Source organism: Antrihabitans spumae, from assembly GCF_043944905.1.
In the GTDB taxonomy this organism is placed as follows: Bacteria; Actinomycetota; Actinomycetes; order Mycobacteriales; family Mycobacteriaceae; genus Antrihabitans; species Antrihabitans spumae.
In genome coordinates this window covers 115,344-173,014 of record NZ_JBIMSN010000062.1, presented here as the reverse complement: position 1 = coordinate 173,014, position 57,671 = coordinate 115,344, and the positions used below count along the sequence as shown (strand labels likewise).

Annotated in this window: 51 protein-coding genes (2 of these 51 cut by a window edge); 18 read left to right on the top strand and 33 right to left on the bottom strand. The window is 64.3% G+C overall.

Annotation, left to right across the window (positions count from 1 at the left end; genetic code table 11):
- A protein-coding gene (locus ACHIRB_RS16085) for an LLM class flavin-dependent oxidoreductase (protein WP_395112019.1) crosses the window boundary here: on the top strand, positions 1–168 show its 3' portion. The gene continues 834 nt to the left of window position 1, outside the view; the window shows 168 of its 1,002 coding nt (coding positions 835–1,002); its start codon lies off the left edge, out of view; its stop codon occupies positions 166–168.
- A 69-nt stretch (positions 169–237) separates the two neighbouring features.
- Here ACHIRB_RS16085 and rpsI read toward each other — a convergent pair whose 3' ends face one another.
- From rpsI to ACHIRB_RS16070, 3 genes are all read right to left on the bottom strand, one after another.
- Complete coding sequence (gene rpsI / locus ACHIRB_RS16080; protein WP_395112020.1) at positions 238–756, bottom strand: 30S ribosomal protein S9; 519 nt, start codon at positions 754–756, stop codon at positions 238–240.
- A complete protein-coding gene (gene rplM / locus ACHIRB_RS16075; protein ID WP_199703238.1) occupies positions 753–1,196 on the bottom strand; it encodes a 50S ribosomal protein L13 in 444 nt (147 codons plus the stop codon). The genes rpsI and rplM overlap by 4 nt, the downstream gene beginning before the upstream one ends.
- Positions 1,197–1,434: 238 nt before the next feature.
- A complete protein-coding gene (locus tag ACHIRB_RS16070) occupies positions 1,435–3,177 on the bottom strand; it encodes a hypothetical protein (RefSeq protein ID WP_395124129.1) in 1,743 nt (580 codons plus the stop codon).
- A 172-nt stretch (positions 3,178–3,349) separates the two neighbouring features.
- Between ACHIRB_RS16070 and ACHIRB_RS16065 the strand changes: the two genes are divergently transcribed.
- A complete protein-coding gene (locus ACHIRB_RS16065) occupies positions 3,350–4,042 on the top strand; it encodes a hypothetical protein (RefSeq protein ID WP_395124130.1) in 693 nt (230 codons plus the stop codon).
- A 9-nt stretch (positions 4,043–4,051) separates the two neighbouring features.
- On the opposite strand, the gene ACHIRB_RS16060 is transcribed toward ACHIRB_RS16065, so the two are convergent.
- Complete coding sequence (locus ACHIRB_RS16060) at positions 4,052–6,427, bottom strand: FHA domain-containing protein (RefSeq protein WP_199703241.1); 2,376 nt, start codon at positions 6,425–6,427, stop codon at positions 4,052–4,054.
- A gap of 75 nt (positions 6,428–6,502) precedes the next feature.
- On the opposite strand from ACHIRB_RS16060, the gene ACHIRB_RS16055 reads away from it, so the two are divergent.
- A complete protein-coding gene (locus tag ACHIRB_RS16055; RefSeq protein ID WP_372433115.1) occupies positions 6,503–7,948 on the top strand; it encodes a neutral zinc metallopeptidase in 1,446 nt (481 codons plus the stop codon).
- A gap of 21 nt (positions 7,949–7,969) precedes the next feature.
- Here the strand turns inward: ACHIRB_RS16055 and ACHIRB_RS16050 are convergent, their stop codons facing one another.
- On the bottom strand, positions 7,970–8,782 hold the full coding sequence (locus ACHIRB_RS16050) for a serine/threonine-protein kinase (RefSeq protein ID WP_199703242.1): 813 nt from the start codon (positions 8,780–8,782) through the stop codon (positions 7,970–7,972).
- Positions 8,783–8,877: 95 nt separating this feature from the next.
- On the opposite strand from ACHIRB_RS16050, the gene ACHIRB_RS16045 reads away from it, so the two are divergent.
- Complete coding sequence (locus ACHIRB_RS16045; protein WP_395112025.1) at positions 8,878–10,974, top strand: cation:proton antiporter; 2,097 nt, start codon at positions 8,878–8,880, stop codon at positions 10,972–10,974.
- On the opposite strand, the gene ACHIRB_RS16040 is transcribed toward ACHIRB_RS16045, so the two are convergent.
- The 5 genes from ACHIRB_RS16040 to ACHIRB_RS16020 are packed head-to-tail and all read right to left on the bottom strand — an operon-like array spanning position 10,937 to position 14,490.
- Entirely contained in the window at positions 10,937–11,374 is a 438-nt protein-coding gene (locus ACHIRB_RS16040) for a hypothetical protein (protein ID WP_395112027.1), read from the bottom strand. The genes ACHIRB_RS16045 and ACHIRB_RS16040 overlap by 38 nt on opposite strands.
- Complete coding sequence (locus tag ACHIRB_RS16035) at positions 11,371–12,492, bottom strand: molybdopterin-dependent oxidoreductase (protein WP_395112028.1); 1,122 nt, start codon at positions 12,490–12,492, stop codon at positions 11,371–11,373. Before ACHIRB_RS16035 ends, ACHIRB_RS16040 begins: the two co-directional genes overlap by 4 nt.
- Entirely contained in the window at positions 12,489–13,142 is a 654-nt protein-coding gene (locus tag ACHIRB_RS16030; protein ID WP_395124131.1) for a methyltransferase domain-containing protein, read from the bottom strand. The genes ACHIRB_RS16035 and ACHIRB_RS16030 overlap by 4 nt, the downstream gene beginning before the upstream one ends.
- The gene (locus tag ACHIRB_RS16025) at positions 13,136–13,834 is read right to left on the bottom strand and encodes a TIGR04282 family arsenosugar biosynthesis glycosyltransferase (RefSeq protein WP_395124132.1); all 699 of its coding nucleotides are present in this window, start codon (positions 13,832–13,834) and stop codon (positions 13,136–13,138) included. Before ACHIRB_RS16025 ends, ACHIRB_RS16030 begins: the two co-directional genes overlap by 7 nt.
- Positions 13,831–14,490 carry a glycosyltransferase family 2 protein gene (locus ACHIRB_RS16020; protein ID WP_395112032.1) on the bottom strand — a complete coding sequence of 220 codons (660 nt, stop codon included), beginning with the start codon at positions 14,488–14,490 and terminating at the stop codon, positions 13,831–13,833. The genes ACHIRB_RS16025 and ACHIRB_RS16020 overlap by 4 nt, the downstream gene beginning before the upstream one ends.
- A 58-nt stretch (positions 14,491–14,548) precedes the next feature.
- Here ACHIRB_RS16020 and ACHIRB_RS16015 point away from each other — a divergent pair, with 58 nt between their 5' ends.
- The gene (locus ACHIRB_RS16015) at positions 14,549–15,958 is read left to right on the top strand and encodes a hypothetical protein (RefSeq protein ID WP_395112034.1); all 1,410 of its coding nucleotides are present in this window, start codon (positions 14,549–14,551) and stop codon (positions 15,956–15,958) included.
- 16 nt (positions 15,959–15,974) lie between these two features.
- Positions 15,975–17,009: a sensor histidine kinase gene (locus ACHIRB_RS16010; RefSeq protein ID WP_395112035.1), complete on the top strand. Its 1,035-nt coding sequence runs from the start codon at positions 15,975–15,977 to the stop codon at positions 17,007–17,009.
- A gap of 32 nt (positions 17,010–17,041) precedes the next feature.
- On the opposite strand, the gene ACHIRB_RS16005 is transcribed toward ACHIRB_RS16010, so the two are convergent.
- From ACHIRB_RS16005 to eccCa, 9 genes are all read right to left on the bottom strand, one after another.
- Positions 17,042–18,097, bottom strand: a complete 1,056-nt coding sequence (locus tag ACHIRB_RS16005) for an NAD-dependent epimerase/dehydratase family protein (protein ID WP_395112036.1) — start codon at positions 18,095–18,097, stop codon at positions 17,042–17,044.
- Positions 18,097–18,894 (bottom strand): S-methyl-5'-thioadenosine phosphorylase, encoded by a 798-nt coding sequence (locus ACHIRB_RS16000; protein ID WP_395112037.1) that lies wholly within the window; start codon positions 18,892–18,894, stop codon positions 18,097–18,099. The genes ACHIRB_RS16005 and ACHIRB_RS16000 overlap by 1 nt, the downstream gene beginning before the upstream one ends.
- Before the next feature lie 74 nt (positions 18,895–18,968).
- Positions 18,969–20,420 (bottom strand): FHA domain-containing protein, encoded by a 1,452-nt coding sequence (locus ACHIRB_RS15995; protein WP_395112038.1) that lies wholly within the window; start codon positions 20,418–20,420, stop codon positions 18,969–18,971.
- Positions 20,417–20,860 carry a hypothetical protein gene (locus ACHIRB_RS15990; protein ID WP_395124133.1) on the bottom strand — a complete coding sequence of 148 codons (444 nt, stop codon included), beginning with the start codon at positions 20,858–20,860 and terminating at the stop codon, positions 20,417–20,419. The genes ACHIRB_RS15995 and ACHIRB_RS15990 overlap by 4 nt, the downstream gene beginning before the upstream one ends.
- Before the next feature lie 4 nt (positions 20,861–20,864).
- On the bottom strand, positions 20,865–22,418 hold the full coding sequence (locus ACHIRB_RS15985; RefSeq protein ID WP_395124134.1) for an FAD/NAD(P)-binding protein: 1,554 nt from the start codon (positions 22,416–22,418) through the stop codon (positions 20,865–20,867).
- A gap of 229 nt (positions 22,419–22,647) precedes the next feature.
- Entirely contained in the window at positions 22,648–22,929 is a 282-nt protein-coding gene (locus ACHIRB_RS15980) for a WXG100 family type VII secretion target (RefSeq protein ID WP_395112041.1), read from the bottom strand.
- Positions 22,930–22,964: 35 nt separating this feature from the next.
- Positions 22,965–23,291, bottom strand: a complete 327-nt coding sequence (locus ACHIRB_RS15975) for a WXG100 family type VII secretion target (protein WP_199703278.1) — start codon at positions 23,289–23,291, stop codon at positions 22,965–22,967.
- 143 nt (positions 23,292–23,434) lie between these two features.
- Positions 23,435–24,820 carry a type VII secretion-associated protein gene (locus ACHIRB_RS15970; RefSeq protein WP_395112042.1) on the bottom strand — a complete coding sequence of 462 codons (1,386 nt, stop codon included), beginning with the start codon at positions 24,818–24,820 and terminating at the stop codon, positions 23,435–23,437.
- Positions 24,817–28,830, bottom strand: coding sequence for a type VII secretion protein EccCa (eccCa, locus tag ACHIRB_RS15965; RefSeq protein WP_395124135.1), 4,014 nt, complete (start codon positions 28,828–28,830; stop codon positions 24,817–24,819). The genes ACHIRB_RS15970 and eccCa overlap by 4 nt, the downstream gene beginning before the upstream one ends.
- A 161-nt stretch (positions 28,831–28,991) precedes the next feature.
- On the opposite strand from eccCa, the gene eccD reads away from it, so the two are divergent.
- The gene (gene eccD, locus ACHIRB_RS15960) at positions 28,992–30,473 is read left to right on the top strand and encodes a type VII secretion integral membrane protein EccD (protein WP_395124136.1); all 1,482 of its coding nucleotides are present in this window, start codon (positions 28,992–28,994) and stop codon (positions 30,471–30,473) included.
- Positions 30,470–31,876 carry a type VII secretion-associated serine protease mycosin gene (gene mycP, locus ACHIRB_RS15955; RefSeq protein WP_395124137.1) on the top strand — a complete coding sequence of 469 codons (1,407 nt, stop codon included), beginning with the start codon at positions 30,470–30,472 and terminating at the stop codon, positions 31,874–31,876. Before eccD ends, mycP begins: the two co-directional genes overlap by 4 nt.
- Here the strand turns inward: mycP and eccB are convergent.
- On the bottom strand, positions 31,825–33,285 hold the full coding sequence (gene eccB, locus ACHIRB_RS15950) for a type VII secretion protein EccB (protein ID WP_395112047.1): 1,461 nt from the start codon (positions 33,283–33,285) through the stop codon (positions 31,825–31,827). The two genes, mycP and eccB, sit on opposite strands and share 52 nt — an antisense overlap.
- A 132-nt stretch (positions 33,286–33,417) precedes the next feature.
- Between eccB and eccE the strand changes: the two genes are divergently transcribed.
- The gene (eccE, locus tag ACHIRB_RS15945; protein WP_395124138.1) at positions 33,418–35,064 is read left to right on the top strand and encodes a type VII secretion protein EccE; all 1,647 of its coding nucleotides are present in this window, start codon (positions 33,418–33,420) and stop codon (positions 35,062–35,064) included.
- Here the strand turns inward: eccE and ACHIRB_RS15940 are convergent.
- The 4 genes from ACHIRB_RS15940 to ACHIRB_RS15925 all read right to left on the bottom strand — a co-directional run bounded on the left by ACHIRB_RS15940 (position 35,052) and on the right by ACHIRB_RS15925 (position 37,476).
- Positions 35,052–35,615, bottom strand: coding sequence for an NADPH-dependent FMN reductase (locus tag ACHIRB_RS15940; RefSeq protein ID WP_395124139.1), 564 nt, complete (start codon positions 35,613–35,615; stop codon positions 35,052–35,054). The genes eccE and ACHIRB_RS15940 overlap by 13 nt on opposite strands.
- Positions 35,612–35,932 carry a putative quinol monooxygenase gene (locus ACHIRB_RS15935; protein ID WP_395112051.1) on the bottom strand — a complete coding sequence of 107 codons (321 nt, stop codon included), beginning with the start codon at positions 35,930–35,932 and terminating at the stop codon, positions 35,612–35,614. The genes ACHIRB_RS15940 and ACHIRB_RS15935 overlap by 4 nt, the downstream gene beginning before the upstream one ends.
- 2 nt (positions 35,933–35,934) lie before the next feature.
- Positions 35,935–36,492 carry a hypothetical protein gene (locus ACHIRB_RS15930; RefSeq protein ID WP_395112052.1) on the bottom strand — a complete coding sequence of 186 codons (558 nt, stop codon included), beginning with the start codon at positions 36,490–36,492 and terminating at the stop codon, positions 35,935–35,937.
- A 93-nt stretch (positions 36,493–36,585) separates the two neighbouring features.
- Positions 36,586–37,476, bottom strand: a complete 891-nt coding sequence (locus ACHIRB_RS15925; protein ID WP_395112053.1) for a LysR family transcriptional regulator — start codon at positions 37,474–37,476, stop codon at positions 36,586–36,588.
- A gap of 133 nt (positions 37,477–37,609) precedes the next feature.
- Here ACHIRB_RS15925 and ACHIRB_RS15920 point away from each other — a divergent pair, with 133 nt between their 5' ends.
- The 3 genes from ACHIRB_RS15920 (at position 37,610) to ACHIRB_RS15910 (ending at position 40,740) form a co-directional block, all read left to right on the top strand.
- Positions 37,610–39,085 carry a sodium:solute symporter family protein gene (locus ACHIRB_RS15920; RefSeq protein WP_199703289.1) on the top strand — a complete coding sequence of 492 codons (1,476 nt, stop codon included), beginning with the start codon at positions 37,610–37,612 and terminating at the stop codon, positions 39,083–39,085.
- Positions 39,086–39,178: 93 nt separating this feature from the next.
- A complete protein-coding gene (locus tag ACHIRB_RS15915; protein WP_395112054.1) occupies positions 39,179–39,793 on the top strand; it encodes a TetR/AcrR family transcriptional regulator in 615 nt (204 codons plus the stop codon).
- A gap of 11 nt (positions 39,794–39,804) precedes the next feature.
- Positions 39,805–40,740, top strand: a complete 936-nt coding sequence (locus tag ACHIRB_RS15910; protein WP_395124043.1) for a C-terminal binding protein — start codon at positions 39,805–39,807, stop codon at positions 40,738–40,740.
- Between the two features lie 47 nt (positions 40,741–40,787).
- Here the strand turns inward: ACHIRB_RS15910 and ACHIRB_RS15905 are convergent, their stop codons facing one another.
- Positions 40,788–41,552: a class II aldolase/adducin family protein gene (locus ACHIRB_RS15905; protein WP_395112057.1), complete on the bottom strand. Its 765-nt coding sequence runs from the start codon at positions 41,550–41,552 to the stop codon at positions 40,788–40,790.
- Between the two features lie 136 nt (positions 41,553–41,688).
- Between ACHIRB_RS15905 and speB (ACHIRB_RS15900) the strand changes: the two genes are divergently transcribed.
- Positions 41,689–42,672, top strand: a complete 984-nt coding sequence (gene speB / locus ACHIRB_RS15900) for an agmatinase (protein WP_395112059.1) — start codon at positions 41,689–41,691, stop codon at positions 42,670–42,672.
- A gap of 69 nt (positions 42,673–42,741) precedes the next feature.
- Here the strand turns inward: speB (ACHIRB_RS15900) and ACHIRB_RS15895 are convergent, their stop codons facing one another.
- From ACHIRB_RS15895 to ACHIRB_RS15875, 5 genes are all read right to left on the bottom strand, one after another.
- The gene (locus tag ACHIRB_RS15895; protein WP_395124044.1) at positions 42,742–43,623 is read right to left on the bottom strand and encodes a universal stress protein; all 882 of its coding nucleotides are present in this window, start codon (positions 43,621–43,623) and stop codon (positions 42,742–42,744) included.
- The gene (locus tag ACHIRB_RS15890; RefSeq protein ID WP_395112062.1) at positions 43,620–45,065 is read right to left on the bottom strand and encodes an amino acid permease; all 1,446 of its coding nucleotides are present in this window, start codon (positions 45,063–45,065) and stop codon (positions 43,620–43,622) included. Before ACHIRB_RS15890 ends, ACHIRB_RS15895 begins: the two co-directional genes overlap by 4 nt.
- A gap of 142 nt (positions 45,066–45,207) precedes the next feature.
- On the bottom strand, positions 45,208–46,188 hold the full coding sequence (locus tag ACHIRB_RS15885) for an FAD-dependent oxidoreductase (protein ID WP_395124045.1): 981 nt from the start codon (positions 46,186–46,188) through the stop codon (positions 45,208–45,210).
- Positions 46,185–47,876 (bottom strand): flavin monoamine oxidase family protein, encoded by a 1,692-nt coding sequence (locus ACHIRB_RS15880; protein ID WP_395124046.1) that lies wholly within the window; start codon positions 47,874–47,876, stop codon positions 46,185–46,187. The genes ACHIRB_RS15885 and ACHIRB_RS15880 overlap by 4 nt, the downstream gene beginning before the upstream one ends.
- On the bottom strand, positions 47,873–48,697 hold the full coding sequence (locus ACHIRB_RS15875) for a carbon-nitrogen hydrolase family protein (protein WP_395124084.1): 825 nt from the start codon (positions 48,695–48,697) through the stop codon (positions 47,873–47,875). The genes ACHIRB_RS15880 and ACHIRB_RS15875 overlap by 4 nt, the downstream gene beginning before the upstream one ends.
- A 276-nt stretch (positions 48,698–48,973) precedes the next feature.
- On the opposite strand from ACHIRB_RS15875, the gene speB (ACHIRB_RS15870) reads away from it, so the two are divergent.
- Positions 48,974–49,933 carry an agmatinase gene (gene speB, locus ACHIRB_RS15870; RefSeq protein ID WP_199703298.1) on the top strand — a complete coding sequence of 320 codons (960 nt, stop codon included), beginning with the start codon at positions 48,974–48,976 and terminating at the stop codon, positions 49,931–49,933.
- Here speB (ACHIRB_RS15870) and ACHIRB_RS15865 read toward each other — a convergent pair.
- The 3 genes from ACHIRB_RS15865 to ACHIRB_RS15855 all read right to left on the bottom strand — a co-directional run bounded on the left by ACHIRB_RS15865 (position 49,930) and on the right by ACHIRB_RS15855 (position 52,543).
- Entirely contained in the window at positions 49,930–50,532 is a 603-nt protein-coding gene (locus ACHIRB_RS15865) for a helix-turn-helix domain-containing protein (RefSeq protein ID WP_199703299.1), read from the bottom strand. The genes speB (ACHIRB_RS15870) and ACHIRB_RS15865 overlap by 4 nt on opposite strands.
- Before the next feature lie 73 nt (positions 50,533–50,605).
- Entirely contained in the window at positions 50,606–50,959 is a 354-nt protein-coding gene (locus tag ACHIRB_RS15860) for a hypothetical protein (RefSeq protein ID WP_395112067.1), read from the bottom strand.
- Between the two features lie 54 nt (positions 50,960–51,013).
- The gene (locus ACHIRB_RS15855) at positions 51,014–52,543 is read right to left on the bottom strand and encodes a PucR family transcriptional regulator (protein ID WP_395112068.1); all 1,530 of its coding nucleotides are present in this window, start codon (positions 52,541–52,543) and stop codon (positions 51,014–51,016) included.
- Positions 52,544–52,678: 135 nt separating this feature from the next.
- On the opposite strand from ACHIRB_RS15855, the gene ACHIRB_RS15850 reads away from it, so the two are divergent.
- The 4 genes in view from ACHIRB_RS15850 to ACHIRB_RS15835 are tightly spaced (at most 60 nt apart) and all read left to right on the top strand, a layout consistent with a single transcriptional unit that may run on beyond the window.
- Positions 52,679–54,109: a gamma-aminobutyraldehyde dehydrogenase gene (locus ACHIRB_RS15850; protein ID WP_395112069.1), complete on the top strand. Its 1,431-nt coding sequence runs from the start codon at positions 52,679–52,681 to the stop codon at positions 54,107–54,109.
- Between the two features lie 57 nt (positions 54,110–54,166).
- On the top strand, positions 54,167–56,119 hold the full coding sequence (locus ACHIRB_RS15845; protein WP_395124047.1) for a primary-amine oxidase: 1,953 nt from the start codon (positions 54,167–54,169) through the stop codon (positions 56,117–56,119).
- A gap of 60 nt (positions 56,120–56,179) precedes the next feature.
- The gene (locus ACHIRB_RS15840; protein WP_395112072.1) at positions 56,180–57,061 is read left to right on the top strand and encodes a universal stress protein; all 882 of its coding nucleotides are present in this window, start codon (positions 56,180–56,182) and stop codon (positions 57,059–57,061) included.
- Positions 57,058–57,671, top strand: the start of a protein-coding gene (locus ACHIRB_RS15835; RefSeq protein WP_395112073.1) for an APC family permease. The gene runs 961 nt beyond the window's last position; 614 of the gene's 1,575 nt are visible here — the first part of the coding sequence; its start codon is at positions 57,058–57,060; its stop codon lies beyond the right edge, outside the window. The genes ACHIRB_RS15840 and ACHIRB_RS15835 overlap by 4 nt, the downstream gene beginning before the upstream one ends.

Below are 57,671 nucleotides of genomic sequence, written 5' to 3'. Positions count from 1 at the left end.
CGGCCGTCCGCAGCCGGCTACATCGTCGGCGGACCCGATACCGTCCAGACCGAACTCCAGGATCTGCTCGCGCTGACCGACGCCGACGAAATCATGGTGTCGACGATGATGCATTCCCTCGACGACCGCATCCTCTCGTACAAGATCGTGCGCGACGTGTCGCTGTAGACCGAGCACACAAAAGCGGGCGCCCCCGTAGGGACGCCCGCTCTTGGACATGCTGCGTGTGGCTGAAGATCAGCGCTTCGAGTACTGAGGCGCCTTGCGTGCCTTCTTCAGGCCGTACTTCTTGCGCTCGACTGCACGCGGGTCACGCGTGAGGAAACCGGCGCGCTTGAGCGCGGGACGGTCGTCCGGGGTGACCTCGATGAGGGCGCGGGCGATGGCCAGACGCAATGCGCCTGCCTGTCCCGACGGTCCGCCACCGTGCAGCAGCACCACTACGTCGAAGGCTTCAGCGCGCTCGACAAGCACCAGCGGCGACTTGATGAGCTGCTGGTGAACCTTGTTCGGGAAGTAGTTCTCGAGCGTGCGGCCGTTCAGCGTGAACTGACCGGTGCCCGGTGTCAGGCGAACCCGGACAACCGCTTCCTTACGACGACCGACGGTCTGCACCGGACGGTCGATGACGATCGGAGCCGGTGCGGGACGCTCGGCAACCTCGACGTGCTCGACGTCGGTGTATTCGTCGGTCGCAACCTCGACAGCGAGGTCGTCTGCAGTCTCGGACACGTTCTGCTCTTCCGGTGCGGTCACTGGGCCACCTGCTTGATTTCGAAGGGAACCGGCTTCTGAGCCTTGTGCGGATGGTCCGGACCGGCGTACACCTTCAGCTTGCTGCCGATGACGCTGCCGAGCTTGTTCTTCGGGATCATGCCGAAGACGGCCTTCTCCACGAGACGAGCCGGGTTGTTGGCCAGCACCTCGCCGACAGAGCGGGACTTGAGACCGCCCGGGTGACCCGAGTGGTGGTGCAGGAATTTGCCGGTGAGCTTGTTGCCGCTGATGGCAACCTTCTCGGCGTTGATGATGACGACGAAATCGCCGCCGTCGACGTTTGCTGCGTAGGTCGGCTTGTGCTTACCGCGCAGCAAGTTCGCTGCTTGTACGGCAAGACGGCCGAGCACTACGTCAGTGGCATCGATGACGTGCCACGTGCGTGTGACGTCACCGGCCTTGGGGCTGTACGTAGGCACAGATGATCCCTGTCTGTTCGTAGGTGGTGCCAGCCAGACGAGCGGTCGAGTTGTACCCCCGGCGGCCAACTGAGACCCGGGGCTCGGTTTACACCGGGCATCGAACAACCCGGCGTACCGTACGCCAACAAGCCAGGGTACGCGATCGTCCGAGCAGGTCAAAACCGTCGCCGGCACCCGCGCGAGGGTGCCCTTGCAACCGTCAGCCGGAGTGAGTGCTCCCCTCACGCCGCCGACCTCAGCGTTTGTGTTCGAGCAACCTGCTGATTCCCAACTCGGCCAGGTCGTCCGCCCGCCGCGTGTCCAGGCTCGTGCCGCACGCGCGCAGCACGATATCGCCGGTGCGATCGGCGAGGCAGGTCACGTGCTGGACCCTGCCGATCGTCGAATTCGCCCGTGGCAGCAATCCACGCCAGGCAAGTCGGTCGCCACCGTGTGCGTCCAAGGACGGCTTCTGCCGCTCGGGGGTCGAGCCTGCTTGCAGCGGTGGACCTGGATCTTCGCCGTTCGATGGCACCGCGACGACGTAGCGCAGGTCGTTCGCGGCGCCGTTCGGGCAGTCCTGCACGCGGCCGAGGATTGCCGACATCACGCTGTCGGCAGTGTCCGGGTCGTAGTACATGGCGCGCAGCGCGAGTGCATCACCCGCGCGGTAGCCGTCGCCGTCAGCGGGTCTGTCCTGCGGCGCCTCGAACGACTGCTCGGCCGACACTCGCGCGCCGGCCGCCTCTTTGGCGGTGAGCGGTATCGATCCGCATGCCATCGACGTGAGTTCGGCGCCGGTTGTGACAGCGACGACGTCGTCCTCGATCTCTCTGGCGGTCATACCGTCGAATTCGTCGGCCGGCAGCATCGCGGCAACAACTGCCGCGCGAGCGTCCTCGGCGGACAGCGGTTCGGGTTCGGTGAGCCAGCGGAATGCCAGAAACGCCACGATCAGGGCAACAATGGCAGCACCAGCGACGATCAACGTGACCGCGTGCGCGCGCACTCCGTTGACCACAGGTTCGACCATCCGCGCCGGACCACTGACGTCCCACACGCTCGGCTGCCGATGCGACGCCGCGACGTGGCGAACGGTCGCACCGTGGTCGGCGGGCGACGGGGCGCCGAAGGCACGCGACGGTTCCGGCATCGCAACGGTCGAACTGTCCTCGCCCTCGCCACTCGCCCCGGCGACCAGTGCGGCGGCACCGATTGCGATGGCGTGCAACGGTTCCGCGGCGAAGACGAGGCGCCGACCGAAGTGATTCTGGAATGCGAACCGGAGCCGTTCGATGTCGACGATGTTGCCGATCAGCACGATCTGCCGCGCATCGGCGTCGATGTCACGCGCAGCGGCAACCACGTCGTCGACAACGGAATCGGCTGTGCGCGAGTCGTTGTGCGCGTCGCGAGGAAGAGCTACGTCGACGGATTCGGTCGGGCGCGACTCGTCTGCGTGTACGGCGACGACCAGCAGCGAGCGACCGTCGGAATAGACAACGGTTGCACCGATCTCGTTGTCCACGATCGCGCGTTCGCGGACGTAACCCGCGAGCGCTACCGATTCGGGGATCGGTTCGACGGCAATACCGATCGATTCGACGACCTCGGCGTAGGAGTCGACCAACTGCTCGGACCAGCTGTCGGGATACGGCAATGCGAGCACATCGGGGGTGCCGCCGAGGTAAGCCCGTATTGCTGCGACGGGATTGTGGAACCGGGCGCCGAACACCGCGTCGACGGGCCAGGTCGCACCCGCAACGACGATGCGGCTGTGCCCGAGGAGGTCGCGCACATCGGCGATCGCAGGGCCGATATCGCGTCGGCCGCCATCGACACCGCTGGTGTGTAGCTGTCCTGACGCATCGGCCAAAAGTTGCACGGGCGGTGTCGCCTGTCCGTCGACCATAAGCAACGTGGTGGGCTTACCGCCACCACCTGCGGCGACGGCGACTACATCCCACCCGAGATGGACCGCGCCAACGCTTTCGGACAAGATTCCCCCTGTTTCCCCGACACCCTGATCGAAGGGCTACCCCGACTCGGTATCTTGCCCGATCGAGCGAAACATGCACACCCCGACTGCTGCGACGAATACCGAGGTCGGCATCGACCTATAGTTGCGGCAGCCGATTCCGCACCCGTACCCGTCCGCGATCGAGGACTCGATGCATCGACCTGCTCCGACCCGCGCAACCTTCCTCACGGCCGGTGCGTTGGCACTTGCCGCCGTTGCCTGCGGTTGCACGTCCGCGCCGATCCCCGGAACGGCAAGTCAGGCACCCGACGGGCCCTATCGCGAACGGTTGATCGATCAGCTCGATCTGCCCCTACCGGTGTTCGACAACTGGGAAATCGTCGACGCCGCAAGGCAACCGACCCGTCAGGATCGGCACGCCGACGTTCGCGACATCTCGCCGCAGGACTGTGCTGTAGACGCAACGGGCACCCGTGCCGCCGACGACGTGATCTACGGTGGCTCCCGCTGGACCGGCGCGCAGGGGTCGGGGCCGAACGGCCAAGCGTTCACGGTGTCCGTTCACGCCAGCAATCCAGCGCAGACCGACGACCTGACGCAGTATCTGTCCGCTTGCGCGCAAACAGAATTCGAGACGTCCTCGGGTCGGGCCAAGTCGATTCTCGCGCGGACGTCAGCCCTGGAACAGGTCGGCTTCGACGAGGTGATCGGCTTCTCCGAGGTACGTACTCGAGGGCAGCAGACGACGTCCGGTCTCACGGTCGTCGGGCGCGCCAATTCTCTTGCGTTGGTACTGGTTTTCACCAATTCCGGGGATCTCGACACTGCCGACGCGACGGCGGTGTGGAAGGCAGCTGCAGAGAAGTTCGGCAAGAACGGCTGACGCTTGCCGTCACGATTTCGCTTTCAATCGCGCCAAGGTGAGAGCCGCAAGCAGACAGCCGAGCACAACGAGCATCCACACGTCGAGGAACCAGATCCCGGCACCGTGCTCCCACAACGAATCCGGCTTAGCCACCGACACGGTCGAGCCATCCGGGAGCGTCTTGCTCGGATCGATCTGCAGGTTCTTCAAGTCGATCGTCGACGCGCCTGCAGCGAAGCCCCAGCGCGCCGGGAACAGCCACGACAACTGATCGAGCACAACGCGACCGGTCACAGGAATCAGACCGCCGCACATCACCAGTTGAGCCATGATCGTCACGACGAGCAACGGCATGACCTGCTCGCTCGAGCGGGCCAGCGCGGACAGCAGCAGGCCGACCATCACACAGCAGCAGGCGGTCAACGCGATGTCGATGAACAATTCGAGGCTTCCGGACGGAAGAACCGATCCGGGGCCGGGCGCCTTCTTACCGGCGAGCACGATGCCGACGAGAACGATCGATTGCACGAACGCGGCGATACAGAACACGATGATCTTCGCGAAAAGGTATGCCGAGGGCAGCAATCCGACCGCACGCTCGCGCTGATAGATCGTGCGTTCGCCGACCAGGTCACGCACCGACAGGGCTGAGCCCATGAAGCACGCGCCGAGAATCAGCAGCGTCATGATCTGCTGAGGTTCGGTCAACGTTTCGGGGTCGGATCGGGTGAAGCCGTTCTTTCCGGGAACGACCAGCGACAACACACCGAGAACGAACGGCATGACCACCAGAAATGCGAGATAGCCACGGTCGGCAAGGATCAGCCGGAACTGGCGTCGCACCACCGTCGAGATCTGTTTGCTCGTACTGGTGTGCGCGGGTTGTCCCGGCGGGCCGTACCGCGGCGGTGGCGGTGGGGTCAAATGCGGGTTCCGCGCGCGGTAGGCCGCGAACACTCCATCCGGATCGTTGGTGACCCTGGTGAAGATCTCGGCCCAGTCCGAGCTACCGAGCGCAGCGCCGACCCCTTTCGGATGTCCGCAGTAGGCCGTCTTCCCACCGGGCGCCAGCAGCAGAACCTGGTCGCACATATCGAGGTGGGTCAGCGAGTGGGTGACAACGAGAACGACGCGACCCGCATCGGCGAGTTGGCGCAGCATCACCATGACCTGCCGGTCGAGTGCAGGGTCGAGGCCCGATGTTGGTTCGTCCAAGATCAGCAGTGACGGACTGGTCAGCAGTTCGAGTGCGACCGATGCTCGTTTGCGTTGTCCACCGGACAGCCGATCGACGCGTGTGTCCGCGTGCTCGGTGAGCGAGAGTTCACGCAGGACGCCGTCGATCACACGCGCTCGGTCGTCGGAGGTCGTGTCCGGCGGCAACCGCAACTCCGCGGCGTATCGCAACGCCTGTCGAACGGTGAGTTGGCGGTGCAGCACGTCGTCCTGCGGCACCATGCCGATGCGACTGCGCAGCGCTTCGTATTCGGCGTGCAGATTCCGGCCTTCGAAGTTGACGACACCACCCGACGGGCGATTGATCCCGGCGATGATCTTCGCCAGCGTCGACTTTCCTGCGCCGGACGGGCCGATCATGGCCGTGAGCGATCCCGGCGCCGCCGACATCGATACGTCGACGAGCAGTTGCTTGTTTCCTTCGACGACGAATCCGAGTCCGTGCAGACCCAGACCCGATTCGGCGGCGCCCCGCGCGCGTTGCCGGAGGGTGCCACCGTCGACGACGAAGTCGATGTTGCCGATGGTGACCGTATCGCCTTCGCGCAGAATGGCTCTCTGCGTTCTGGCGCCGTTGACGAAGGTGCCGTTGACGCTGCCGACGTCTTCGATCCCGAGACCCTGAGGTGTCGATACGAGCCGTGCGTGGCGCCGAGATGCCAGCACGTCGTCGACGACGATCGAGTTCTCCGCGGTCCGCCCGATCGTGAGACCGCCCGCCGGGATGCGACTCGGCAGGCTGACCGGCAGATCGGTTCGAGATTGCCGAACCGGCGGCAACGCCTGTGTACTTGCCCGCATCGTCATCTGCACGTGCGGCTGCGGCGGTTGCGGCGTCGGCCGACGTCCGGCACCCGGCGCATGCGGAACCAGAGCGATCAGCGGTCCGGTCGTCGCGTCACCGAGCCGAATCTGGATGGGCCGATCGATCCGAAGCGGTTGCGTCAGACGATGCGAGTCGACGAAGACTCCGTTGGTACTCCCACGGTCGGTCAGCACCCAGCCGCCCTGCCAGGTCAACACCGCGTGGACCCGCGATACGAGCGGATTGTCCACGAACACTGTGACTTCCGGCGCACGGCCGATGGTCACCGCCTTGCGCGAATCGCACACCCGGTCCACGCCGTCGACGCGGATCGTGATGGTGGCAATCGCGGGTGTACTCATAGTTGCGGATCCTATTCGATGCCGCCGCCGCGCACCCCTGACAGAACACGACTGGTTAACATAAACTCCCTTCCCGTGAACCTCGGTCGCTCCATCAGATGCGCGCTGCTCGGCCTCACCGCCGCGGTCGTCGTGAGCTGCGCAAGCACACTCGACGGAACCCCCGTCTCCATCTACGCGGACCCGTTCCGCGTTGCGGGGCTTCCGACGACATCGGGCCCGAACGGACTCAGGCCCGGCGCGCCCGCACCGACGCTCACTGCCGACAACGCCGACGACGGCGCCATCGACACGCTGGCGCTCAGCGCGCTCGAAGACATCGAAGCTTATTGGAAAGAGGAGTACCCCAAGTACTTCGGCGACCAGTTCGAGCCGGTGGACGGCTACCTCTCCTGGGACGCGAGCGATCGCAACAACCGCGAGGAGTTCTGCGAAGAATCGACGAGAGGCGTTGCGAACGCAGCCTATTGCCCGCTCGATCGCAAGATCGCCTGGGACAGAGGGGTATTGCTGCCCGCGATCGAGGAGCAGTTCTCCGATATTGCCGTCGTGATGGTGCTTGCCCACGAGTACGGTCATGCGATCCAGGACCAGGCCAACCTGGTCGGCAACAGGCGCGACGAAATCATCGTCGCCGAGCAACAGGCGGACTGCTTCGGTGGCGCCTTCATGCGCCATGTCGCTGAAGGTCGTGCGGCACATTTCACGATGAACACCTCCGACGGCTTGAACTCCGTTCTCGCTGCGACTGTTTCGATTCGTGACAGCGATCCGAACTCTCGCTCGGCTGTGCACGGTTCGGCGTTCGAACGGGTGACCGCCGTTCAGATCGGCTTCACCGACGGACCATCGGCTTGCGGAAAGATCGACCTCAGCGAGCTGGAGATGCGTCGTGAAGATCTGCCGCAGATGTTCGAGCAGGACGAGTCCGGCGAGCTACCTCCGACCGAGGACACTCTCGAATCCTTCACCAAGGCACTGGAATTGATTCTGCCGGTCGCGACGACTCCCGAAGTCGATTTCTCCGGCTCCGATATCGGCTGCTCGGATGCGAAGGCTACCGACCCGGTGTCCTACTGCCCGGAGTCGAACACGTTGGGCGTCGACCTGCCGTCACTGAAGAAGCGCGGAACGCCGATGACGATGGACTCCGGCGACGGCCTCGGCTTGCCCGTCACGGTCACCGGTGATTACAACGCCTACGTCGTCTTCGCCTCTCGCTACACACTCGCGAAGCAGAAGGAAGACGGTGACTCGCTCACCGACCCGAAAACGGCCCTGCGTGCGGCCTGCCTGTCAGGACACGTGACGGCTGTCCTTGGATCACCGACCGACAATCCAACCGCAGACACGTTCCGGCTGTCGCCGGGAGATCTCGACGAAGCTGTCTCGGGGCTGCTGACCGACGGCATTGCCGCCAGCGATGTCAACGGCGACACGGTACCGAGCGGATTCTCACGTGTCGACGCATTTCGTACCGGCGTACTCGGCGGCGAAGAGGCGTGCGGGCGGTACGCGTAGCTGAGGTCGAACAGCCCGCCCTCAGCGGATCAGTGCCGCAATTCGATCCGCAACTTCGGCGGCGGTTCGCGGCCGCATGCCCGGCTTGGCCAGACAGGACGCAACGAACTCGGCTTCCTCAGGACGTAGCTTCGCCGAGATTCGGGACTTGCCGGAATGCACAGCGCGGATCGCGAGCATCGGCTGCCCGACAGGAAGTTCGCCGTAAAGCCCTTCGCCGCTGAGCGCACGATTGAGGGTTGCGCCGATCGCCCAGATATCCGATGCCCGCGACGGCGTATCGCCGTAGAGCAGGCCGGGATCGAGGTACTCGACCGAGGTCGCAGGCGCCATGCTCGTCACCGTGTTCGACGAGTTGAGTACCCGCACCAAACCGAGGTCGGAGAGCTTGCCGCCGTTTTCGTCGACCATCACGTTGCCGGGCTTGATATCGCCGTGCACCATGCCTGCCTCGTGCAGTTCGTGCACAGCTCGAGAGGCGTCGACGAGTGCGCGCAGAATCTGATCACGAGTCAGCTGGTGTGTCGGCGCGGCCAGCGAGCCGAGTGGGAAGTACTCCATCGCGTAGAGGAAGTTGTCTTCGAGGACAGCGTCGTAGATTCGGACGAGGTAGGGCGAGCGCACCGCGGCAAAGGCGCGCAGTTCACGAACGCCACGGCGGTAGGCGTCCTCGCTCACTTGGCCCGCGAAGACCTTCAGCGCCACGCGGCCGTCCGAAAGGCCAAGCCGCTCAGGCGCTTCCGCGAGATAGAAGCGGCCGTGGTTGCCCTCGCCGAGCAACCCGAGAATGCGATAGTCCGCAATTGCTGCTGGTATTGCCGCGTCGACCGGCATTAGCGATACCTCGGATCGTGTATGGGTCCGGATTTCCGTCGAGAACCGGAAGCCTGGAATGGATTCGGAACGCTCGTCATGGTGAACTCTTGTGCGTGGAACATAGCGCGGCGGAGATTTTCGGTTACGTACTTCTGGATGTCTCGGTGATCATCGTGATCGCCAGACTCTTCGGCCGACTTGCCCGCGCCGTACGCCAACCGGCTGTGGTCGGCGAGATCGTTGCCGGCATCGCGCTCGGACCGAGTCTGCTCGGCGCACTGCCCGGCAATCTCGACACCCACCTCTTTCCCCCTGACGTCGTTCCCTCACTCAAGATACTTGCCCAGCTCGGCTTGGTCTTGTTCATGTTCATCGTGGGTCTCGAACTCGACGTCAAACTGATACGTGGTCGCGAGCGAACCGCGGGCAGCATCTCGATCGCATCGATCGTCGTGCCGTTCGCGCTCGGCGCCGCGGCAACGCTGCTGCTGCATCCGCTGCACGACACCGTGACGCTCGAAGACGACAAGACCCAAGAGGTCTCTCTGCTCGCGCTCGCCCTCTTCATGGGCGTCGCCATGTCGATCACCGCATTCCCCGTCCTTGCGCGCATCCTCGCCGATCGCAAGATGCACCGCACCACGGTCGGCGTGCTTGCTCTGGCCTCGGCAGCGATCGACGACATACTCGCGTGGACGCTGCTGGCTTTCGTCGTCGCGATCGTCAAGGGCGGCAGCCCCTTCGAGGTCGTCCGCATCGTCGCCCTGTCTGCGTTGTTCGCCGCCGTCATGTTCGGCGTTGTCCGCCCGCTCCTCGCCCGCCTTGTCGATTGGTACAACAAGGCAGGCCGGGTCACTCCCGACATGTTGGCAGTCGTCCTCGTCGGAGTACTCCTGTCCGCATGGATCACCGAGGAGATCGGCATCCACGCGATCTTCGGTGCCTTCGTCTTCGGCGCCATCATGCCGCGCGACAACGCGCACGAGATGACGCGGGAAGTGCTCGAAAAGCTCGAACAGATCAGCGTCCTGCTTTTGCTGCCGATCTTCTTCGTCGTCACCGGATTCGGCGTGAACATCGTCGGGCTGACCGCGGGCGCTGCGTGGCAACTGCTGCTGATCCTCGCCGTAGCGATCGGCGGCAAGTTCATCGGCGCCTACGTCGGCGCCCGGTCCCAGCGCATGCCTGCGCAGCAAAGTTCTGCGATCGCGATTCTGATGAACACCCGCGGGCTCACCGAACTGGTGATCCTGTCGATCGGCAAGGAACTCGGCGTCCTCGACACGGAACTGTTCACGATGATGGTGATCATGGCTCTGGTGACGACTGCACTCGCGGAACCGCTACTGCGAATCGCCTATCCGGAGAAGGCTATTCAGCGAGACATCGAGGCGGCCGCGAAGGCTGCGCTCGGTGACGAGCAGCTCTACCGGGTGCTGGTCGTCGTCGACGGTCCGCCCGGCGTGACGACCGAACGGATGCTGCACCTCGCCAACGCTGCCGCAGCAGGCCGTCACGCCGAGATTCTGATCTCCCGCTTCCTGCCTGCGGCCGACAACTCGGGACTCGAGATCGGCGCCGGACTCCCCGACCTCGCCGGGATGGCCCAGGCTGTTGAGGAACTCGAAACCTTCGCGGCACGTACCAGCGTCGGCGGCGCGCGGGTACGCGTGCTGTGCAGGTTCAGCTCGGCTCCCGGCACCGATCTTCTTCGTCAGCTCACTACCTCGGAGGCAGAGGTCGTCGTACTCAGCGCCGAGTGGACCCGGCGGAACAAGGACGCCTTCGACGCACTCGATCGCACGACAGTGTTGGTGATGTCGTCGGAACTGCCACAGGTCTGGTTCGAGTCGGGTACCGAAGCGGCAGTGGCCGTTTCGGCCGGCACGGCATTCGTGCGCGACGACGGATCGGCCGACGGCAGACGAGCCGTTCTTGTCGCAACCCGCGCTGCGACGAACAGCCGAACGGCGCTCACCGCCATTGCGACGGACTCAGGATCCAAAGCCCGCCGCAGACTCACCTATGCCCTCGAACCACTCGAGGCGTTGGACACCGCCGTCGAGGTGGCGTCCGCGACCGAGTGGTCGGCACCCGAAGGCGACGCGATCGTCGCGGCCGCACGTGTCATCGACCGGCTCGGCGGGTCCGAAGTCAGTGTCCGCGAAGAGATCACCGCGATTGTCGACGCACATATCGCGACGCGATAGGCAACGCGTCACGACGCAGCAACTCGACCGCGACGAGCCCCCACACGACGAGCAACGCGATCGCGAGGCCCGCAACATAGTTGCGGTCGAGAATCGTGGGGTTGACTGCTCTGGCGCCGCGTCGGGTAACAACGGGCACCGCCACGGCGACAAGGGCGACCGACGCGAGAGCGCCGACCGCGGTCGGCGCCCACCAACTGCGCGGCAGTACGCGGCGACCCGCGAAGCCGAGCGCGATGCACATCGGCGCAAAGATGGCGTCGTGCAAAAGAATTCCACCTGCGAACCACACGATGATCGACAGTAGCTCGGCACCTGGGTGTCCGAGGATCTGCAGGGCGCCGTAACCGATGGCGGCGACTCCTGTGCCGATCAACAGGATTCTGATTGCACGAATCATTGCTGCACCACCTCGATTCTCGACAGCCACTTGGTCTGCAGCACCCCAGGCCTGTTCGGTGCTATCAGCCTGCACGGATAGCCGTGATCGAGATCGAGTGGTGCGCCGTTCACATCGAGTGCGATGAGGGTCGACGCATCGACCACATGGCGTTGCGGCAGAACGGTCGTCGCGTACAACCCGGACCGCTCGAGCGAGACCATACGAACGTCGCCGTCAGGCAGGTCACCGACCGTCCGCAGCAGATCGCGAAGCACAACGCCCGTCCATACTGCCGAGGCACTCCAGCCCTCGACGCAGGCGATCGGCAGGATGGCCGACGTCTGCGGCAGCGCCGCCAATTCCGCTCGACTGAAAGTCCTTTGCGCGGTGCCGATATCGACGGTCAGCTCGAAATCCGGCGCGAGCGCCGACTGCTCGACACCCGCTTCGGCAGCGGTCCTGTTCACCGGAACTCCCTGCGGCCCTTCACCACTGCGTGGCGATAGCACCGCGAGCCGCCGTAGGTAGGGCACCGTCTGGCCCGCGACCGCGAGTGCCGCGAGGCCGCTGGCGATGCCTGCCCCGACCAGTACCGTTCTGCGCGACAGGCCACCCGCTTCGGTCTCGGTCTGCGCCGTTTCCACGGGCGCCGATTCCAGTGGACGCGTCAGCGCATCCCGGATGATCGGCAGTTTCACTGCGATGTGGACGAGCAGTGCACCGACGGCAACGTAGGCCATTGCATAGTGAGTTGTCGTGAAGAAGAAGGTCCACGGATAGAACTGAGCTGCGTTGAACAGGCCCGTGACAAGCTGGAAGACCAGCGAACCGACAAGTACCGCAATCGATCCGCGCTCGAGCGCGCGTACCGGCGAGCCGATGAGGGGCTTCTCGAACAGCTTCGGGTACACCGACCACAGCTTGACCAACAGCAACGGGATTGCGGCGACGCCGGTGATCACGTGCAGGCCCTGTGTCACGCGGTAGAGCCAGACCGGGTTGGCCGGCCACCAGAACCATTGCGGCGGATGCTGAATCCAGTGGCTGAGCAGTCCGGTCACGAAGCATACGAGGATCGCAACGCCGAGCACGAGACCGATCCGGCTCGCGACTTCCGGACCGCGCGCGGTCGTCATGCCGCTGCCAGACAGACGATGTGACGACCTGCGATTTCGACCTCGCGAAGCACTCTCAGTCCAACGGCGGCGCCGAGGCGCTGTGCACATTCCACGCCGACCGTGGCCCACGGATACCACGGACTGAACCCCGCAGCGGTCTCCAGCCGGATTGGACTGGAGACGATTCCCGTTCCAGGAGAGCCGAATTCGACGACCGCAACACCGCCTTCGTGCAATAGCGAGCGTGTCCTGCGCAGCGTGCGATGCGGGTCTCCCCCGATGCCGATGTTGCCGTCGGCGAGAATGGCGTAACTCCAGCGTCCCGCGCCGGGCAGCGCTGCGAACATGTCGCGTTGTATCGCGGGTCCACCACGCATCCGCGTCACCGCGACAGCCATGGGCGAGATGTCGACCCCGAGTGTCGTAATACCTCGACGAACAAGCCGATCCACCAGACGGCCTGGTCCACAACCCAAATCGACGGTCGGACCGTCGCAGTGGCGGGTCAGCTCATCGTCGACAGAGCGGTCGGATGCGGTGATGTCCGCGAGTCCGAACCAGCGGCGAGTCGGAAGCTGTTGGCGTACACCGGCCGCGGTCTGCAGCCAACACTTCTCGCCCGCCAGTGCCCTGGCGTAGATGTCGAGTTCCGCCGCACCGACTAACACGACTGTCCTGACACAGCAGCGGCGGCCGACAACCGGTTGGCAGTGGTGGCGAACTCTGACCTGGCAGGACAGAGTGCCGCGACGGCACCGACGTCCGCCGGTTCGTCCACATCGCGCAAGGTCGTAAGCCTGCGCACCCGCACACCGATACCATGCAACGCCGCGAGGGTCGACGCACAGGTGGTCGAGGTCGACATCGCGACCGTTGGCAAGACGCCGGCGGCGGCAGGATCGCGGAGTCCCAATGCCCACCAGCCACCGTCCTCCGCTGGACCTAACACGGCTGTACAGCTTGGGGCACAGAGTAATTCGGCGGATGCGGTCAGCAACCGGGCGTCGGCCTGCGGCGTGTCCATCCCGATCTGCAGAATGGGTACGCCGACGCGGAAGGCTGATTCACAGTGCGCGTTCGCCAGTCGCGTCCCGAAAGTCTCGCCGTGCTGTTCGATCACGTCGAATCCGGCAAGCGCACGACGAAGCTCGTCCGACCGTTGCGCTCGATCGAGATCACCCGTCAGAGCGACGATTCGGTGCGTGACCGACGCTGCGGTGACAGCGGCCAGGGTGTCCAGCAACGCGGCCGCGGCGAGGTCGGCGGCCTGCGTCGGTGACCACCGGGCTGTCAGTCGAGTCTTGGCGAGACCGGCGATCGGCGCTTTGGCCAGCACGAGAATTGCCGCGTCGACGTTCATCGGCTGACCGCCCAGAAGTCCGCGACAACCCGCACGGTCCCCAACACCGATCCTGAAACCTTCGATTTGCCATGACTTCTCGGACGATAGGTGATGTCGCGCTCCACCACCGTCCAGTCGTGACGTGCCGCCGCGATCAGCAGTTCCAGCGGATACCCGAAGCGTTGATGCAGCGGACCGAGCGAAAGGTAGGACGCTCTGCGGGCAATACGCATCGGCCCGATGTCGTGCAGCGGTAGACCGTACCGCTGTCTGAGCCGAAAAGCGATGATTCCGTTCCCGATACGTGCATGCAACGGCCAACCGCGTCCCCCTCTGCGACGACCGACGACAAGGTCGACGCCACTGTTCAACAATGCCGCGAGGCGCGGCAGATCAGCCGGATCCATCGAGCCGTCGCCGTCGAGCACTGCGATCACTTCTGTTGTCGCAGCATGGATTCCGGCCTGGACCGCGGCGCCGTAGCCGCGCTCGGGCTGGCTGAGAACACGCGCTCCGTGTGCGCCGGCAACCTGAGCGGTGTCGTCCTCGGAGCCGTTGTCGACGACGAGCGCGTGAAATCCCTCCGGCAGCGCAGCAAGCACGGCAGGTAGTGCGCCTGCCTCGTTCAGGCACGGAATCACGACTGTCACGTCGAGCGGTGCCGATCGGTTCATGATCTCGACGGTATCGGTGCGCACCCCGTAAACGCATCGTCGAAGCGGTGACGAAACGATGACGGCGAGGCCGCGAGAGGAGTTTCGGCGACTGGGTCGTTCGACCCGGGCCTATCGTGACGACGTGAAGCTTTCCGTGCCGCAGGCCCTCAGCGCTGCACCGACGGTCCGACGGGATCTGATCGGCGCGGGCGCAGCAGTGGTGCTCGTTGCTGTGGCATTCGTCGTTCCGCTCGTGGCAAGCGAAGAATGGCGGGGCACCCTTGTCGCGCACACCGCCCCGATCTTCGGGTTCTGGGAACCGCATCTCGGTTGGGGTAGCGGGCCAGCACTTGCAATTGCAGTACTTGTGATCGGATTCGGACCGCGGATCGCGGCGCAGGCATCGTGGCGAATGTTATGCGCTGCAACCTATCTCGGGGCACTCGGCTGGGCGATCGCGCTTGCACTTATCGACGGCTGGGAGCGAGGCTTCGTCCGCCGACTGACCGATTCGAACGAGTATCTCGCCGAAGTCGATGGGGTGAACGACATTCCAGCGATGCTCCGCGGTTTCAGCGACCGCATCCTCGACTTTCGACCCGATTCCTGGACGACCCATGTGTCCGGCCATCCGCCAGGCGCCCTCCTGAGCTTCGTCTGGCTCGACCGGATCGGGTTGTCCGGTGGGGCATGGGCAGGCACCTTCTGCGTGGTTGTCGGCTGCAGCGCTTCGGTTGCCGTGCTAGTCGCAGTTCGAGCCCTCGGCTCGGAAGCACTTGCCCGCTCGTGCGCGCCGTTTCTTGTACTTGCGCCCGCGGCGGTCTGGATCGCCGTCTCGGCCGATGCCATGTTCGCCGGTGTCACCGCATGGGCAATCGCGCTCCTGGCCGTTGCGGCGACGCGACAGGGTCGGGGCGCTGTATGGATCGCCGCAGCGGCGGGTATCGGCTTCGGGTTCGGGATCTACCTCAACTACGGCATGGTTCTGATGGGGGTTCCTGCCGTGTTCGTTCTCGTGGCCACTCGCAACGTCAGGCCCCTGCTGCCCGCACTCGGTGGCGCACTGATCGTGGCGGCCGTCTTCACCGCATCCGGATTCTGGTGGCTCGACGGATATCACCTCGTTGTCGAGCGCTACTACCAGGGCATCGCGTCTCTTCGGCCGTACAGCTATTGGGTGTGGGGCAACCTCGCCGCGGTGGTCTGTGCAACAGGTCTCGCGGTCCCCGCGGCGTTGCATCGTCTGCCCGCGAATCGATTCGGCGGCAACGGTGTACCCATGCTGGTGGCCGGGATGCTGTGCGCAATCGTCCTGGCCGACCTCTCGGGTTTGAGCAAAGCAGAGACCGAGCGCATCTGGTTGCCGTTCACCATCTGGCTGTTCGCTGCCTGCGCACTGCTCCCAGAGCGACATGCGCGTCGCTGGCTGGTTGTCCAAGCCGCAGGCACACTCGTTCTTGTCCACCTGATCTTCACCAACTGGTGAAGGCGGAGGAGCCACAATGCCAACGAACCTCGTCGAGATCGTGCTCTACACACTCGTCTGCTCGATACCCGTCGTCCTCCTCGGGTCGGTCGTTCTGCACCGGGGGCGCAACCTGTCACTCACCGCAAGCATGGCCGCACTGGTCCTGATCCCGACGCTGGCAACGTTCGCCGGCGTGATCGGCGTGAGCGGGCTGATGTTCACGCAGGAACTGGAACGAACCGCCATCGTTCTCGCCGTCGTCGCGATCGTCACCGTTCCGGCAGCCGTTGCACTCGGCCGCTACCAGGCGAAACGGACCGTCTGGGAGAAGGAGATCCGCGAGCAGGAACGTGCTGCGGAGAAGTCGCGACGCGAACTTGTCGCCTGGGTCAGCCACGATCTCCGAACTCCGCTCGCAGGAATCCGTGCGATGGCGGAGGCGCTTACCGACCGGGTAGTCGACGATCCCGCCGATATCACGCGCTACTCGGAGCAGATCGTCCGTGAGACGGACAGGCTCGCCTCGATGGTCGACGACCTCTTCGAGATGTCCAAGATCAACGCGGGAGCGCTTCGGTTGACGTTGGAGACTCTCGACCTGCACGAAGTGATCGACGAGGTGGTCGCCGCAAGCAGAGCGTCCGCGGAGCGGGCACAGGTCGAACTACGTGCCGAGCAACCGGGCCGACCGATCTTCGTCGCAGGCAGCGACCACGCGCTCGGCCGAGTTCTGACGAACCTGGTCACCAACGCGATCGCGCACACACCGCCGGGCGGCACTGTCGAGATCTCGGCGGGAACCGACGCCGGTCACGCATGGACCCGTGTCGACGACACCGGCACCGGCATCGCCGACGAGGACCTCCTGCGTATCTTCGAGGTCGCCTATCGCGGGACGACGGCACGCTCCCCCGTGGCGAACGGTGGTCTGCCTGCAGGAAGTGGCATGGGACTCGCGATTGCCGCGGGTCTAATCGAGGCACACCACGGCAAGATCAGCGCCTCCAACCGGGCGAGCGGATCGCGGTTCGAGGTGGTGCTCCCGCTGGCCGCCGAGCCTGCTTCGTAGTCACCCTGCTCCGTGGTTGCACCGATCTCTGGTTATACCGAAGGGCTCGACTCCGCCGCACGCGCCCGCAACGGTGCATCGGCGAAGGCGGCGAGCCCATCGGCAGGACGAGTTGTCGCACGAAAACCGAGCCGAGCGTAGGCGCGCGCGGGGTCGGCAACCACGTGGCGCACGTCGCCAGGGCGGTACTGCCCCGTCACGACGGGGGCGGGTCCGGCTGCGGTCTTGGCCAGGATGTCGGCGACCGCGCCGATCGTAATAGGTTGTCCGGAGCACACATTCAGCGCCTCGAACCCGCCCAGGGCTGCTTCGATCGCAAGCCGGTTCGCTACCGCGACATCCTGGACATGCACGAAATCACGCGTTTGCGCTCCGTCTTCGAAGACCGCGGGCGCCCGCCCCGCGGCGAGCGACGACCGAAACATCGCGGCGACGCCGGAATACGGTGTGTCCGAGGGCATCAGGTCGCCGTAGACATTGTGATAGCGCAGTGCCGTCACACTGCCACCGGTCGCCGCAGCCCACGCTGACGCGTAGTGCTCCTGCGCCACTTTGCTTGCGGCATAGGTGCTTCGGGGGCGCAGAGCAGCCTCCTCCGGCACCAGGTCCCAACTGGTCGCATCCCCTGAGATAGGACACCGGTTGTCGAAGCGACCTGCGTCGAGATCGGCCGTCGTTCGTGGCAGCGGGTCGACAATTCCGCACGTGTCACACCTATACCGACCTTCGCCGTACACGACCATCGACGAGGCGAGAACGAGTCGCTCACACCCTGCCCGATGCATCGCTGCGAGTAACACAGCTGTGCCGAAGTCGTTGTGACTGGCGTAGGCGGGAGCATCGTCGGGTCCGATGCCGGAGCCGACCACAGCCGCCTGATGACACACGACGTCGACGCCCGTGAGTATGTCGTCGAGGCCATCGGAGTCGCGAACATCGATGCGCTGCAACCCATCCGGTGCGGTCCCAGCCGGATGCGCGGACGGCAGCAGTGCATCGATCTCGATCACCTCGTGCTTCGCAGCACGCAACTCCGACGCCACGTGAGCTCCGATGAATCCGGCGGCGCCGGTCAGCAATATCCGCATCACGGCAGTTCGAACGGAAGGACGACACCATCGTGTACTCGACACTGCGCGCACGTGTCGTCGCCGTCGACGCGGGCAATCGCGTCGGTGAGAAGTTGCTTGAAAGGGCCTATGTTGCGCTTGAACTCCGCGAAGACGTCGGTAGCGTGGACGCCGGTTCCGACCTCGACGCCCGCATCGAGGTCGGTCACCAATGCCACAGCGGCATAACATATTTCGAGTTCACGGGCGAGCACTGCCTCGGGATGGCCGGTCATGTTCACCAGTTCCCAACCCTGAGCAGCGAACCAACGGCTTTCGGCTCGGGTCGAGAATCGCGGACCCTCGACGACCACCATGGTTGCACCGTCGCCGACGCCGGGCCGCGCAAGCGCAGAACGTAATTCCGCGCAATACGGATCGGCAAACGAGACGTGGACAGCGCCCTTGTCGAAGAAGGTCTGCGGCCTACCCGAGGTGCGGTCCACAAGTTGATCGGGAACGACGATGCTGCCCGGACCGAGGTCTGGGGTCAGGCTGCCGACCGCACACGGCCCGAAGATCCGACGCACGCCCAACGACCGCAAAGCCCACAGATTCGCCCGATACGGAACGGTGTGCGGCGCGTACTCGTGCGACCGACCGTGCCGCGGCAGAAAGGCGACTGTCCGATTCCCGATCCGACCAATCGTGATCGGCGCACTCGGCGGCCCGTACGGCGTCTCGACGGCGACCTCACGTGCGCCGGCACCGAAGAAGTCGTAGAACCCGCTGCCGCCGATGACAGCAAGGGTCGGCGTCGAGGCATCACTAGGCATGGCAACGATTGTGCCCGTCCTCGCCCCGCGAAGCTTTGCCGGTCCTGTAACTGCCGGTCCTGTAACCGCCGGCCCTACAACTGACCGTGCGGAGAATCGAAGGTCACGGTCCGTCCGCCGATCATCACTTCCGATCCAGGTGTAAGCAGAAACGGTTGCCGCGGTGGCAGTCGATGCCAATCCAAAGCACCCGCGACGCGAACGTGTGTGCCGTTCGTCGAACCGCGATCGACGATGGCGACGTCCCACTCGATAAGGCGGAATTCGGCGTGCGCCCTCGACATCCCACCCGAGGAGTCGGACAGCCGAATCGGAGTGAACCCCGCCCGCGCCGCATCCGACGTCTCCGGCTCGCGGCCGAGCACGCAATCACCGTCGAGAATGAACGTGGTGCCGTCGTCGACGACCAGCAACCCGAGCGGTGGTCGGGTGTCTTCGGTCAGAATTCCGGTCAACTGATCCATGCGTAATCCGCACACGCGGCAGAACGCAACCCGCGGATCGTTGAGATGTGCTCTCGCGCACTTGAATCCGCGGACCTTGACGCCGACGACGCCGAGTTCGGTCTGTTCACGGGACCTGTCTCGCCTGCTTGTGCTGCCGTCCGGCAGCGGTTGCCTGCGTGGCTCCGGTTCGTCGGTTATGTCGATACGTGCCGAGAGAGCGGGTGGTTTCAACAGCGCGTTGACCCGGGCAGGCACAACCGTCTCTGCAAGCCCCGGCTCGGGCGCGCTTGGCAGCCGTGGCACCGTCGCCGGTTCCGGGTGGACGTGACCATGGCCGTGCGCGTGGTCGTGGTCGTCCTGCGGGTCGGCTGTGTCTTCTGTGTCGTCGACGTCGTCATCGTCGTCGGCGAACGGATCGAACTTCGGCATCATCGCCGTACTTGGCAGGTCGTCGTCCGCCAACGCATCGACCTTCGACATCATCGCGGTGTCGGGCAGATCGTCGGCAGGATCCGGCCGGAGAATCCGCTTCAGCAAACCCGGTGGCCGCTTCGTTTCCGTCGTCGGCTCGGTCAGCCACAGCACGGCGCCGACACCGGGCGCGACGCCCTCGGTCAGCGCACTGATCCCACGCTCTACGGGAAGGGTGGGTGGCGTGCCGGATTCGTCGACGAAGAGGCCTGCGATGGTCGGCGCGTCGACGATGCGGTCGACGGTGAACGCCGCATCGTTTCCGCGGATCGTTTCCTGCTCGCCGCTCCCGGTGCCGATCACGGCCGTGACGCCCCCGTGCAAGAACACGGCAAGTCCGTTTCCAGCAGGCGACAGCACTCCGAACTCGACGTCGTCGTCCTGGTCCACAACCCATCTCGTCGCGAGCCTGGCAAATGCGCGACCGGGTTTACGCGCGTCCATGGACGCTGCCTGCTGCACCAGATCGTGCAGGGCCTGCCAGGTCTGCGCGGCGGAGGAGCCTGCGGTCAGTGCCGACGAGTCGCGATGTGCAACGACGACAACGACTCCCGCCGTCGACGCAACGAGATGCCGACCCGGGACAATTTCGACCTGCCCTGTACTCACAGGAACCTTCCTCCAGAGAACCGCCACCGATGGAAGACAAGTCGCATCGGTCCGTTCACGATTATCCAGAATACGAGCCAGGTGACGATGAACTGGATCAGAAAGGCCGTCAACGACGGCCGTAGATGTTCAGGAACCACGATCGTCGTGTAGCGAACGAGTAGCCAAACGAGAATGCCCTCGTTGATCATCGTGAGCAGTCCGAACAGCGTCGGCCAATCCTTCTCCCACCGGAACTGCATCAGAAAGTGGTACAGCAGTTCCCACAGGACACCGACCAGAACCACGGTGAGCAAGACGCTCAGCGTCACCCGGTAGGCCTGCCCGATGCCGAGGTCACCCGTCGGCAAGATCGGGGTAATGAGCAGTGCGACGAAGAAGCCGATGATTCCGAGGCCGAGGACGCGAGTTTGAATGCGTCCGTTCAGGGTTGGCAGCATTGCCTCAGATCCTCTTGTTTCTGGCCCACAGCCACCATTGATGGGTCGACCGCAGCGGTCCCATTCGATTGACGAAACCGTTGGCCGCGAGGTCGTCCGCGATTTCCTGCGCGGCGATCTGCAGTCCCAGGAACGTATCCACACCGGGAAAATACCCGCCGAGCGTCGCTGTACCCGACGCGTAGATGCGGCCGGTGCCGCTTCGCGTCCCGACGAGTTCGAAGGTCCGCGCAACGTCGAGGCGTCCGACCGGGTTTCTGCCGGCACCGGAATGGTCGAGCAGATCCGCAAGAACGCGATGCTCACGGATGTCAGCTTCGAGGCCCGTGCAATCGACCACATAGTCGACCGGTGTATCGAACGGCTGCGTCGGCGGTGGAAACGGCAACGGCGCCTGCGGATCCGGGACGATCGTCGAGATGACACCCTGCCCGTTCGGGGCCGGACGCAGATCGCGGGCAGTTCCTGCCATCACCTGATACCAGCCCTGAGCGCGGCCGCGGCGCAACTGCTCCTGCCAATTCTTCCGGACCGGCGTGTTCGTGCCGCCCATCTCCTTGTAAGCGCGGGCGCGTTCCTCACCCTCCAGGTTCCGCATCTTCGCCTTCAGCTGACCACCCCACACCGACTTCGGGTAGTTGAACCCCTGATAGGCCCAGCCGTCCTTACCTTTTCGACGTTTGAACACGCTCGGTCCATGCGGCGCGTTCACGTAGGTGCGGAACAGATGCAGAATGTTGGTCTGCAGACCGAGACGGTCACGATCGTCGATCAGCCGCTGCAGCACCCGTGACGCGACGATGCCACTCCCCCTGATCATCACGGTCCCGGGGCGACGCTGCAGCGCCTGATACATGTGCTCGTGCGGCTCGTAGGCGTTGACGACACGCGTCGGGTCGCGGTACTTCTCGCGGTACTCCTGCAGATCGTCGAGCAACTTCAGCCCCGGATATCCGATCGCGACGTGAACGTACAAGCTGCGGAACCCGATTCGTTTGGTCGGTGCCGAACCCGCGGGTGGTGTGAGGATCGTGAAGTATCCGCCGCCGGCACGCCGGCGAATCATACGAACGATGCCGTTGCGCAGCGACTGCCCGTACCCGACCCGGTGGAATTCCTTCTCCATCGACTCGAACGCCTGACCCGCGCGCGGCGTGTAGTAGTCGGCGAAAATCGGCTCGAGAAACACTTGGGTCAGCGGCTTGAAGAATCCGCCGACACTGTTGGCCGACAACGCTTCCCGCACCGCGTACGACGGAAATCCCCAAATATTGTCCGGCATCGACTGCGAGTCCGAACGTAGCCGTTCGACTCGCGGGATCTGCGACACCTTGGTCAAGTACTCGTAGCTCGACCACGGCACCTGCTGGGGACCGAGTACCGCCATCGCCTCGGCCGGGACGCCGTAGATCCGCAGCGTGTCGAAGGTGACGAACGAGCCGATCCCGCTGCCCACCGTCACGAACGGTACGTCCACGATCGGAATCCCTGCCTGGACCACCAGATCGTCGGTCCAGACATCGGTGTCTATCAGTGTCTGATTGAGATCCCCTCGCATTTCGGCGATGCTACTCGGCCCACATTGCCCCCGGGTGGTTCCGAGGCCGACCGATACCCACGACCGAGTTGGTCGACGTCGACAACCAGCAGAGTTCGCAGGCGCAGGAGCACTTCGGGTACCTGGAACCGCCGACATCCGGTGGCGGCCATAGCCATCGGCTACCGAGACAGCGATGCGCCCGGCAGCGGATCCAGCTGCCGGGCGCGGTGCTCAGTCGTACGGACCTTCAGGCCCACTTCATGGCTTCGCGACCCTCTGTTGCCTGCATACCCGAGTTGCCGTCGCGGACGACGTTCGCGATCTTGTTGAGTACCTCGACCAACTGCTGGTGCGCTTGATCCCAATCGCGCTGCACCGACTGATAGTTCGCCTGCGCCTGACCTTCCCACGTAGCGGCGAGCGCAGCGACGTAACCCTTGAGCTCGTCGTGAGTTTCGTTGAGTGCGACCGACCGCGAACGCAAGCTGTCCGACATGGCGTCGATCTCACCGAATTTGTAATCCAACATTTCGGTATAACTCCTTTGGCGTGTAGGTGTGGACGTCAGGCTTTGATGTCGAGCAGCTGCGAAGAAGCTCCGGTGCTGTGGATCTGCTCCTGGTTCGCCTGCTCGGCGACGTCGTAGCCCTTGCCGTTCTCGCGAATGCGATCGGCGATGGTCTGCAGGCTCCGCTGGATCTTCACCGAGGCCTCGTCGTACTGCGTCATCAAAAGGCGGAACGCGGTGCCAGCGTCGCCCTTCCACGCTGCGCCGGAAGACTCGGCCTGCGCCCTGACATCGGCGATGTATCGCTGCATCTGCCCGTTGACCGTCTCGACATGTCCTGCCGCTGCTTCCATCGCGCCGACATCGGTAATCACACCTGCCATCACGAACTCCTTGTCATACCGTCCGGGTCGGCACCCCCCGCTGGACTGCCGATTCGTGCCCTACATCTGGTTGGACGTCGGTCGAGTCCAATCGGTTCCATCTGTTTCGAAAGTCGCGAACCGGCTCGTCAGGGCGATATTTGTCATGGTGATATCACGACGCTGCTGACAACTCGCTCGCAGTCACCCGACAGGGCATCCCACTCACCGAACAGCCCCTGACAGCCGACACCGACCTGCGTATCCCGATCCACCATCACGTGCCACCTGACTTGCGAACGTCCATCGGGGTTCTCGCGGAACGTGACACCGTGTCGCCCCGCGAACACGACGTCCGCCTCGATGCCCTCGTAATTTGCCCCGTTCGGGCTTTCGTCGACCTTTCGCCGCAGCACGTTCGCAATCCCCTCCAAGTCGAGGTCGGAGCGAATTACGTACTGAGTGACTGTGATTCGTCGCTCCGGGCCAGAAATCGGCACTAGCTCCAGGCGCGGCAGCTGGCCTGGCTGCTGAGGCTCGGATGAAGTGATCCGCCAGCCGTCGGGGATCGTCACACGGATCCTGCCGAGGGTGAGTTCGCCGACATCGGTATCCGTGGTCGGCGCGGCGCCCGGCTCCGCGGTGTCGAGGTGCCGGTCCTCTCGCGACGACGCGAACGCGACTCCTGCACCGACTGCGACCACCGCGACCAGCGCCGCAGCTGCCAACATTCGGACCCGTCGTGCCGTACGACGCGACCCCCTCGACGCCGCACGGTCTGCCGGCGCGGCAGCGAGCCAGTCGACGTTGCGAACGGGCTCGGGCCGCGCGATCTGCGGCTCGCTCACAATCGGGCGACCCACATGGCGAACGAGATCCCGCGCTGCCAAGAATTCGACAGGGGATCGACTGGACAACGCCTCGGTGAGGGCTTCGATATCCGTGGCAACCAGGTCGCCGACGATCACAAGAGCGTCCACCCGCCGCGATCCGATCACGGTGTCGACCACCTCGACCAGTTCGTCACGACGCTCGCTGCAGTCGGCGAGTCCGATGTCGGTGATCAGCTCGCAGGCAACGACGCGACCTTCGCCCGACGCCTGTCCAACACAGCTCGCCACGGTCGTCATGGCGCCGATCTCGAGCACGACGATGTTCGCGTCGGTGGCGCACTTCCCACGAACTGCTGCAGCTCGGGCGGCTGCGACCGCGATCGCAACGAACTCCGCCTCGTTCGCGAACGAACGCAACGCTGTCGCAAGCACGTTCAGACGAGCAGTTCCCCAGTTCGTCGGATAGGTCGCGACGACCAGCTCCGCTGGTGGTCGACAGCCGACCTCGCCGATCGCGTCACGCAGAATTCGTCCGAGTGACTCCGCGATCGGAACAGCGCGGTCGGGTGTGGCGCAGTAGCCGCTGTCGACGAACCAGGCCGGTGACATCTGCACCTGCGCTGCATCGTCCATCGCGACCGGTCCGTCCCACTCCTCCCGGCCGTACCGAACCCACACACGCGAGTCGGTCAGGTGGAGCGCGACGTGGGCGGTCACAGCGGCGGCATCCAAGTTGTCTGAATCAGTCCACTACCGGCACGGGTCACGAGAGTGCCGCGGCCGGGTGGCATCTCGCTCGGCCGAACGGCGCCGATCAGATTGCCTTCGTCGCGACTGCCACTCATCACCAGGCCGCCGGTCGACACGTCTCGCATCCGCGCGATCACCGGTTCGTACAGGGCACGGGCAGCCCCGCCGGACCGTCGCGCGATCACGAGATGGAAGCCGAGATCCTTTGCCAGCGGCAGATATTCGAGCAGAGGCGTCAACGGATTGCCCGACGATGTCGAGACCAGGTCGTAGTCGTCGATCACGACGTAGATCTCGGGTCCCGACCACCACGAGCGATCGCGGAGTTGCTGCTGATTGACATCCTGGGGCGGCATGCGACGCGCCAGGATGGCGGCGAGTTCGACCATCATCTGCGCCAGCGTCGACACCACCGGCGCATACCCACCGATATGGCTCGACTCGAAGGCTCCCAACATCGTTCGTCGGGTATCGCCGATGACGATCTTGACCTGCTCGGGGGTGTTGGATGCTATCAAACCCTCGCAGATACCCCGAAGCAACGCCGTCTTGCCGCACTCGATATCGCCGAAGATCATGAAGTGCGTCTGTTCGGCGAAGTTGACGAAGACCGGCGCAAGTTCGGCTTCGTCCAGGCCGATCGGTACCTGCAGGCATTTCGTCGCGGGGTCGTTGTACTCGGGCCAACCCGACGTCGCATGGACGAGTTCGGCTCTGGTGAGGCGATCGGGCAGCATCCGCACCGGCGGAGCGTGCCTGCTCGTCGTTGCCGCTGCGATGGCGGACACCGCGTCCGCGACACCGGTACGAAGATCGTTCGCGTCGCCGATGCCGTCCACTCGCGGAAGTGCGGTCAACAGATGCAACGAATCCCGCGTGATGCCACGGCCAGGTCGACCTTCGGGTACCAGGAGTCCGATCCGGCGGCCGAGTTCGGAGTCGGCGGGATCGCCGAGTCGCAACTCGATGCGCGTACCCAACTGGTCCTTCAACGCCGGCCTGACTTCGCCCCACCGCGCGGCGGAGAGCACCACGTGCACGCCGTAGGAGAGACCTTGCACGGCAAGGTTGGTGATCTGCTGCTCGAGCGGTTCGAAATCTTGGCGGATGCTGCCGTAGCCGTCGATGACGAGAAAGGCATCTCCGAACGGATCGTCGGCCACACCCGCAACGCCGGCGGCGTGAGCGGGTTCGGCGGCGCGCAGTCGACGGAACTCCGCCATCGACTCCACGCCGAGTTGCCGGAAGCGTTTTTCGCGCTGACGTACCAACGTCGACATCTCGGCAACGGTTCGACGCACCCTGTCCTCGTCGAGCCGGTTAGCCACCGAGCCGACGTGGGGCAAACCGTCCAGACCGGCCAGTGTGCCGCCGCCGAAATCGAGACAGTAGAACTGCACCTGTTCCGCGGAGTGTGTCATCGCCATCGACACGATCAACGACCGAAGCGCGGTCGATTTGCCCGACTGCGGACCGCCGACGATGGCCACATGCCCTTTGGCGCCGGACAGGTCGACGATCAGCGGATCGCGCCGCTGGTCGAACGGTCGGTCGATGAGTCCGATCGGGGTACGTAGCGTTGCCTGCCGCGGCGTCGGCTCGACCAGGACCGATCGCGGAATCAGCTGATCCAACGTCGCTGGCTCGTCGAGTGGCGGTAGCCAGATCTCGTGTGCGGGTGTACCCCTGCCGCGAACCCGGTCGACGACCGTCTGCAACACTGTCGGGCCGTCGCCGTCGTCGACGGGCTCTGCCTGCAGGACCGGTGCGACATTCGGTTCGACCTGCAGCGCGGCGACCGGAGCGGCGGTGAAAACCCTCGACTCGACGTCGACCGAGCCAGGCCCCTGCTCGGCGGATTCTCGTGTGCCACGCCCGACGTAGGTACCCGACACGTACGCACCCTGGAATCTCACGATCTCCGATGCGTCCGAACGCAGGTAACCCGCACCCGGATTCGCAGGCAGGTGATAGGCATCCGGGACACCGAGAACGGTACGGGATTCGTTGGCGGAGAACGTCTTCAAGCCGATGCGGTAGGAAAGGTGGCTGTCGAGTCCGCGGAGCTTGCCCTCGTCGAGACGTTGACTCGCAAGCAAGAGGTGCATGTGCAGCGACCGGCCGAGTCGCCCTATCGCGACGAACAGATCGGCAAACTCCGGCTGCTGGGAGAGCAATTCGGAGAACTCGTCGATCACGACGAACAAGGCAGGCAGCGGATCGAGATCAGCGCCTGCCGCGCGAGCCTTCTCGTAATCGGAAACGTTCGCGAAGTTACCCGCCGACCGCAGCAACTCTTGCCGCCTGTTCATCTCGCCCGCAAGCGCGTCCTTCATCCGATCGACGAGCGCGGATTCCTCTTCGAGGTTGGTGATCACGGCCGCGACATGCGGCGCGCTGTCGAGGCCAAGGAAGGTCGCGCCGCCCTTGAAGTCGACGAGAACCAGGTTCAGCTGGTCGGGTGAATGTGTGGCGATCAACCCGACGACCAACGTTCGCAGAAATTCCGACTTGCCGGAACCTGTTGCGCCGATGCACAACCCGTGCGGACCCATTCCGTTCTCGGCGGCCTCTTTGAGGTCGAGCTCGACCGCGGTGCCGTCGGCAGCGACACCGATCGGAACTCGCAACCGGTCTCGGCCGCTGCGGGTGCGCCACGCGTGATTCGGATTGAGCAGGCCGACGTCGCCGAGACCGAGGAGCTGGCTCCACGACGATATCGACTCACCCTCGTCCGTTGTGTCGGCCCGGCGCGACGGTGCGCGGTAGGGCGCAAGGCGCCTCGCGACGGTTTGAGCTTGCTGTGCGCTCAGATCATCGACGGCTGCGAACGGCTCGATCCCAGCTCCGCTGCGGGCTCCGATCGTGCCGCTCTCGACGACAAGTTGCAGCCCGCGCGTTGCGGCAAGCCGCGGTGCGTATGCACTGAGATCGATCACGGTGACCGAATCGACGCCGCCGTCGACGATGTGGTCGGTCTCGACGTCGGATTCGAGCAACCCGCCGTCGACCACGACGACGATCTGCGCGACCCCTGCCTGCGGCGGCGCACTGCGCGAGAACTTACTGCGCAGCACGAGTTGCGAGCCGATCGCAGCGTTCAGTTCGATGATCGAGCCGTAGACCATCCGCTGACTTCCGACACCGTCGACCGCATCGGGATGCTGCGAATGCGGCAGCCATTTCACCCATTCCCATTCGCGCGCGGTGTCGGGGCCGCACACAACCGCTACCTGCAGTTGATCCGGGCTGTGGAACGTACAGAGCTGGGCGAGCATGGACCGCACCAGCGCCCGAGCAGCGTCACGATCACCGTCGAGAGCGATGGAGGCGAACCCGCGGAGCGAGACGGCGGTAGGTAGGTCGGGAACAACTGAATGGGCTCGCACGAATCGGCGCAGCGAGACAGCGGCGACGGGCTCCAGCTCTTCGACGGGGCCGGTCTCGGGCGCAACAAGTCGAGTGGCGAGGCGCTGGCTGCCACGTCCGACGCGAGCGTGGCAGTAGTCGGCATCGGTCACCCGTCGCTCCCACATGCGCGACGAGCCCGCAAGAGTCCAGAGCAGATGCGGATCGGGATGACTCCAGGTGAGCGCGGTGCGTTGCGCGTCGCCGGTCTCGTAGACATCTCGTCGGAGCTGATCGAGGTAGCGCAGGTAATCCTTGCGATCCTCGTTGGCCTCCGCGGTCTTCGCTCCCCCACCGCGACCACCCTGACCTGCGAACATACCGAGCATCGAGAACAACATCATGACCGGAAACAGCAGGCTGTACGGGTTGGACCCGATGCCTCCCGAGGTGAAGAGCAACGCCATCATGCCGACCATTGCGACGACCATGACGACCGGAAGCAGCTTCATCATCAGGTTGCCCGGCGTGACGCGTGGGATTTCCGGTGGCGGCTGGAGGGCAACTTCACCGCCAGGAGCCCTCGGCACTTCACGCCGAGTCCTGCGTTGGAACCGCACCGTACTCATAGAGAACTCCCCCCGATTTCGATCACCCCCGTGCAGCATCCTCCGTAACAAGACCCCACACGAGTCCCTGTCACCGGTGAGGCTGCCGGGCTAATAGTAAAGGGCTGCTCCGACATGTCGTACAGTTCGTCGGAGCACACTCATGGCCAGGGGGGACCATCATGACTGCTGCGCGTATCAGCGAACCAGCACACGAGACCAGCTCGGCGCGGGTACGGGCGCCCGACCTGTGCCGACTGACGATCCTGGCGCGGCGTACCCAGGTCGACCTCGCAGTGCCTGCCGACGTCTCGTTGGCCCTGCTGATCCCCGGGATCGTCGACATGATCAGCACTCATGCCAACACCGGCGACGTCGATCCACCCGTCGCATCGGCGCAGGATGCCGACGGACCGCAGGAATGGGTGCTCGCGAAAGTCGGTCAACCGCCGCTGTCGTCCACGCTGAGCCTGAGCGAACACGGGATCCGAGACGGTGACCTGCTGTTGCTGGAGAGCCCGGCCGCCGCCGCTCCAACGCCGCTCTTCGACGACATCATGTACAACGTCGCGATGGTCGACGCCGACCGCTATAACCGATGGACCAACACGAGCGCACGACTGCTCGGATCGGTTCTCGCCGCCGTCGCGACAGTCGTCGGCTGTTTTGCGTTGCTGTGGTCCGGTGCGGGCGAAGAGGACGTGATCGGCGGTGTGTGTGCCCTTTTCGCCTCGCTGTTGCTGCTGATCGCAGGGACAGTGACTGCGCGGATCTACTTCGACGCGCAGAGCGCCCTGGTGTTGGCGGGGTGTTCGCTGCCGACCGCTTTCGCCGCCGGCGTGCTGTTCGTGCCCGGCGAAACGTCGTCGGCACACGTCTTGCTCGGCGCAACGCTGGTCGGCGCGATTGCGGTATTGGCACTTCGGGTGGGCGGCGTCGGCCTGACGCTGTTCACCGGCGTTGCCGTCGCGGCAGCCTTCGTTGCGCCCGCTGCGCTCGTTGCGCTCACGACCGATGCCTCGCTTCGCACGGTCGGCGCGGTCCTTGCCGCCGCGGCACTCATCGGATTGGCTTTTGCACCAAGGGTTTCCATGCTGCTGGCCAAGCTGCCGCTACCCAACGTTCCCGCGCCTGGCACCTCGGTCGATCCGGCCGAGGACGACCCTTCCGACGATCAGGCGCTGCCGACGTTCGCCGCGCTCACCGCGAAGACGGAGCGGGCTCGTCGTTATCTGTCAGGGCTGATCGGAGCGACGACGCTCGTCACGATCGGCGGTGCGCTCGCCGCGACCGACATTGCTGGCATCAGCGACATCTATTGGCAGGGAACGGCATTGGCACTCGTGTGCGCCGCGGTCCTGATGTTTCGGGGGCGCACCTACGCGAGCGCCGAGCAGGCCAGTGTCCTGATCGCAGGCGGCGCAGCGATTCTCGTCGCACTGCTCATCGACGCCGCCGTATCCGTCGACGCTCCGTTGGCGATCTTCGGCGCAGCGATGGCATTGGCCGTTGCCGCGCTTGTGCTCGGTATCCTGGCGCCGGCTCGTACGTTCTCGCCACCCGTGCGCCGATCCGTCGAACTACTCGAATACGCCTGTGTCGCTGCCGTTCTGCCGTTGGTCAGCTGGGTCGCCGGTCTTTTCGCGCTGTTGCGCGGAATATGAGCGGCGCGTGGCGACCGATCGCGGTCGCAGCGCTGCTCGCGCTCTCTGCGTCACTCGGCCAAGGCTCTGCCGCCGCCGACCGACCGCCTCCGATCGACCCCGGCAGGTTGCCGTCCGGAGCGACGCCGGCCCCGTTCGAGAAGACCGAGCAGAAGTTGCGCTGCGCTGAAACCGCACCAGACGGCGACGGGCCGACCGTTCCCGTCGGCCAGCGTGATCTCGACTTCACCTCCGCGTGGCAATTCACCAGGGGTGCAGGTCAACTGGTTGCGGTCATCGATACCGGTGTCGCACGTCATCCGCGCCTGCCCGGCCTCGTTCCTGGCGGCGACTACGTGGGAACGACGGACGGCACCGACGACTGCGACGTGCACGGCACCGTCGTCGCAGGAATCATCGCCGCGACCGCCGTCGACGGTCAGGGCTTCGTCGGTGTCGCGCCCGAGGCAACGATTCTGTCGATTCGGCAGTCCAGCAGGGCGTTTCAAGTTGCCGGCCGAGCCGAACAGCAACGCGAAGGCCAGACCGCCGACGGATACGGCGACATCCGCACTCTTGCCGCGGCCGTGGTTCGCGCGGCGGACATGGGCGCGCGAGTGATCAATATTTCCGAAGTAGCCTGCGCAACCGGCAGTTTGGACGATCGTGTACTTGGTGCCGCGGTGGAATACGCCGCTGTGGCCAAGGACGTCGTCATCGTCGCTGCAGCGGGCAACACCGACGAGAACTGCGCGAGCAATCCCGGCCTCGATCCGCTCCGCCCGACAGCGGACCCGTGGGACCAGGTCGCCACGATCGTGTCGCCGGCCTGGTACGACGACTACGTCATTGCCGTCGGATCGGTCGACTCGAACGGCGCGCCATCGCAATTCACGGTTGCCGGGCCGTGGCTCGACGTCGCAGCACCCGGCGAGAGCATCACGTCCCTCGACCCGCGACGTTCCGGCCTGACAACCGGCACGATCGACGACAAAGGCCGCCAAGGTGTGTTGCGCGGGACCAGCTTTGCCGTTCCGTACGTGAGCGGAACAGCTGCTCTCGTCAGGGCGAGATTTCCACAACTGTCTGCACGGCAGGTGATCGATCGACTGAAGAAAACCGCGCACGCGCCTGCGGAAGGGTGGAATCCCCTGGTCGGGTTCGGCGTCATCGATCCCTACGCGGCCGTCACCGCCGACGTCGGAACGAACACCGCTGCCCGTCCGACCATGGCGGCGAAGGCTTTGCCGCTACCGGCTGCCGCAGCACCTCGCGACGATCGTCCACGCAATATCGCGCTGATCGGCGCTGCGGCAATCGGTGGTGTGCTCGCGCTCGCGATCCTCGCGTCGTTCCCGATTCGTAGGCGACTTCACCTGTCCGACACCAACGCTGGTGCCGGATCCGGAGCAACACCGTCGTGAGCAAGCAACGCTTCCTCCCTGCCTAGCGCAGGTCCCGGCGCCAGCAGTGCCACGATCGGCCACGGGGCAGACTCCGGACGAGTGAAGCCGAGCGCCTTGGCCGCATCGTCGTCGACGATGCCGTATCGAACGCCGGTGTCAGCGACGTAGAACTTGCTGTCCCTACGTTGGCTGTCCGCAGCGATACCCGTCGTCTGGACGAACGCCCCTGCGCCGGGTCTGACGTAGACAGCATCAGCCTTGTCGCCCGACCCATCGGCTTGAGCGAGGTCGACGAGCCTGGCGTCGTCGGACATCGGTAGTCCGCGACCGGTCAGCACAGTGATCTCCGCGGCCGATGCCTCGTCTTCGGAGCTTGTGATCGGTTGCCACGACAAACAGGTGACGGGTGTTTCTCCGATGTCGGCGATGCCGCGGGCAGCGTCCGGGTAGCTTGCGACGTCGAGGCTTGCGACCTGCGGCGCAGCTGTGATCTTGTCGGGTGCGATCTTCTCGATATCGGCCATGCCCTGTGAATCCGTATAGCGGATAAGGTCTTTCGTCGCCGACCCGATGGCCTGCAGACCGTCGCGCAGGACGACGTAGTACTGATTGCCCTCGCTGCGCGCGGACTGGACGACGGCGCCGACCTTGGCTACCGGGAAAGGATAGTTCGGCACACCGCCCGCGCCCTCGATTGTCGGCGGCGCAATCTCGTCGACCTCGGGTATCGCGTTGAGCAAACCCGGGCTGACCGGTCTCGGGGTCGCACCATCCAGTGCGAGTGCTGCGACGACGGCACGATCGGCCGGATCGATCCGGGCGCGCTTGCCGTCGTAGACCAGATAGGTGACGTTTCCGGCTCGCAGCAGGAGCGCGTCTCCAGGTGCGAGGTCAGCGCTCCTATCGCCCAACTCGGGGTCGCCGATCAGCACCGATGTCGTGATCGAACTCGACCCGTCCGATGCGATCGAATCGCATACGGTCCAGGCCCGGCCATCGGCATCGGAATCGAAAGGAAGCGCCGACGGTGCGCCGGGGATGCCCACCAGCGGGCCACGTGGCTTCTTGCCGAGCTCTGCTTCCTTCACGATTGCGGGCTTGGCCGATTCGCCGGAGATCAACCGCGCGGACGCGAGATTGAGAACGGGATGCACGGTGTCGCCGATGACGACGAACATCGCTCCGGAATCCTTGCCGACGACGATCTTGTTGTCGGCAATCTTGTCCTGCGGTCGGATCAGCGCAAGCACTAGACACGCAGCGAGACCGATCGTCGTCACGATTCCACCCACGACCATTGCCCTCGTTTGCGAGCGCATCGGGTCTCCGAGCATGCGTACATCACGGCGGACGAGCGCATGCTCCATCCGCCGAACCAAAAATCTATAGCCGCTGACCTGCAGACGCGTAGTCGGCTGTGCCGGCATCTTTCCTCCCCCGAGCCGTCCCCACCTTCGCGTGACACAGTACAGTTTCGCCAAAGCATGTTCGCAGCGTTGTGCCGACGGCGCCGTATCCATACCGGCCGTCAGCACCGATACGAACTCCTCGGGGGAGCAATGTTGGATCTATCGGGGGCCGTACCAGGTCCATTTCTCGGCAAGGTCGCACTCGGCGATCTTCTCGTCGCACAGGGTGTCGGCCTGATCGTCGGCGTGCTCACGGTGCCGTTCGGAACGCCGATTCTGTATGCGATCGCAGTGGCGGTCGGGGTAGCGGCGGTACTGCTCGTTCGCGTCGCGGGCCGCTCGTTGGTGCAGTGGGCGTCGACACTGGTGCGGCGGATGGTCGGCGCCGACTATGCGATCGGCCGGACCGTCGACTTTCGAGCTCCGTCCGGACGATCACTGGGGCTCTACTGGGACGGCACGAAGGTTGTCGCCGTCGTTGCGGTCCTCCCGCAGCGCGGTGGACTGACGACGATCACTAAGGACGCCTTCGTCTCGACCCATCGGCTTCCCATTTCCGAACTGGCCCAATGCCTCTCGCAGCACGACATCACCCTCGACGGTATCGACGTGATCAGCCACGGCCACCGCACCAGATCGGGAACACCGGCGGGCGGGGTGTACGAACAGCTGATCGGGCCGCTACCCGCCGTCGCCGTTCGCAATGTGTGGTTGGCGGTCAGGCTCGACGCGGAGAAGAGCGCAGACGCTGTCGCACGACGCGGCGGGGGAACCGAAGGCGCATCACGCGCAGTGACAACGGCGACGCAGCGAATCGTTCGCGCACTCGACGACGCAGGCTGCCGGTCACGCATCCTCACCGCTCCGGAGATTCGGGAAGCGGTGCTGAAGGTGACGGCGGGAGCTGATCCGGCGGCCTTGCGAGACAGCTGGAAGTTCGCGCGTGTGGGATCGGACGTCAACATCGGTTCTGCGATCGATCCGAACCGGCTCGGCTCCGACCTGCTGGCAAAGCTGTGGGTCACTCCGTCGCGAGGCACCACGGTCGCCGTCCGGCTACGGCCCGGCTCCGCCCCTGGGACTGTTGCGGTCGGCGCGGGGTGGCGACTGACCTCGCGCGAACTCGGAGACCAGGTCAGGTTCCGCGGCTCGGTGTCGATGAACGGCCGCCATCGCGAGGGTCTGCTGTCGCATCTGCCGATCGCCGTCTCCGGACTCGACGATGCCATCGACGTTGCGGAGTTCCCTGTCGAGGACGTCGACAGGCTGCATCTTCCGTCGTCGGGATGTGGGCAGCTCATCGGGTCGGACAGTCAGGGTCAGGGCGTCGCGACGCGGGTGGTCGGTTCCGGTATCTCGACTGTGCACGTAGCCGGAGAGTTGTATTTGGCGCAGCAGCTGGTGTTCCGCGCACTTGCGGTCGGGGCGAGTGTGCTCGTCCGCACGGATCGACCCCATGCGTGGGAGAACCTGGTCGGGGCGATTGCCAACCCCGATCGGCTGTCGATCGCGGGCGAACCGAATCACTCCAACGCCGGATTCACGGCGACCGTCGTGGACGGCGACGTCGCGCCCGCTCCACACGCAGGCGTGACAACGATCTACCTAGCCGATCGCCGTCGTGGACTGCCGGACAACGATGCCGACGTCCTCATCGTTCAGCCAGGGAGCAGCGGTTCGGTGGTTGTACTCGAGACCGGCAGCACAAGTGTCGAACTGTCGCTGGTGTCGATCGCCCGCGAGACCGCATTCATCGGCAGGCCGCGGTCGACGCATTTCGCGGATCAGCCCGGGTAGGGCTCCACCGTTCGAGCGGCACGCAACATCGTTGCCCACCAAGCCAATTGCGCGAGCAACCGGGCAGCTGCGTCGAATGCGGCATCGATAAGTTCTCCGTCGGCATCGAAGGCCTTGCGAACCTGGTGCAGGCTGACGGTCTCGCGGATCGACACCATATGCAATTCGGCAACAACGAGGCGGAGTTGCTCGGTCGCGCGCAGACCGCCGGACATTCCGCCGTAGGACACGAAACCGACCGGCTTGGCTCGCCATTCGAATTTCGCGTTGTCGAACGCGGTCTTCAACGCACCCGGGTAGCCGTGGTTGTACTCGGGTGTGACGACGACGAAAGCGTCGGCGGCGTCGAGGCGCCCTCGAAATGCTTCGACATGCGCGTCCACGACAAGGTTGTCTGGGAGTTCGGCTGTGGCGAGATCGAGCACTCCCACATCGAATTCGGTTGCCTCGCTTGCCTGTCGCAGAAACCACTCGGCGACCTTCGGGCCTTTCCGTCCTGCTCTGACGCTGCCGATGATGACTTCGAGTCGAAGCCTGCCGGGACCGGTCACACCGACATCTCGCCCATCTCGGACCATCCCGATGCATCGATCGTCTGGCTGATGATCTTCGGCGTCGACTCGAGCGCGGGCGGGAGTTGCGTCATCGCCGCCGCGAAATGTGCGCTCTGCACGTGTGCACCACCGGCGTCACCGTCGACGAATGCTTCGACGAGGACGAATTCGGTTGGGTCGTCGACACTTTGCGACCACTCGAACCACAGGTTGCCCCGCTCGGACCGCGTTGCGGCTGTGAATTCGGCGACCAGGTCGAGCCAACGATCTGCCCAATCCGGCTTCGTCTTGAACTTCACGACGATGAAGATCATCGTTATCCCCTCTGGTTCAACACAACTCGGGTTCTCGGCTTGCGTCGGAGCCCGCACCGGAGCGTTCGGACGATCCCGGGACTTCGCCGACTACCCGATGGTTCCATACCGCGAGACGGTTCGGCCATCGCCTGTGGAGAATCGCACCAGTCGAGCAGAACCGAGGCAGCGCGCGACATCCGAACGAGTTCGCTGACGGGTCCGCCGAGTTGCAGATCCCGATCGACCTGCGACGCGGTGAGGTGGCCACCGAGGTCCGGCACGTCGCCTGCACAGACCAGGATTTCGGCTGGACTGGAGCTGTGGCTGCCGACGAGGAGCAGCGTCTCGTCCTCGACCACACGGATCGGAACATCGTGTGTGCCTGCAACTCGGCCTACGAAGAGCGCGGTGTAGTCCAGATCGTCGGTCGGGTCGACGCGCGTGATCAGGCGGGCGTCGCGGTCCCCGAGCATCATCCGCACGTCGAGCACGCACCGGTCGGGTACTGCGGCATCCAACGGTGCAAGCACTACTCGCCGCGCGGTCCAACTGAATAACGCGTCGTCCTGTTCATCCATCGGCTCGTTCCTTCGCATTTGCGACCAGTTAGCTGACCGGGCGCATCTGGGGTTCGGAGCGAGCGGTGATCTTGGATGGCTACAGCACTGGAACTATCCCTCGACACTCGTTCGGACGAGCTCCCGAAACGTCAGGACCAGCGGTTCCCGCGCGCGGCCGCGTCGGTAGATAAGCGAGAAGGGCGCTTGGTAGCCGAACGACGCAGGCAACAGTGGGCGCAGGCGATCGCGGTCGACCCAGTAGTTCGCGTAGTGCTCGGGGAGGTAGCCGATATAGCCGCCCGACAGCACGAGCATCAGCTGCGCTTCCATGTTCTCGACCGTCGCCGACCGTTGTGTGAAGCCCTGGCGGGCAAGTTCGGCCTCGCTCCAATAGCCGCGCGTCACCATTCGTTGCTGGGTGATCACGTCCGGCGGGATGCGTTTGTTGTCGAAGAGCGGATGCATGTCGCTGCAGTAGAGCCAGTGTTGTTCACGATGCAGCGCATGCGACAGCAGCCCGTTCATGGGCGATGCGAAAGCGCCGATAGCGACGTCGATGCGGTCGTCGAGCACGCCGACCTGCAGTTCGTGGGGCGCCTGGATCTTCAGGTCGAGGTAGACGCCGGGATGCTCTCTGCTGAATTCGCCGATGACGTCGGCGAGCGGCAGCGTCGAGTCGGTGACGGTCGAATCGAGCACGCCGATGGTCAAGGTGCCGCGGAGCTCGCCCTGCAGCGCCGTTCCATACCGAGCGAAACCTTCGAGTTCGCCGAGAATGCGCAAGCATTCCGCGTGGTAGAGCTCGCCTTTGCTGGTCAGGCTGAACCCGCTTCGCCCTCGATGACAGAGCACGATGCCGAGCTGACGTTCGAGCTGGCTCATGTATGTGCTGATCGCGGATGCCGAGAGGCCGAGCTCCTGCTGCGCGGGCGCGAAGCCCTGATGCCGCACCACACCGTCGAAGATCTGCAGCAGTTTGAGATCGGGCAGCGAGTTGCGCATGGCGTTCCCGTCGGCAGGGTTCGAGGGCGATACATCAGAAAAATCTGATGTGATTATTTATATCACGTGATTTAAAACACGGCAATCTCGTCCTATGGTTCCAGTCTCAGCAACGATCTACCGAAGGACCACCATGGACATCTCGATCATCCTGATCTACCTAGCCGCAATGCTGATCTTCGGCTGGTGGGGCAAACGCAGAGCCAGCAACTCGAGCGAGTACCTCGTCGCGGGCCGGCGCCTCGGTGGCGTCCTCTACACATCCACCATGGCCGCAGTCGTCATCGGCGGAGCGTCCACGGTCGGCGGCGTCGGACTCGGTTACAAGTACGGAATCTCGGGCATGTGGCTCGTCGTCGCGATCGCATCGGGTGTACTGCTACTGAGTGTGCTGTTCGCGTCACGCATCCAGCGCCTCAAGGTCTACACCGTCTCGGGAATGCTGAAGCTGCGCTACGGCATCGACGCCACCGGCGCGTCCGGCATCGTCATGATGGCCTACACGCTGATGCTCACCGTCACGTCGACCATTGCGTACGCGACCATCTTCAACGTCCTCTTCGGTTTCGACCGCACACTGTCGGTCATCCTCGGCGGACTGATCGTCGTCGCATATTCGGCGATGGGCGGCATGTGGTCGATCACGCTCACCGACGTCGTCCAGTTCGTCATCAAGACCATCGGCATCTTCTTCCTGTTGCTCCCCTTCACCTGGTCCAAGGCAGGCGGCTACGACGGCATCAAGGAGCGCGTCGGTGATTCCGCGTTCAGCCTCGGCACCATCGGCACCGGAACGATCATCACCTTCTTCGTCGTCTACACCCTCGGCCTGCTCATCGGACAGGACATCTGGCAGCGCGTCTTCACAGCCAAGTCCCCCGAGGTCGCCCGGTGGGGTGGCGTCGCAGCCGGTGTCTACTGCCTGCTCTACGGCGTCGCAGGCGCACTGATCGGCCTCGCGGCATCGGCATTGATCCCGAACATCGGATCCAGTGACGACGTCTACGCCGACGTCGCCCTGCACGTACTGCCCATCGGCCTCAGCGGAGTCGTCCTCGCCGCCGCAGTCGCCGCCATGATGTCCACCGCATCCGGCGCCCTGATCGCAACGGCAACCGTTGCGCGCCAAGATGTTCTGCCCCTGCTTGCCAAGATGTTCGGTCGCACCCGTCCCGAACTCGACACAAGCGACCCCGAAGCCGATGTGCGTGGCAACCGCCTCTACGTGATCGCGATCGGACTCGTCAGCATCGTCCTCGCCGCGCTGATCAACGACATCGTCTCCGCACTCACCATCGCCTACGACATCCTCGTCGGCGGATTGCTGGTACCGATCCTCGGCGGCCTGCTCTGGAAGCGCGCAACCGGCGCGGGCGCGATGGCCGCAATGGCGGTCGGCACGATCGGGACACTGGTCACGATGTGGGTCGTCGGCGATGTGCTTGCCAACGAACCGGTGTACGTCGGCCTGATCAGCGCAGCGATCGTGTTCGTCGCGGTCAGCCTCTTGACCAAGCCCACCCCGGCACATGTGATGGCGATCTGGATCGCCCGCTCCTCGGGCAAAGCGGAGTCAGAGCCGGAACGTGAGCTCTCCCCGATAGCCTGAGGTCCTACGGCCTCGTGAGTCCTTTCGGAGGGCCTGACCTCCGAAAGGACTCACGAGCGGCGTAGCCGCCTAGACCAAAAGTGGAGGTAGACCGTGCCGAAGATCGTCGACCACGACGAGCGCAGACTGGCACTCGCCGATGCCGTCCTGGCGCTCATCGCCCGGGACGGCATCGGTGCTGTAACAACCCGCGCCGTTGCCGAGGAAAGCGGTTGGTCGACCGGAGTCTTGAACCACTACTTCAACTCTCGGCACGATCTGCTGCTCGCGGCACTGCGTCGCGCTGCCGACACCCAGGGCGAGCTCTACCGTTCGATACTCGACGCACCCGACGTCGAGGCGATCGAAAAGCTGCGCAGAATCACCGCCAGCGTGCTGCCGCTCGACAAGCGCAGGCTCGCGATGACGCGGGTGTTCCTGTTCTTCTACGCCGAAGGTGCAGCCGCAGAGTCTGCACGCACCGAAATCGCAGGATTTATGACGCGATGGCGTGCCGTCGTCGGCGAAACGGTACGCGCTGCTCAGGCAGAGGGCGCACTGACCGACGACGTCGACGCAGACACCGTCACCATCCAACTCGTAGCTCTCACAGACGGTTTGGCGATGCAATCGATCCTGGACCCGGTCGCGATGAGGGCGATCGGAGCCAAGGACGCGGTCGCCCGCATCGTCGACACCGCGTTGCAGCGTGCTACCGTCCCAACCTGATCGGATCTTCCATGCGTCAGAGCGTCGTTGTTCTCGACAGCTTCATACCGGTCGCCGACCTGTCCGCGGCACTCGAGGTCGGCGGACTTGACGTCGAGGTTGTCGCCGCGACCGAAATCCCCTCCGGCGCAGGCATCGTTGCGTTGCTGGTCGGTCCGGAGACGGTCGGACTCGACGATCGGCACCTCGCAGCCCTACCTGACCTTCGTCTGCTCGCAGCGACCTCGGCGGGTTACGACCATCTACCGGTCGACGCTGCCGTCGGGCGCGGGATTCGCGTGACGCGCGCGGTCGACTACTGCACCGATGAGGTCGCCGACCATGCCCTCGCGCTCTCGGTTGGCTTGTTGCGCTCGACGGCGAGGTTGGATGCGGCTGTCCACGCCGGAGAATGGGATGTCGTGGCATCGCCGCCACGACGAATCGCGGGAACTGTGTTGGGACTGTTCGGGTTCGGGCTCATCGGCCACGCGTTTGCACTTCGTGCGCACGCGCTCGGGATGACGGTCCTTGCGAGCGGACGATCGCTGGCCGGCCGAGTGCCCGAGTGGGTGGAGGTCGTCGAATGGGACGAACTGCTACAGCGCTCCGACGTCCTGAGCCTGCACGTTCCGCTGACGGACGACACGGCCGGAATCGTCGATGCAGCGGCGCTGCGACGGATGCGCCGCGGTTCGTATTTGATCAACGTGTCGCGAGGTGGACTGGTCGATCACGACGCACTCGGCGCTGCTCTTCGTCACGGCCGATTGGCTGGAGCCGCAATCGATGTGCTGCCGACCGAGCCGCCGGACCAAGAGGATCCCATCCTGGCGATCCCCAACCTCGTCATCACCCCACACGCGGCGTGGTACTCCCCCGACGTAGCGTCGCGCCTGGCCCGTCAATCGGCGGACAACTTGCTCGCCGTACTAGAGGGACGTACCCCTAAAGGCGTTGTGGGCTAACAGAAAACGTGTGATTCCTCCCGGAATCCGGAGGAATCACAGAGTTTCTAGTCCTTGTAATCGGGCTGCGTGCGATCGAGCAGCCGCAGCAACGCGGCCCATGCCATGTCGTAGGCGTGATCGTCGGTGAAGTCGTCGGTCACCTCACCTGCGAACTGCTTGGCGGTGTACTCGGCGATCTCGTGGCTCGGCACCCGCAGTTCACCGCCGGCCTGTGCGGCGATCTGGATGTCGCATGCCTTCTCCAGGTAGAACATCCGAAGGAACGCCTCCGACGGTGTTGTACCGAGCGTCAGCATGCCGTGGTTGCGCAGGATCAGAGCCGGGTGGGCGCCGAGGTCCGCGACGAGGCGTTCCCGCTCGGCGGTGTTGAGTGCGATTCCTTCGTAGTCGTGGTAGGCGACACGGTTGTAGAACTCCATCGAAATCTGGTTCAGCGGAAGCAAACCCGCTTCCTGCGCAGCAACAGCACAGCCAGCTTTCGTGTGGGTGTGCAACACGCAGTGGGCGTCTTCGCGTGCCTCGTGGATGGCGCCGTGAATGACGAATCCCGCTGGGTTGACGCGATATTCGGACGGCTCGACAAGTTCACCGTCGAGACCGATCTTGACGAGGTTGGACGCCGTGATCTCTTCGAACAGCAGCCCGTACGGGTTGATCAGGAAGTGATGCTCCGGCCCTGGGATCCGTACCGACACATGGGTGAAGATGAGGTCGGTCATCTTGAAGTGCGCGAGCAGCCGGTAGACCGCCGCTAGTTCGCGTCGAAGCTCCGCCTCGGTCTTCACGGTTTCGAGCGTCGATGCGGTCATGTGCGGATCTCCTTGCGTGCGTTGTAACTGAGCTGGAAAGCTTTTCGTCTTTAAATATATCAACTGATTTAAATACATGCTAGTGTCTTGTGTAAGAGATTTCACACTGTCGAGTGGCAAGAAGGCGGAAGCAAGCATGACCAACAGCCGTGCATCGTACGAGGTTCCGAGGATCACCGAAGGCGGCCGCGTAGGCCCCGTCGACTCGTCGTTGGTACCCCGATTCTGCGGTCCCGCGACGTTCGCCAGGCTGCCAACACTCGCCGAGATCGACAAGACCGACGTCGCGGTCCTCGGCGTCCCGTTCGACAGTGGTGTGTCCTACCGCCCGGGCGCACGGTTCGGTCCGTCGGCTATTCGTGAGGCCAGTCGCCTACTGCGGCCATACAACCCGGCCGTCGACGTGTCGCCGTTCGCTGCCCTTCAGGTCGCCGACGCCGGCGACGTCGCGCTCAACCCGTTCAACATCAACGAGGCCATCGAGACCCTCGAAGGTGCGTCCGGAGTATTCGCCAAGGACAACACGAAGCTCGTCTGCATCGGCGGCGATCACACCATCGCACTGCCACTGCTGCGGTCTGTCGCGTCGGTCCACGGACCGGTTGCGTTGCTGCACTTCGACGCTCACCTCGACACCTGGGACACCTACTTCGGCGCCGAGTACACCCACGGCACACCGTTCCGTCGCGCTGTCGAAGAGGGCATCGTCGACACGGAAGCACTCGCGCACGTCGGCACCCGCGGACCGCTGTACGGCAAGAAGGACCTCGAGGACGACCGCAGGTTCGGGTTCGGCATCTACACCTCGGCCGATGTGTTCCGTCGCGGCGTCGACGAGATCGTCGACGCATTGCGCGACCGCATCGGCAACCGACCGCTGTACGTCTCGATCGACATCGACGTACTCGACCCCGCACACGCGCCCGGCACGGGAACTCCCGAGGCCGGCGGCATGACGAGCCGTGAACTCCTCGAAATCCTGCGCGGTCTGCGGAAGCTGAACCTAGTCGGCGCCGACGTCGTCGAGGTCGCGCCGGCCTACGATCACGCCGAAATCACCAGCGTCGCAGCATCACATCTCGCCTACGAGTTCATTTCCTGGTACGCCGGAAACGCCTAGGCAGCAAGCTGCTCGTGAGTCCTTTCGGAGGGCCCAACCTCCGAAAGGACTCACGAGGCGCGAAGCGCCCTATCGCGGGACTACGACCACCGGCACCGGCGAATGCCGCACTATCTTCGCTGCCCGCGAGCCGAGGAACACCAGCTTGATCGGGCCCGACTTGCTTGACCCGATCGTCAGCACATCGCCGTCGACCCAGTCCACGTCGTCGAGCGCTTCTGCCCAGGTTCTGCCATGTCCCACAACGGATTCTGCCGTGTCGGGAACCTCCGGCAGCGCAGCTACCCTGCGCAGCGCCGCATCGGAGTCACGTTGCACCGCCTCTGCCCATTCCGAGACGACGGGCGAGTCTCCCTCGGACCCGAGACTCGTCGAGTACGGCGTCGGGCCACGCACAGCGAACGCCGCGAGACGCAACGTCGCACCGACCCGCGCCGCAACTGCTGCCGCGGCCAACACCATCTCGTCCTGATCGGGCGAACCGTTGTATGCCGCCGTCACCCGCTCGACTTTCGCCGCGCCGCGGACTCGAAATCCTCGTGGCGCCAACGCAACCGGCACGTGTGAGCTGTAGAGCAGCCGTGACGTGACGCTGCCGAGCGCGACGTGTCCGAACACGCCCGCCGACGACGAACCGAGCACGATCATGGACGCGGACCGCTCTTGCGACAGCTCGAGCAGGCCGGACGATGTCGAACGTGCGTCGTGCACAACGTATTCGGCTTCGATATCGGCAGGCATGATCTTTCGCGCAGCGTCCAGCGCGGCACTCGCCTCGCCGTGCGCGTAGCGCCGATACTCCTCGTCGACACGCGCAGCACTCGGCAGCGGCGCCGCGGGAGTCACCGAGCAGACAACGACATCCTCACCGGCCGACCGCGCGAGCATGGCGGCCAGATGAATGATGGCTTTGCTTTTGCCATCCGGTGAGTAGCCGACGATCAGCGTCATAGCTCGTCCTTCGCGTTCGTCCCTGCGGCATCCGCCTTCTCTAGGTAGGAGTGCGACCTGCCGTACGCGAGATACCAGCCGAGCGCGATCGCCACCCAGACGAGGAACACGTAGACGGTCACGGGCCGAAGATCTTTGATGATCCAGATGCAACCGATGATCGACAAGATCGGCGTCACCGGATAGCCGGGCACCTTGAAGCTTCGTTTCAGGTCGGGCGCAATACGCCGCAGCACCATCACGCCGATCGACACCACGAGGAACGCAACGAGAGTGCCGATGCTCGTCATCTCGGCAAGGAAGTTGATCGGGATGAAACCTGCGAGCACGCTGATCACGGCACACACGATGATCGTGTTGGGAATCGGCGTCAACGTGCGCGGATTGACCTTGTGGAACACCTTCGGGATCATCCCGTCGCGCGACATGGCGAACAGGATGCGGGTCTGACCGTAGATCACGACGAGGGTGACGCTGAAGATCGAGACGACGGCACCGGCGGCCAAGACTGTTCCCGGCCACGACGAGCCCGTCACGTTTTCGAGTATCGCGGCGAGTCCCGCTTCCTGGTCCTGGAACTGATCTGCAGGCTGCGCGCCGATTGCGACGGCGACCACCGCGATATAAACGCCGGTGACGGCGACGAGCGAGATCAGGATTGCCAACGGCAGGTTGCGGCGCGGATTCTTTACTTCTTCACCGGCTGTGGAGACGGCGTCGAGACCGATGTAGGAGAAGAAGATGATGCCGGCGGCCGACATGATGCCGCTGAATCCGAACGGAGCGAAGTCGGCGAAGTGGTCGGTGTTCCAGCCTGCGATGCCGACGACGACGAACAGAGCGAGGATGCCGAGCTTGATGCCGACCATGATCGCGTTGATCTTGGCCGACTCGCTGGCACCTCGGACGAGCAGGACACCGCAGAGGCAGACGAGAACGACGGCGGGGAGATTGATGATGCCGCCCTGCTCCGGCGCCTGCGACAGTGCGTCTGGAATACGGACGCTGAACAGATTGTCGAGCAGCTGGTTGAGGTACTGCGACCAACCGACCGAAACGGCTGCCGCCGAGACGCCGTACTCCAGCAACAAGCACGCCCCGACCGCGACTGCGGGCATCTCGCCGAGCGTCGCGTAGGTGTAGGAATACGACGAGCCCGAGACGGGGACCGCGCCGGCGAGTTCGGCGTAACAGATGGCAGTGAGGCCTGCCACGATGCCTGCCACGACGAACGAGATCAGCGTCGCGGGTCCGGCGACGGGAACTGCCTGCGACAGGATGATGAAGATGCCGGTGCCGATGGTGGCACCGATACCGAACATCGAAAGCTGTGCGAGTCCGATTGTTCTGGCGAGTTCGCCCTTGCCTGTATCTGCACCGGTCTCGTCCTGTATCAGTCGGACCGGCTTGCGGCGCCGTGCTTGTTGTAATAGCGACGACATCGCCGTACTCCTCGGAATTTGCCCTGATGAAACCTAAGTGTCCTAAGGATGCACGCTTGTGTCCCTCGACACAATGGGCACGGGAAAGAAACTCGTAAAATTCCCAAAGCGGTGTGTTACGAGGCGAATTCGCCGCGCGAACCTACCGTTCGGTAACCCCGGCACGACCCTCGGAGACAAGCCGAACGACGTCTCCAGCAACACCCCACGACGTGGTGACACCGGCGCCGCCGTGTCCGTAGCTGTGCACCACACGACGCCCTGCATGCTCACCGACGTCGAGGCGGACCTCATCGCGACCGGGACGCAGTCCAACGACGTCGGCAAGGACTGCGGCGTCGGCGAGCCTCGGTTCGAGCTTGCTCGCGGCGGCCAGAATCGACTGCGCAACAGTGGAATCCGGCGTCCGATCGGTCTCCCCGGGTTCGTTCGTACCGCCGCAGATCACGTCGTCGGCTCGCGGGATCACGTACGTGCACCCCCGCGCGTTGTCCTCGTCTATGTACCACCGCGTCAGACCAGGATTGGCAACGCGAACGATCTGGCCGCGTACAGGCACCAAGCGGGTGTCGCCAGTCAGCGCGCCCGCCACAAGGCCTGCTGCGACGACGATCGGGCAATCTCCATGTCCGACATCGTCCAAGGACTCCAGTGAACGCCACTCGAACGCCACACCCTCGCGCACACACTCACCGAGCAGCCACTCGAGATAGATCGGCATCACGATCACCGGCACAGTGCAGACCTCACCGGAGACGGCGCCGTCGACGAGTTCGTCGGGTCGCGCAGCGCGAGCAGCGACCACATCCCCGGCCCACCACGCCGTCCGACCCGGCACCCGTTGCAGCACAACGCCTTCCCGCTTTGCGACGCCCGTGTCGGGATCGGCGGCCAATTCGGTGAACCTGGCGAGCGATTCCACCGACCAACGCAGCACGAGGTCTTTCGGATACGCGTCGTAGGGCTCCCAGATCGCGGCGGCGATCGCGGACACCGTGTCGGCGGGCAACCTGTCGGCGACGACGGTGTCTCGCACACCCGACTGCGCCAACGCAAGTGCGGACGTCAGCCCGATGACGCCCGCGCCGACCACAACGACATCGGCCACGTCAGGCGCTGTCACGGTTCCAACTCGATCGGCGCGATGTCGTCGTACACGTCGCCGGGGCCCGGATTGCCTTCCGGGGTACGCCCACCGAAGTGGTTCATCACTCCCCACACCGCGTTCAGCGCCGTCTGCACGGCACCTTCGGCCCACCCCGCGGTCCACGACACGTCGTCGCCCGCCATGAAGAACCCACGGAACTCGGGCGGTAGCCGATCTTGCATGAAGTGCCCGTAGAGGCGCTGCTGATAGCGGTAGTGCCCAGGCAGATTCGCCTTGAACGCTCCCATGAAGTCGCGTTCGGTCTCCCATGACAACGTCACCGGTGACGCTATGACGTGGCTGCGGATGTCGACGTTCGGGTAGATCTCCGCGAGCGACTTCAGCATCAGATCCATCCGCTCGGTCGCATCGAGTGGGAGCAGTTTCAACGAATCGTCCGCCCACGTGTACGACAGGCAGATGAGCCCTGGTTTGTCGTCGCCGAAATCGAGCAGGTAGGTGCCACGATTCATCCGGTCGGTGAGCGTCATGCTCATCACCTCGCGGCCGGTTTCCGGATCGATGTCCTTCCAGAACGGCCGATCGACGAGCACGAACACCTTGGACGATCCCATGTAGTGGGTGCGCTCGATCGCCGTCCAGTGGTCGATCGGAATGAGGCGCTCGTCGGACCGGATCGTGTTGAGCAACATCCAACCCTGACCGGTGAACACAACCGACGGGAACGTGTCGATTCGTCCGGACTTGTCGGTGACGGTGAAGTTGTCCGGGTGGGTACGACGCAGATCCATGACGCGCGGGCGCGGCACACCACCGTCGTGCAACGACTGCACCGACGTACCGGCGGGCCAATGTGCGGCACCCTCGACGGGGGTGCTCCACAGCCGCACCGGAAGTTGCTGCGAGCCACCGTCGATACCTTGGTGGTGGTCGTCGGCCGCGGTGCAGGTCACGCGCAGGATTTCGAGTATGGAGTTCGGGAAGTCGGTATCCCAGCCGCCGGTGCCGAACCCGACCTGACCGAAGATCTCACGGAGTGCGAAACGAGCGAATGCGTCGGACTGACAGAGGAATCCGTAGAACGTGACATCGTCGTAGCGCTTGACGAGATCGCCCCAGATCGCCTTTATCGCAGGCACATCGCGTTTACGGATCGCGTCTGTGAGCGCCTTCGCTTCGGCGTGCTCGTCGAGAGTCCGAGCCCACGCGTCGGCGACTTCACGATAGATGTCGGGGAGGTCGTCGATGGTCCTGGCAAAATGCTTGTCGCCCTTGAGATCGACGACAGTGCTCGACGTCGCGTCGGCAAGTGGGTTCGGGAACGGCGTCGTCGACAGACCCATCTCGTCGAGGTAGTGGAACAGGGTCGTCGACGACGGTGGGAAGCGCATCGAGCCCATCTCGGCAGTGACGCCAGGGTGGCCCTCGAACTCGACCGATCGCATCCGGCCGCCGATCTGATCCGCCTCGTACAGCACGGGACGCAGTCCCATACGCAGCAATTCGCGCGCGATGAGCGTTCCCGACAACCCACCGCCGATCACTGCCACGCGGGTGCCGTACGCCTCCGGGGGCACCGAGCCGATACCCGCCGGGTTCTTCACGTAGTCGTCGTAGGCAAACGGGAAGTCCGGCCCGAACATCGTGAGGGGCGGCAACTCGCTGTTGTCGTGTAAGCCCTCTGGTCCGATCGGGATGGTCATCCGTTGCTCCTAGTTTCTTCGTGCTCGCGCGATGACGCGAGAGGTCCGTAGAGGTCGCTCCGCCGATCGGGCAGATGCGTATTGATGGTGCGCCCCGATGTCAGTGCGGCGGGGTCGAATTCGGCAATCAGCAGTTCCTCGGCGGCGCCGGCGCGCACCAGGTCGGCGCCGTCCGGGCCGATCGCGCAACTGAGCCCGCAGTAGCTGAGTTCGTTCTCGACATCACACCGGTTGACGTAGGCGACGAATAATTGGTTCTCGTAAGCCCGGGCCGGCACCAGGATCCGGCTGACGACCTCGAACGGCGCCATCAAACCCGTTGGCACAAGCAGCACATCGGTTCCGGCGTCGGCATGAGCGCGCGCCACCTCGGGGAATTCGATGTCGTAACAGATCGCGAGCCCGCAGGTGAGATCGCCAAGCCGAAACTGCGTGACCAAGTCCTCGCCCTGGACGAAGAGTCCGCGGTCGAGATCGCCGTAGAGATGGGTCTTGCGATGCCGTGCGATGCGCGCTCCATCGGGACCGACAACGGCAACCGTGTTGTAGTTGCCTGCCTCGACAGTCTCCGGATAGCCGTAAACGATTGCGATGGAATGCTTTCGGGCGATCTCCGCGATTGCGTCGAACAGGGGTCCGTCGGCGGGTTCGGCTCGCTCGGCGGACAGTTCGCCGATGTTGTAGCCGGTGGCCGACATTTCCGGTGTCACCAGGATGTCGGCGCCGGCCGCAGCAGCACGGGCCGCGGCCGCTGCAATCGCTGCAACATTTGCCTCGACATCGCCTGGCGCGTGTGGCCCCTGATACAGGGCCGTGCGCATCACTGCGCTGCCCGTCGACGATGGGCGGGTGATGGACGCACTTACTCCCTGCTTTCGACCGTCGATAGTGACGATCAGGCCGGTCACGATGTGATTGACGTCTATCTTGAGAGCCTACGACACCTCCTGTCAACCCTTGTGTCCTATAAGGCCACACGAAGGTCTGGAACTACTCGCGAGTAGGTAAGACCTGCGCGAAAACCCTTGCCACATCCAGGACACAAGAGTTGACTAATGCACAACTTCACGCGCACCGACCATCGAAAGGGTGGCACCATGTCAGCCGACCAGCAACGCAACTTCATCGGTCCGGTCGATGCATCGCGAGTTCCTCGCTACTGCGGACCCGAGACGTTCGCGCGACTCCCCCGCGCCGACGAGGTTTCGCGCCCGGACGTTCTCGTCGTCGGCATTCCCTTCGACTCGGGTGTCAGCTACCGACCGGGTGCGCGCTTCGGTCCAAGCCACATTCGTGCGTCGTCGAAACTGCTGCGGCCGTACAACCCGGCGCAGGACGTCCACCCGTTCGGCGTTCAGCAGGTCGCCGACGCCGGCGACATCGCGGTCAATCCGTTCGATCTGAACGAGGCAATCTCGACGATCGCCAGCGAGTCCGAGGCGCTGCAGGCCGACGGATCGACGCTCGTGACGCTCGGCGGCGACCACACGATCGCGTTGCCGCTGCTGCGCACACTGCACCGGATGCACGGCCCGATCTCGGTGTTGCACTTCGACGCCCACCTCGACACGTGGGACACCTACTTCGGCGCGCCCTACACCCACGGCACTCCGTTTCGTCGGGCGAGCGAAGAAGGCCTGCTCGACCTCGAGCACTGCCAGCACATGGGCATTCGCGGACCGCTCTACTCCGCGGCAGATCTGGAGGACGACACAGCGCTCGGATTCCAGATCGTCCGGGCCGACGACTACGAGGTCGACGGGGTTCGCGGAGCGGTCGATCGGATGCGGGCACGCCTCGGCGACGGACCCGTCTACGTCTCGATCGACATCGACGTGCTCGATCCGGCACACGCACCCGGAACCGGTACTCCCGAAGCGGGCGGCCTGACGAGTCGCGAACTGCTCAACACGTTGCGCGGATTGAAAGGCCTCAACGTCGTCGGCGCCGACATCGTCGAGGTCGCTCCGGTGTACGACCACGCCGAGATCACCGGTGTCGCCGCGTCACACGTTGCGTACGAACTGATTTCGATACTGGCGGCCAACCGGGCCTAGGCCCGGTAGCCCGAATGTGGCAGCGCCGGGCAGATCATCCACAGCACGGTCGTCATCGGTTCGCCCTTCGGCACCGAAAACGCGCGTGGCGAGGCCGGATCGAAGGTCAGCGCATCACCCTGCCCGAGTACGACGACACCGTCGGAGAAGCTGACCTCCAGACGACCACCGACGACGAACACGAACTCGACCTCACCGGGCAGCGGATACGGTTCGGCACCGCTACCTCCGCCGGGTTCGATCTTGGAGAGCAGTACCTGAACACGCCGCTCGGATTGCGGCGTCAGCAGGAACTCGGCAATGTCATGACCGCCGAACCCGATCGCCGGGTACTCCCCCGCGCGTACGACGCTGCGGGTCGCGGAAGTCTCGAACAGATTCGACAGCGGAATCGTGAGCGCTTCGCTGATCCTGAGCAACGCCGCGACCGACGCAGTCGACTTGCCTCGCTCGACCTTCGACAGAAAGCTCTTGGTGAGTCCGCTTGCCTCTGCGAGAGATTCGATCGTCATCCGTTGCGCCTTGCGGACGGCACGGATGCGTAGGCCGACAGCTGTGGACGGATCGGGATCACGATCCTTGTGTCCAGACACCGCCATTCGACCTCCAACTGACATCTACATCTATTGCTCGAATAGTACCCACGCCTGACCTGCTACCAGGCCGACCACGTCAAGCCCCGCTGATCTTGTCCAAGCGCTGCAGTAGCTCGTGCGCCGCGAGCTCGACGTCTTTGTGCCGCCATTCGGCTGCTCGGTACACGCACGCGATCAACGCCGTGCGGTGCACTCTGCGAAAGTCGCCGAATACGAACGCGTATCGCGCCTTGGTCTCCTCCGTTGCGCCCTCGGTAAGGCCCAGACGCCATCCGGCGTAGTCGTCCCAGGAGTGCGATTCGAGAAAGTCGTTCTGCGCCTTGGCATTCGGCTGGACTTCGCCCCAGTCGCTATCAAGAACGTATTGCCGCGCATCGATCAGCCGCTCGGCGTGCGCCACCGCAGCTGTATTGACAGAGTATTCGGCCAAGTCACCGATTGTGCACCTGCCGACGCGGCCAGCGGGAGGAATGGCGCCGCCGATTCAGCTTCCTCGCGCCATGATGGCGAGCAGCAACTCGGCCCGCACGCGAGCGATGTCGAGGTTGCAGCCGAGCAGCGCCTCGGTCTGCGAGATGCGCTTACGCAGGGTGTGCCGATGGACTCCTGTTGCTGCGGCGGCGGATTCCCAGTGCCCGTTTGCCTCGAGGAAGGCGCGCAACGATGCCAGCAGTTCGGTGCCGTTGCTGCGGTCGTAGTCCTCGACGGGCGTCAGCATCGTGTCAGCGACCGCGTTGAGGATGCGCCGACTCGCATCGAACGACAGCAGGGCTTGCCCCGTCAGCGCCGAGAACTCCAGCGGTAGTCCACCTCGTTCGGCCGCGGACGCCGCAAGCTTGGCGTTGTCGACCGCGGCGACGACCTGGTCGACGGGATGCACACCGCTGACCCCGACCCGGATCAACTTGCGCACCGAGCTCGAGATCCCTGTCGACACCCGCCGCGCGAACGCTGCGTCTTCGCTACCCGGCAGCACCACGATCACCTGCCGGTCGTTGGACTGCATGAACAACGAGTGTCCCGCGCGGCTCATCGCCTCCTCCAGAGCCGCAGCAACGACTTTCGTCGCCGACGCGGTCTCACACGACGCAGCGAGGACCCGAATGTTGTTGCGCGAGTCTGCCGCCGCCGCAAGCTGGGCCCATGCTGGGGCAAGGTCGGCTTCGGTGCTCAGCAGCAGACCGAGCGCGTGGCTGTTCAGTTTGTTCTGCGCTGCCTGCAGCCTGGCAGGCTTCTCGAAATCGAGCGCGAGCAACGAGTTGGCATGTCCGAGCAGGATTTGATCGATGTGGCTGAGCGGCAATTTGCTCACCACAACCAAGTCGCCGTGGTCGTCGCTGCCGACACTGATGCGCTGATGGGTGATCGCGGCGCCCGTCTTGTCCAGCGACACACTGCTCGACGCCGTCGAGGTATCGCTCGCGAGCGCCTCCTTGATCTCGGCGAGCAACGCCGCATCCAGCGACTTCGGATGGCTCTCCACAACCCGGCCCGACGGGTCGAGCACAAGCACCTTCGACGCCAACGATCGCGCCAGTTCCCGAACGATGGCTTGCGCCCCTCCGAACACCACCGCTCGGGTCATCCGCGGCTGCGCACGCGAGGCCCGCAACACCGCGTCGTACTGCTGCTCGGCAAGGCGCGCGGTCACCCGCTTCACCACTGCCGCGAACGGCGTCCGCAGCGGCACCTCGAACAGCGGCAGACCGATCTCGTCGGCTGCCCGTACCAGATCGTCGGGGACGGTCGGGTGGGTCAGGCCGGTACCGAACCCGACCGCAGCGACGTTGCATGCGTCAAGTCCGCGGAGGTAGGCGACACGCTCCTCGGAGGTGTCGGCCAATCGAATTCCAGTGGTGAGCAACAACTCTCCGCCCGAGAGCCAGCGGAACGGGTTGGGCAGTTCGGTCGCGAGCGCCAGATTTATCTCGCGTTCGACGCCTGCCGAACCGCCTTTGAGCGCCAGCGCAAGATCGGACTGGCCGAGCACCCAGGCGACAGGAACGTTCACCATCCGAAGTGTACATATTGTCGAAGATCGATTGAAAGTTTGTCCATCTTGTCAAGTGATCATGTAAGTGACACAGAGCACACTAAGTCCAGAACGGTTCCAGACAACAACACGTCCCTGCGAGATGAACGGTGCATCATGCCGACCGCTGTGCTCGAGAACTACATCAACGGCGAATTTGTGGCCTCAAGCGCCACCGAAACCCTCGACCTGATCAACCCTGTCGACGAGTCTGTCGTCGGGCATGCTCCGATATCGAACGAAGCCGACGTGAAAGCAGCGGTCGACGCCGCGCAGCGGGCCTTCGAGGCCTGGAGCCGAACGACTCCGAACGAGCGCCAGAAGGCGTTGCTCAAACTTGCCGATGCGATCGACGCGCACACCGACGAACTGGTAGAAGCTCAGTGCCGCAATACCGGTCAGCCGAAGTCCGTGATCGCCGCCGAAGAGATCGCTGTCAGCGCAGACCAGGTTCGCTTCTTCGCAGGCGCCGCGCGCATCATCGAGGGCAAGTCGGCAGGCGAATTCATGGATGGCTTCACCTCCTACGTTCGCCGTGAACCGATAGGCATCGTCGGCCAGGTGACCCCGTGGAACTACCCGTTCATGATGGCCATCTGGAAGATCGGCCCAGCGCTGGCCGCAGGCAACACGATCGTTCTCAAACCCAGTGACACCACACCCGAAAGCACACTCGTGCTCGCGAGGCTCACGAAGGGAATCCTCCCCGACGGGGTCTTCAACGTCGTGCTCGGCAACGGCGGCACGGGTGCCGCGCTCGTCGGCCATCCCGCACTCGGTCTCGTGTCGATCACCGGCTCCGTCCGCGCGGGCATCGCCGTCGCCGTCTCCGCCGCACAGCAACTCAAGCGTGCGCACCTCGAACTCGGCGGCAAGGCACCGGCCGTCGTCTTCGCCGACGCCGACATCGACAAGGCCGCAAGTGGAATCGCGGAGGCCGCGTTCTTCAACGGCGGCCAGGACTGCACCGCGGCAACCCGCGTGCTCGTTCACGAATCGATTCACGATCAGCTCGTCGATGCGCTTGTCGAGAAGTCGAAGTCCTTGCAGCCAGGGCTACCCGATGATCCGGACTCGTTCTACGGTCCGCTCAACAACATCAACCACTTCACCGAAGTCACCAAGAAGGTCGATGCGATCCCCGCGCACGCAACGATCGTCACCGGTGGAAAGCGCTTGGGTGACAAAGGCTTCTTCTTCGCGCCGACCATCATCACCGGTGTCGACCAGAAGGATGACATCGTGCAGGAGGAGACCTTCGGACCGGTGTTGACGGTGCAACCGTTCACCGACGAAGCTCAGGCCATCCAGTACGCGAACGACGTGCGGTTCGGTCTCGCGTCGAGCGTCTGGACCAAGGACCACGCCACGGCCGAGCGACTGACGCGCGCACTCGATTTCGGCTGTGTGTGGATCAACTGCCACATCCCGCTCGTGGCAGAAATGCCGCACGGCGGTTTCAAGTATTCCGGGTACGGCAAAGACCTTTCGGCATACGGTGTCGAGGACTACACCCGGCTCAAGCACGTGATGAGCTCGCACGACTGACGAGCTCCACCTTTCGAATATCCATTCGCACAACACTTCTCCGGCAGGGAGCCTCCCGTGGCAGACACATTCCATCCGCTCGATCCGCTTACATCCGACGAGTTCGGCAGGACAGCAAGTCTGCTCAACGCTGCGCATGGCGTCGGTCCCGGATGGCGTTATGCCTCGATCGAACTCGTGGAACCGCCGAAAGCCGATGTCGCAGCCTTCGACCGCGACGGCACCGTGCCGGACCGCCGAGCCGTCGTCGTCTGCTTCGAACGCGCCGAGAACAAGACCTACAAGGCGGTCGTTTCGCTCACCAGCGGTTCGGTACTCGAGTGGAATCACATTCCTGGTGAACAGGCCAACTTCACCGTCGACGAATGGGTCGAGTGCGACGAAGCTCTACGCAATCACCCCGATGTCGTTGCGGCACTGGCTAAGCGTGGCGTCACCGACATGAGCATGGTGTTCATGGACACCTGGACCTACGGCGACGTCGTCATGCCGGAGAAGTACAAGGGCCGCAGGCTCGGCTGGTCCGACACCTGGGTGAAGGCTGCCGACGGTGCCAACCCCTACGCGGGTCCGGTCAACGGATTCCACTGCGTCATCGACGTCAACACCATGGAACTGCTCGAGATCGAAGACACGTTCACCGTCGACAAGCCGGAGATCATGGGCGAGTACGTTCCCCGCCACATCCCCGAGCGAATTCGCAATGCCAGCACCCGGGAACCGTTGCAGCCCCTCGAAATCACCCAACCTGAAGGTCCGTCGTTCACGCTGGAGGGCAACAAGCTCGAGTGGCAGAACTGGTCGCTACGCGTCGGGTTCAACTACCGCGAGGGTATGACCCTGCACGCGATCTCCTACAATGACAACGGCCGGGTCCGCCCGATCGCCAACCGACTGTCGTTCGCCGAGATGATGGTTCCCTACCGCGACCACTGCGACGATCATTACCGCAGAACAGCTTTCGACATCGGCGAGTGGGGCATCGGCTTCATGACAACCTCACTCGAACTCGGGTGCGACTGTCTCGGCGAAATTCGCTACCTCGATGCGGTACTGCACAACAGCAAGGGCGAGCCCTACACGATCAAGAACGCGATCTGCATCCACGAGGAGGACAACGCGGTCCTGTGGAAGCACGTCGACCACCACGCGGGTGCCGAAGTGCGGCGTATGCGTCGGCTCACCGTCTCGCTCCATGTCACGGTCGCGAACTACGAATACCTCACGTACTGGCGCTTCTATCAGGACGGCAACATCGAATGTGAGGTCCGCGCAACGGGAATCATGGTCGTAAGCCACTTCGACGAAGGTGGCACACATCCGCACGGCACGTTGGTCGACAACCGCACCTACGCGCCATACCACCAGCACTTCCTGGTCGCGCGGATGGACCTCGACGTCGACGGCACCGAAAACACCGTCTACGCAACGGAAACCGAAATCGTGCCGATGGGTCCGGACAATCCGTACGGATTGTCGCTGCGGCAGAAGAACACTCCGCTTCGGACCGAAGCCGAAGGTAAACAGGACTTCGACTGGAACAGCCAGCGGGCCTGGAAGGTCGTCAACGACAACACCAAGAACGGCATCGGTACCTCACCGGCATACAAGCTGGTGCCCGGCGCCGCGATACCTGCCATGTTCGATCCGAAGTCACCAGTCCTCGCCCGCTGCCGCGCGATCGAGCACACGCTGTGGGTCACGCCGAACTCCCCCGACGAACGCTGGCCCGCAGGCGAATTCGTGAATCAGAGCAAGGTCGACCACGGTCTGCCCGAGTGGACCGAAGCGAACCGCTCGATCGAGAACACCGACGTGGTGCTCTGGTACGTGTTCGGGATTCATCACATCACCCGACCCGAGGACTGGCCGATCATGCCGGTCGACACGGTGAACTTCTGGCTCAAACCGGTCGGCTTCTTCGATCGCAATCCATCGATCGACGTAGCGCCTACGCCCCCGAAGGCCTGCCATGCCGAGGGTGCGGACGGTGACCATCACCACCACTGACACCTGACGCTGTTCACCTTCACTCCTACCCCTCGACCCTGCTGCAGAATCGAAGAGCCCATGAGGTTAGTAGTCGCCTATCTCGCCACCCCCAGCGGCGAAGACGGACTCGCGCTCGGCGTCCGGCTGGCCCGAACTCTGAACGCCGCGTTGGATATCTGCATGGTGCTGCCGCCGGATCGACCGCTGGCGGAACTCATTCAATCCAACGCCAGCTACGACGACATGCTCGCCGAGCAAGCACAGAAATGGCTCGCAGCTGCGGTGGAGTCGGTGCCGGACGGCATCGAGGCGACGTCGCACCTCATCTTCAACGAGTCGTTCGCCGAAGGCCTGCTCGAAGAGGCGAACAAGATCGAGGCCGCCGCGATCGTGGTCGGTGCTGCCGGTGACGGGCTGATCGGGCGTCACTCGATCGGTTCGGTGACGAGCGACCTACTGCACTCGGCGAACGTGCCACTCGCCCTCGCCCCGCGCGGCGAACGGCATTCGAAGGTCACCGGGATCCGCGAGGTCACGTGTGCGATCGGCAGTCGGCCGGGTGCCGACCTGCTGCTCGACACCGCACTGCAAGCCAGTGAGGCGAGCGGCACCCCGCTGCGACTGGTGTCGTTGATCGCGTTGGACCCGTTGGAAGGGGTGCGACGCAGCGACGACACCGCCGATACCTTCCGCGAGCGCGCTGTGGTGCACGCGCACGAGAATCTCAAGATCGCGAAGTCCTATCTGCCGGAAGACTTCCCGGTGACATCGGTCATCACCGACGGCCCGACGGTCGAGGCAGCCGTCAACAAGCTCGAGTGGCACGACGGTGACCTGATCATGGTCGGCTCCAGCCGACTCGCTCAACCCCGCCGCCTGTTCCTCGGCTCCACCGCGGCGAAGATGCTGCGCGTCCTGCAGGTCCCGATGGTCGTGGTTCCGAAAGAGGAGCTCAAATGATCGACAACAGCGGTTCGACCACGCCTACGGCGACGCCTGCGGCGGAGGGACTCGTTTCCAAAGGTCTCGCGCCTGGCAAGATCGGCACCTTGTCCGGTGCCGTGCTGGGAATTTCCTCGGTTGCCCCCGGCTACACGCTGACGGCAAGCATCGGCTTGATCGTCGCGGCGGTCGGTCTGAAGATGCCTGCGATCCTGATCGCGGGCTTCATTCCGATGTTCCTAACCGCCTACGCCTATCGTGAGCTGAATTCCCGCGCACCCGACTGCGGTGCGTCGTTCACGTGGTCCACCAAGGCATTCGGCTCCTACATCGGCTGGATGTGCGGTTGGGGCATGGTGATGGCGACGATCATCGTCCTGTCCAACCTTGCGGCGATAGCCGTGGAGTTCTTCTACCTGTTCTTCGCGCGTATCTTCGACAACACCGACATCGCGGACCTTGCCGACAACAAGGGCATCAACATCGCAACAACGTTGGTGTTCATCGCCATCGCGACTCTGGTTGCGAGCCGGGGAATTACGACGAGCGAGCGCGTGCAGTACATCCTCGTCGGATTCCAGATGATCATCCTGCTTGCGTTCGCAGTCACTGCGTTCGTCCATGTCGG

Bases quoted from the DNA above. Each gene is read 5' to 3' on its own strand.
- ACHIRB_RS16000 (WP_395112037.1), bottom strand. From the start codon at position 18,894: ATGCCTAGTGATGCCTCGACGCCGACCCTTGCTGTCATCGGCGGCAGC.
- ACHIRB_RS16065 (WP_395124130.1), top strand. From the start codon at position 3,350: ATGCATCGACCTGCTCCGACCCGCGCAACCTTCCTCACGGCCGGTGCG.
- speB (WP_199703298.1), top strand. From the start codon at position 48,974: ATGTCAGCCGACCAGCAACGCAACTTCATCGGTCCGGTCGATGCATCG.
- ACHIRB_RS16005 (WP_395112036.1), bottom strand. From the start codon at position 18,097: ATGCGGATATTGCTGACCGGCGCCGCCGGATTCATCGGAGCTCACGTG.
- ACHIRB_RS15980 (WP_395112041.1), bottom strand. From the start codon at position 22,929: ATGTTGGATTACAAATTCGGTGAGATCGACGCCATGTCGGACAGCTTG.
- ACHIRB_RS15920 (WP_199703289.1), top strand. From the start codon at position 37,610: ATGGACATCTCGATCATCCTGATCTACCTAGCCGCAATGCTGATCTTC.
- ACHIRB_RS16015 (WP_395112034.1), top strand. From the start codon at position 14,549: ATGACGGCGAGGCCGCGAGAGGAGTTTCGGCGACTGGGTCGTTCGACC.
- ACHIRB_RS15990 (WP_395124133.1), bottom strand. From the start codon at position 20,860: ATGCTGCCAACCCTGAACGGACGCATTCAAACTCGCGTCCTCGGCCTC.
- ACHIRB_RS16025 (WP_395124132.1), bottom strand. From the start codon at position 13,834: ATGAACGTCGACGCGGCAATTCTCGTGCTGGCCAAAGCGCCGATCGCC.
- ACHIRB_RS15930 (WP_395112052.1), bottom strand. From the start codon at position 36,492: ATGGATGAACAGGACGACGCGTTATTCAGTTGGACCGCGCGGCGAGTA.
- eccCa (WP_395124135.1), bottom strand. From the start codon at position 28,830: ATGAGTACGGTGCGGTTCCAACGCAGGACTCGGCGTGAAGTGCCGAGG.
- ACHIRB_RS15925 (WP_395112053.1), bottom strand. From the start codon at position 37,476: ATGCGCAACTCGCTGCCCGATCTCAAACTGCTGCAGATCTTCGACGGT.
- ACHIRB_RS15880 (WP_395124046.1), bottom strand. From the start codon at position 47,876: ATGACCATCCCGATCGGACCAGAGGGCTTACACGACAACAGCGAGTTG.
- eccB (WP_395112047.1), bottom strand. From the start codon at position 33,285: ATGCCGGCACAGCCGACTACGCGTCTGCAGGTCAGCGGCTATAGATTT.
- ACHIRB_RS15895 (WP_395124044.1), bottom strand. From the start codon at position 43,623: ATGACGCTGATCGTCGGCTACTCACCGGATGGCAAAAGCAAAGCCATC.
- ACHIRB_RS16010 (WP_395112035.1), top strand. From the start codon at position 15,975: ATGCCAACGAACCTCGTCGAGATCGTGCTCTACACACTCGTCTGCTCG.
- ACHIRB_RS15850 (WP_395112069.1), top strand. From the start codon at position 52,679: ATGCCGACCGCTGTGCTCGAGAACTACATCAACGGCGAATTTGTGGCC.
- ACHIRB_RS15905 (WP_395112057.1), bottom strand. From the start codon at position 41,552: ATGACCGCATCGACGCTCGAAACCGTGAAGACCGAGGCGGAGCTTCGA.
- ACHIRB_RS15910 (WP_395124043.1), top strand. From the start codon at position 39,805: ATGCGTCAGAGCGTCGTTGTTCTCGACAGCTTCATACCGGTCGCCGAC.
- ACHIRB_RS15985 (WP_395124134.1), bottom strand. From the start codon at position 22,418: ATGCGAGGGGATCTCAATCAGACACTGATAGACACCGATGTCTGGACC.
- speB (WP_395112059.1), top strand. From the start codon at position 41,689: ATGACCAACAGCCGTGCATCGTACGAGGTTCCGAGGATCACCGAAGGC.
- ACHIRB_RS15935 (WP_395112051.1), bottom strand. From the start codon at position 35,932: ATGATCTTCATCGTCGTGAAGTTCAAGACGAAGCCGGATTGGGCAGAT.
- ACHIRB_RS15840 (WP_395112072.1), top strand. From the start codon at position 56,180: ATGAGGTTAGTAGTCGCCTATCTCGCCACCCCCAGCGGCGAAGACGGA.
- ACHIRB_RS16035 (WP_395112028.1), bottom strand. From the start codon at position 12,492: ATGACGACCGCGCGCGGTCCGGAAGTCGCGAGCCGGATCGGTCTCGTG.
- eccE (WP_395124138.1), top strand. From the start codon at position 33,418: ATGTTGGATCTATCGGGGGCCGTACCAGGTCCATTTCTCGGCAAGGTC.
- ACHIRB_RS15875 (WP_395124084.1), bottom strand. From the start codon at position 48,697: ATGCGCACGGCCCTGTATCAGGGGCCACACGCGCCAGGCGATGTCGAG.
- ACHIRB_RS15975 (WP_199703278.1), bottom strand. From the start codon at position 23,291: ATGGCAGGTGTGATTACCGATGTCGGCGCGATGGAAGCAGCGGCAGGA.
- mycP (WP_395124137.1), top strand. From the start codon at position 30,470: ATGAGCGGCGCGTGGCGACCGATCGCGGTCGCAGCGCTGCTCGCGCTC.
- ACHIRB_RS15890 (WP_395112062.1), bottom strand. From the start codon at position 45,065: ATGTCGTCGCTATTACAACAAGCACGGCGCCGCAAGCCGGTCCGACTG.
- ACHIRB_RS16040 (WP_395112027.1), bottom strand. From the start codon at position 11,374: ATGATTCGTGCAATCAGAATCCTGTTGATCGGCACAGGAGTCGCCGCC.
- ACHIRB_RS15855 (WP_395112068.1), bottom strand. From the start codon at position 52,543: ATGGTGAACGTTCCTGTCGCCTGGGTGCTCGGCCAGTCCGATCTTGCG.
- eccD (WP_395124136.1), top strand. From the start codon at position 28,992: ATGACTGCTGCGCGTATCAGCGAACCAGCACACGAGACCAGCTCGGCG.
- ACHIRB_RS15865 (WP_199703299.1), bottom strand. From the start codon at position 50,532: ATGGCGGTGTCTGGACACAAGGATCGTGATCCCGATCCGTCCACAGCT.
- ACHIRB_RS16020 (WP_395112032.1), bottom strand. From the start codon at position 14,490: ATGAACCGATCGGCACCGCTCGACGTGACAGTCGTGATTCCGTGCCTG.
- ACHIRB_RS16050 (WP_199703242.1), bottom strand. From the start codon at position 8,782: ATGCCGGTCGACGCGGCAATACCAGCAGCAATTGCGGACTATCGCATT.
- ACHIRB_RS16060 (WP_199703241.1), bottom strand. From the start codon at position 6,427: ATGAGTACACCCGCGATTGCCACCATCACGATCCGCGTCGACGGCGTG.